We start from the raw sequence: 57,671 nt of genomic DNA, 5'->3' as shown, positions 1-57,671 counted from the left end.
ATGGTTGCCGACATCCCCAGTCGACGCGCGGCTTCGGTATCACCGGCAGCAGCCCCCAAAGGCGCCCAGTCGGTACGTAGACCATCAGTACCCGTTGCGGTCCCTTGTAACGCCGTTTGGAAATGGGTTAGTGGCTCAGAGACACCATAAAACATCAAACCAATGCCCATACCGGCGGCAAAAAGCATCGCGAACCAGCCAGCATAGCCGTAATCCGGTTTGGCCTCAGTGCCCCCCAGCCGTACCTTGCCTAGTGGTGAGACAATTAGCACCAAACAAGCGATGACAAAGACATTACCGGTTAAAAGAAAGAACCAGTCGAGATTTGCGGTTAACCAAGCACGCATCTGCTCAAAAATCGGGGCCATTTGGTTTTGGAAAGCCAACGTCACAAACACAAAGGCCATAATTACCAAACCCGCGACCATAAATACGCGGTTATGAATATCAAAGCCAAACGGGCCAAACTTGAGGGCAACGTTGTCCTGACCGACCTGATAATCGGTGTCGATCGGGTTCACCTTCCCGTCTGGTGTCATCATATCTTCATGGCTTTTATCGCTCACACGTAAACTCCTTACTCCGTCTACTCGGCAACCTGTCATTATTGCTAAACGCTGCCTGGACAACACTCGATATCGAGGTAAACGTCAGCACGCAAAAAGAAGCAATGACAGAAAAGTCAGCAAGAATATCACACAAGATGAATAGGTGAATAAAGGGCTGGCGAGCTTGGTCAATATTTAACCACTTCATAACGCTCCGTCTCGAGAGACGAACATTAGCGGCAAAGGGAGGCTGAAAAAAGAGGGCAATAAAACAGCGCTAACAAAAAAGAGGCAACGCATGGTGCGCTGCCTCTTTCATCATTGACTAGATTAACGATGTTTCGCTAACTAGCCTCGCGGCTCTGACATCAAGCCTTTAAACAAGGAGACCGTCGCGACCAACAGCACAATCGTGAATGGGAAACCGGTTGATACCGCCATCGCTTGCAGGGCAACCAAGCCACCGCCAAGGATCAGCGCAACAGCAACCAAGCCCTCGAAAGACGCCCAGAAAACACGCTGTGGTACAGGCACATTCACTTTACCGCCCGCTGAAATGGTATCAATAACCAATGAGCCCGAGTCAGACGAGGTCACAAAGAATACCATAACCAGGATAATCCCGATAAACGAGGTGATTGATGCCAACGGCAAGTCATCCAACATCGCAAACAGCTTGAGTGAAAGCTCCGCATCAGCAACAGCGGTATAGCCTTCATTAACGAACTGACCAATCGCCGTGCCACCAAAGGCGGTCATCCAAAGCACACAGGCCGCTGAAGGGATGATAAGCACACAGGTGATAAATTCACGCACAGTACGACCGCGTGAAACACGCGCAATAAACATACCCACAAATGGGGACCAAGAAATCCACCATGCCCAATAGAAGGAAGTCCAGCCTTGGGTAAAGTTCGCATCTTCACGGCCAAATGGCATAGACAGCGCAGGCAGATTTTGTAGATATGCCCCTAGGTTTCCAAAGAAGCCGGTTAAGATGGCAATCGTTGGACCCACGGCAATCACAAAGATTAGCAGCAACAGTGCCAAAATCATGTTGATTTCAGACAGGCGTTTGACCCCTTTGTCTACCCCTGCAACAACCGAAAGGATCGCCGCGCCCGTAATACCCATCACCAGCATGACTTCGGTGGTATTACCCAGGGGCGTGTCAAACAGATAATGCAGACCGGCGGATGCTTGTGATGCCCCCAAGCCTAGCGAGGTGGCAAGACCAAACAAGGTCGCAATGATCGCGAGAATGTCAATCACGTGCCCTGTCCAACCCCAAACACGTTCACCGAACAGTGGGTAGAACACAGAACGCATGGTCAAAGGCAAGCCTTTGTTATACGCAAACAGTGCCAAGCCTAGAGCCAATACCGCGTAAATCGCCCATGGGTGTAAACCCCAGTGGAAAATAGTCGCAGACATACCTAGGCGACGGGCAGCTTCAGTATCCCCGGCTGCCGCCCCCAAAGGCGCCCAGTCAGTGCGAAGGCCGTCAGCACCGGTTGCCGTTCCACCTAACGCGGTTTGGAAGTGCGTCAATGGTTCAGACACGCCATAGAACATCAAGCCAATGCCCATACCGGCCGCAAAAAGCATCGCGAACCAGCCCGCATAGCCGTAATCCGGTTTGGCCTCAGTACCACCCAATCGAACTTTACCCAGTGGTGACACAACCAGCACTAGACAAGCAACAACAAAAATATTACCTGCAGAAAGGAAGAACCAGTCTAGATTTGAGGTTAGCCATCCACGCAAATCCCCAAAAACAGGACCGATTTGGTTTTGAAATGCCAAGGTGACAAAAATGAAGGCCAAAATCGACAGCCCGGAAATCATAAATACTCGGTTATGAATATCAAAACCAAACGGGCCGAGTTTCAGCGCTACGTTATCCTGACCGACCTGATAGTCAGTATCGATCGGGTTAACCTTCCCGTCTGGTGTCATCATATCTTCATGGCTTTTATCGCTCACGAGTTAACTCCTTAGTCCGTTTATTCGGAAGCCTGTGAGTGTTGGTAGCGAGCTCATTATTTATTGATGTTTAAGCCATCTTTAACATCAATAAAAGATCAGTCATCACCACACAGTCGGCTACATTAACACATCTCGAAAATTTTTTAATTAGGGGCCTAACCAAATGTTCATTTTGTGACCACCTACTAAGAAAAAATCAGCCCGAATCCCGCGTCCTTACTCGCTCAGCGAGTTATTTGAACTCTTTATTTCAGAACTATAAATAATCGTGTCGCTAAGGAAATAGCACTATCCTTGGCCTATTCGAATCATAGCCGGGTTTTATTCTAGATGCCCATGAAAAATAGACACAGTCACCATCAACACTTTTGATGCAACGCAATCTTCACTCACAATGCTGATAGGAAGAACCCGTCTCGACACCTTTTATAACCAAGATGTCACGCATCATTTACGAGCTACAACACACCTTTTATCAATATAGACACAAGTGCAATTAAATGAACACAAAGAGGACAAAAAGTGACTCTTGTCACATTATTAAAATCGCGTACAATACCGCCGCAATCGTTTTCCATCCTAAGTTTAACGTTTGCGGAGCAACATCATGCAGTTTGGCATTGGCCTTTTGGGGATTAGTGTCCTCTTCCTTATCGCGGTTGTCTTTTCGGAAAATCGCTCCGCGATTAATTGGCGCACAGTGGGAGGTGCGTTCCTAATACAAATCGTCTTTGCTGGCTTTATCATCTCTGTTCCGCTTGGTCAGCGTATTCTAGCTAACGCATCAGAAGCCGTGTCGGCGATTATTAGTTTTGGCGATATTGGCGCTGAATTTCTGTTTGGTGATCTGGCTAAGTTTAAACTTGGTTTTATTTTCGCTTTTAATGTACTTCCCACCATCGTTTTTTTCTCTGCACTGATCGCTGTGCTTTACCACATTGGGGTCATGACTTGGATCATTCGCCTCATTGGTGGCTTATTGCGCCGCGTACTTGGCACTTCTCGCACTGAGTCCATGTCTGCCACGGCCAATATCTTTGTTGGCTCCGTTGAAGCGCCGTTGGTTGTAAAACCTTTTCTTTCTACCATGACTCGCTCCGAGCTGTTTGCTGTTATGGTAGGCGGGCTCGCCTCAGTCGCCGGCGGCACCATGGTGGGTTACGCAGGCTTGGGGGTAGAGATGAAATACCTGATCGCGGCTGCGTTTATGTCGGCACCTGCTGGGTTAATGATGGCCAAAATAATGGTACCGCAGACCGAATCCCCCATGAATCATGCTCAACACCAAGCGCTCGAAGACGATCAAGATAAACCAGTGAATGTGATTGATGCTGGCACGCAAGGCGCCTTGAGTGGCTTACAAATTGCGATGGCCGTGGGGGCCAGCTTACTCGCCGTGATCAGTATGATTGCGCTGATTAATGGTGGGTTAGGGAAACTGGGGCCTATTTTAAACTTGCCGCAACTAAGCCTTGAGTGGCTATTCGGCTACCTATTTGCACCAGTGGCTTGGCTGATTGGCATTCCCTGGCAAGAGGCGATGACAGCAGGCACCTTGATTGGTAAGAAAATTGCTGTGAATGAATTTGTGGCGTTTGCGGATTTTATGAACCTAAAAGAAGCGCTCTCTCCCCATAGCCAAGCCATTGTTACGTTTGCGTTATGTGGCTTTGCCAACCTCACCTCAATAGCAATGTTAATGGGTGGCTTGGGCGGCATTGTCCCAGAGCGCCGCGGTGATATCGCCAAATTAGGCATGCGCGCCATTCTTGCCGCAACCTTAGCCAACCTCATGAGTGCCACCTTGGCAGGGCTATACCTCTCCCTTTAATAGCAACATTACTTTGTGTTTTCGTTATTTATCACCATGGACGGTGAGTCGCTTGTGGAGGCTCGCTAGCAAACCTCTGGGTCTGTTACACTCTTTCACTTTACATTAAGAGAGTTAAATCGATGCGATATCCTTGGGTGCTTTTTGATGCGGATGAAACCCTGTTTCACTTCGATGCGTTTGCGGGACTACAACGTATGTTTTCGCGCTACAATGTCAATTTTGACCATCACGCGTTTGCGGAATACTCAGAGCTAAACAAGCCTTTGTGGGTACAATATCAAGATGGTGAAATTGATGCTCATACGCTACAAACCGAGCGTTTTACGCGTTGGGGAGAGCGTCTTAACGTGGCGCCTGCAACATTGAACCAGGGTTTTTTAGATGCAATGTCTGAGATTTGCGAACCATTGCCAGGCGCGCGCGATCTTATTAGTGCGATCAAGCCACATGCACATATTGGTATCATTACTAACGGATTTACCGCTCTCCAAGATATCCGCCTGGAAAGAACCGGGTTGAAGTCTGCGATTTCAACCTTAGTGATATCCGAGCAAGTGGGCATCGCCAAGCCGGACCCTCGGATCTTTGAACATGCCTTTGAAAAAATGGGAAATCCCCCCAAGGACAAAATCTTAATGGTTGGAGATAATCCACATTCTGATGTGCTGGGTGGCATGCGTGCAGGGATTGATACATGCTGGCTTAATAGCGATAACACACCGTCACCAGCAGGCATTACGCCAACCCATCAAGTCGAGTCACTTTTTGATCTAAAAGCATGGTTGATCTGAAAACGTGGTTGCTCTAAAAACGTGGTTGTGGTTAACCGAAAGGCATAAAAAAAGAGAGCGTAATGCTCTCTTTTTTATGCTCAATGACTCGTGGACAAGATTTGTCCACGATGGCTCACGAACAATGCTTAGCTATGGTCGCCACGTACAAAGGCTGCTTTTTCAGCGTGCTGGCCTTGATCTGTGTTAGCGACATAGTTGACTGAACGGCTGTTCTGGTTTTGTGCATGAATAAATACACGACCAGACTCGTCAGTGACTTTCGCATCCAGACCGGATTCGCTGGTCACTTTCGCACCTTCAACCGCTTGGCCTTGCTCGGTAACGGTTACCCAAGCGCCGCCTTCAGCTGGGGTGACATCGAGGTTTAAACCACCAGCCATTACAGAGGTTGAAGCGAGCGTCAGGGCGAAAATTGCTGCAAGTTTTTTCATGGTTATTTCCTCTTTCGTATCGGGTTGACTGCTATTAAACGCCAATAACGCGGATGCTTTGTCACCTCACTGTCTCTATTTTGAAAAATGGCTATTTTTTTGAAAATGCTATTTTTCGCAGAAACTTGCTCACAAAGCATACTCCCTAGAATCGACAGTATGTTCGCGTTATTGCGTTGGAACGAGCACGAGATTACGCCGATAAAAGTGTGCGGACAATCACAATTATGCGAATGAGTTGTTCGAAAAATTTCACGTGAATATCAAGGTAATCAGGCGTAAAAGAAGGAATCGTGGCCAGGAATATTTTTGCCGCTGTGATCGGCTTCATCTCTCTCTTCGTTTTCTACAAGGCAGTCAATTAATCATTCCCAGGAAGTCACCAAGCGTTTGCAATGTTGCATCGCCGTCATGGTGGGGAGTAAAAAATGAGAGGGAGAACAATGATGTTAAAACACACAATGACCAAATTTGCAGTCACTGCCACGTTCCTCGCAAGCATGGGCTCCGCGGTCGCTGCTCACCACAAGGGTGATCATGATATTGTTGATACTGCGATGAAAAATGATGACTTTTCAACGTTGGTCGCAGCAGTAAAAGCCGCTGATCTGGTTGATACATTGAAAGGTGATGGCCCATTTACAGTGTTTGCGCCGACCAATGCGGCCTTTGATAAGCTCCCAGATGGCACCGTAGAAACACTGCTGAAGCCAGAGAATAAAGACAAACTAACCGATATCCTCACTTACCATGTTGTCCCCGGTAAGGTCACAGCCGAGCAAGTTATGGGTATGTCATCAGCAACCACGGTGCAAGGTAGCGATGTGATGATCAAAGTCTCTTACGGTGATGTGAAAGTGGACAACGCGACTGTGGTGAAACCCGATGTCATGGCGTCCAACGGCGTGATTCACGTGATTGATACCGTGATCATGCCGTAGTATTTATTCGGTTATCAACAAACTTCGCAATGATCAGAAAAGGCCTGCTCTCGAGCAGGCCTTTTGTATGGCTAGACATGGGGCTGACTCGTGGTGAGTTATGCCGCTTGGTCTGTGTCTTTTTTCTGAAATTTACCCAATAAAGCATGATAGAAGTCATGATCAGACAAGGTACCGAGAAATTCACCATTTTCTACCAGCAATACAGGCGTATTGGTATTATAGCGAATTTCAATCGCGTCACGCATCTCAATATCGGGTGAGGCCACAACAATGGTGTTATCGCCAACTTGTGAGAAATCGAGCGTGTCTTTGTCCCACTCAACCACACGCAATGGTTGATCGCCTGCGGTTGCAGAGAAAGTGCCATCTTGCTCAGCCGTGACCCAGATTTCACGTCGATCACAGATTTTCCAACGATTCTCAACGCGCGTTAAGTTATCAGCCGTTTTCATCATTGAGCGTCCTTTTAAGACATTCAATGGGTTAGTATGAGCCACAAAGTCACGGACGTAGTCAGTTTCTGGACGTAATACAATGTCTTCCGGCTTGCCATGCTGAATCAATTGGCCCGATTCCATAATCGCAATGTTGTTACCAATCTTTAACGCTTCATCCAAGTCGTGACTGACGAACAGAATGGTTTTATTGAGTTTTTTCTGTATTTCTAACAGCTCATCTTGCAACTGGGCTCGGATCAGTGGGTCAAGCGCAGAGAAAGGCTCATCCATCAGCAATATATCGCTGTCCATGGCAAAGGCCCTTGCTAAACCAACACGCTGCTGCATACCACCAGACAGTTCATGAGGATATTGGTTAGCCCACTCATCTAGACCAACGAGCTCCAATTTCTCAAGCGCTTGCTTGCGGCGCTCTTTTTTGCTGATCCCCTTCATTTCCAAGCCAAACGCCACATTGTCGACAACCGTCATCCAAGGCATCAAGGCAAATTTTTGGAACACCATAGAAGCACGACTGGTGCGCAAGTGACGCAATGTCTGCGAATCAACAGTCGCCATATCGACCATTTGATCGCCGTCGCGGACTTCGAGGCTACCACGACTAATAGGGTTTAAGCCGTTAACTGCACGGAGTAAGCTCGATTTACCTGAGCCTGAAAGGCCCATGAGCACACAGATTTCGCCTTCTTTAACATTGAGCGATACATTATCGACACCGACAACTTGTCCAGTTTGTTCAATAATTTCTGACCGAGAAAGGCCTTTATCCAACAGATCAAGTGCTGGCTGTACGTTATCGCCAAACACGACATCTAAATTTTTAATTGCGATTGCGTCCATGGTTACCTCTTATTCGTTGCCTTGGTTGGGTGCTTTACACAAGCGGTCAAGAATGATGGCGACCAATACAATCGCAAGACCCGCTTCAAACCCTTGAGAAATGTTCACTGTATTCAGTGCACGGACAACCGGTTTACCCAGGCCATCAGCCCCCACCAGCGCAGCAATAACCACCATCGACAGCGACAACATAATACACTGAGTCACACCTGTCATAATGCTTGGCAATGCCGCCGGCAATTCCACTTTAAACAACAATTTCATACGAGTGGCACCAAATGCACGTCCCGCCTCGACCAATTCTTCAGGCACCCGCGTGATCCCTAGATACGTCAGGCGGATTGGCGATGCGATAGCAAAGATAATGGTCGAAATAAGGCCCGGAACAATCCCTAAACCAAACAACACCAGCGTTGGGATGAGATACACAAACGGTGGTACAGTTTGCATTAAATCGAGCAATGGCCGCATAAAGGTGTATACCAAAGGCCGGTGCGCCGCCATTATCCCCAGCGGTATGCCAATTAATACGGAAATCGTTGTCGCGGCAAAAACCAGAACAAAGGTTTCCAGCATCTCTTGCCAGTAGCCCAGGTTGAGGATCAACAAGAGCGCACTCACAACAAAGATCACGATAGAAATTCGACGTTGCAGGTACCAAGCAAGAGCCGCGGTCATAAGAATCGGACCAGCTGCTGGCATCCATTTAAAAATATCGACCAATAGTGTGATGCTAGTATCTAACCCAATTGAAATCGCATCAAAAAAACCGGCGGCATTCATGGTCAACCAATCAACACCGCTTTCCATCCATTGACCGAGTGGGATCTTGTTATCTGTAATAATATTCACAATAAAACCTTAGGGGCGGCGTTAACACCGCCCTCTCCTTCTACACTTTTATAGTTACGCTTCAGTCTTTTTTAGGTATTCAGTGACCGCTTCAACAGCGTCTTTACCATCAACTGTGGTGACACCGTCTAGCCACTTGTTCAACACACTTGGGTTGTTGCGTAGCCATTCACGTGCAGCCATTTGTGGCTTCTCACCGTCGTTGAGGATTTTGCCCATCATTTCGTTTTCCATCTTGAGACTAAACTCAAGATTCTCGAGCATTTGACCCACGTTTGCGCACTGCTCGACATAGCCGCTACGTACGTTGGTATGAACCGTGGCACCACCATAGTTCGGGCCGAAGTACTCATCGGCACCAGATAGATATTTCATATCAAAATTGCTGTTCATTGGGTGCGGGGCCCAGCCGAGGAAGGCAACCCATTTGTCACGACGAACGGCACGTGAGACTTGCGAAATCATGCCCGCTTCACTGGACTCGATTAGGCGGAAATCACCCAGATCAAAGTCGTTGGTGTCGATCATTTTTTGAATTTGCGTGTTGCCATCGTTACCGGGTTCAATGCCATAAATGCGTGAATCAAATTTGTCAGCATATTCCGCGATATCTGCAACACTAGTCACACCGGCATCGTACACATATTTAGGCACAGCTAAGGTGTATTTTGCCCCCGTTAGGTTAGCGCGAACGCTATCGACAGTGCCGTTATCAATGTACTTCTTAATATCGCCTGTCTGTGTTGGCATCCAGTTACCGAGGAATACGTCGATGTCGCCCGACGCCAGTGATGAGAAGGTCACAGGCAGTGACAGTAAATCTGTCTCTGTGGTGTAACCCATGCCTTTAAGCACTTCCGTGGTGATAGCCGTCGTTGAAGTGACGTCTGTCCAACCGATATCCGAGAAACGCACGGTTTCACACTGATTCGCTGCAGCGCCGAACGCCATCATTGAGCTCAAGCCAACGGCAGTCATCAGCGTTTTGGTGGTTTTACGTTTATTCATTGACATATTAGTTTCCTTGTAATGCTTACTAATTAGTTTCTAGTGTGTGCTCACCCTTGGGTGGCATCGTCACTCTGCGCGTTTTGATTGCGTTGCTTGTCTTGCCACTCACCCGCAATCCATACTGGCACCTGCTCGGCAGGTAAGAGTGGCTTCTCAAGGATCATGTCAGCGGCGCGCTCCGCTACCATGATGGTTGGGGCATTCAGGTTGCCATTAGGAATCGTCGGGAAGACAGAGGAGTCCACCACGCGCAACCCTTGAATTCCACGCACACGGCATTGCTCATCGAGTACCGCCATTGCGTCGTCTTCGGCGCCCATTTTGCAAGTACACGATGGGTGATAAGCACTTTCCACATTCTCTTTCACCCAACGATCGATCGCTTCATCCGACTCAACATCCTTACCCGGCTGGATCTCATCACCACGGAATGCGTTCATCGCGTTTTGATCCATAATTTCGCGGGTTAAACGAATAGTGTCGCGCCAATCTTGGCGGTCTTGCTCAGTCGTAATGTAATTAAATAAAATTGCCGGCTTAGCATGCGGATCGGCAGACTGAATCCGAACATGGCCGCGACTTTCTGGTTTATTAGGGCCGACATGCACCTGGAAGCCATGGCCATCAAATGCCGCTTTACCGTCATAGCGCATAGCAGCAGGCAAAAAGTGATACTGCACGTTTGGCCACTTCAGTCCTTCGCGTGAGCGAATAAAGGCGCAAGATTCAAAATGGTTGGTCGCGCCCAAGCCTTTACGGGTCAGGATCCACTCGGTACCAATCATGCCTTTGCTAATAAGGCCCAGTTTGCTGTTCAGCGTGATGGGTTGCTTACAATGGAACTGAAAATACACCTCGAGGTGGTCTTGCAAATTTTCACCGACGCCCGGCAGCTCGTGCTGAACATCAACACCTGCACTTTCAAGCACGTCACGCGCACCAATACCGGATAGCTGTAAAAGCTGAGGCGACCCAACAGAGCCGGCACTGGAGATCACTTCTTTATCCGCCATCACATGCTCGATGTTGCCGCCTTTTTCAAATTCCACACCGACAGCACGCTTGCCTTCTAGCAAGATACGGCGCGTCACCACGCCTTTTTTCAAGGTGAGGTTGCTACGCTTCAAGGCACGGCGCAGATAGGCGTTTGATGTTGAGGCACGCACACCTTTATCGACGGTCATGTGCATTGGGCCAAAGCCTTCTTGCTGATAACCGTTGTAATCTTTGGTTTCTGGATACCCAGCTTCCACCCCTGCATCAATAAAAGCTTGATACAATGGGTTTAATTTCATGTCGTTACCGTTGCAAGTGCCGACAGGACCGTTACCACCACGATAGGTATCTGCCCCGCCTGACCAACTTTCAGCACGCTTAAAGTACGGCAAGCAGCTAGCGTAATCCCAGCCATTGGCACCGTGCTCAACCCACTCTTCATAGTCGCAAGCGTGACCACGGACATACACCATGCCATTAATCGATGAGCTGCCACCGAGCACTTTACCGCGGGGGCAATGAAGTTCACGTCCATCAAGGCCTGGCTCTGGCAATGTCTCGAACTGCCAGGCATAGCGCTTGGTGTTCATAGGAATCGACAAAGCCGTCGGCATTTGAATAAAAATACTCTTATCGGTACCGCCCGCTTCAAGCAGTAGCACTTGATGTTGGCCAGATTCGGTCAGCCGATCGGCCAATGCGCAGCCGGCCGAACCCGCGCCGACGATAATATAATCGTAGCGTTGTGACATATTGGTCGCTCCGTTAGAAATTAGGCGTAAGGGCTGGCGAAGTCGCCAAGCTCAATCAGGACACTCTTGGTTTGGGTATAATGTGTGAGGGTTTCGACACCATTCTCACGACCGACACCTGAGTGTTTGTAGCCACCAACTGGCATTTCTGCGGGTGAGTCACCCCAGGTGTTGACCCAGCAAATACCGGCTTCAAGCTGATGAATAATGCGGTGAGCACGCGATAGATTCTGCGTAAAGATACCTGCCGCTAAGCCATAATGGGTATTGTTGGCACGGGCAACGACTTCTTCCTCATCAGAAAAACGCAATACCGACATCACGGGGCCAAAGATCTCTTCACGCACGTGCGCCATGTTGTCATCACAGTCTGTAAAGATGGTTGGCGCGACAAAGTTACCCTTATCAAGCCCGTTCTCAGTGACGCGGTAGCCACCGGTCAGCAAGGTTGCACCGCTTGCTTTTGCCGTTTCAATCGCCGTCATCACTTTATTAAGGTGTTCAGTCGAGATCAGCGCACCGACCTGGGTGTTCATATCGGTTGGGTCACCGATAACGAGCTTTTCTGTACGCGCTTTCAGTTGCTCAACGAAGGCGTCGTAAATGCTGTCGTGAACAAATACACGGGTGCCGTGTGTACACACTTCGCCTTGGGTATAGAAGTTCGCGACCATAGCTGCCGATACCGCATTATCAAGGTCTGCATCATCAAACACGATACAAGGTGATTTACCGCCTAGCTCCATAGTGACCGACTTGAGTGTTTTAGCCGCGTCACCCATGACCGTTTTACCGGTTCCGACTTCACCCGTGAACGAGACTTTGGCAATCTCAGGGTGTGCAGTCAGCATTTGGCCCACACGGTAGTCACCTTGAACCACATTAAACACACCGGCTGGCATCCCTGCTTCGGCAAAAATTTCTGCCAGTTTTAAGGCGGTTAGCGGTGTTTCTTCGGACGGTTTAAACACCATAGCGTTTCCCGCTGCCAATGCTGGTGCTGACTTCCACATCGCAATCTGGATCGGATAGTTCCATGCACCAATGCCTGCACACACGCCAAGTGGCTCACGACGGGTATAGAAGAATTGGTTTTCAGAAAGCGGTTGTTGCTCGCCCTGCATGGACGGGACAAGATTGGCGAAATACTCAATCGCATCCGCACCGGTGACCACGTCAACCTCGACCGCTTCTTGCATCGGCTTACCGGTGTCGAGTACTTCGAGCTTCGCTAATTCATCATTACGCTCACGTAACAGGGCAACGGCTTTTAGTAGAATACGGCTACGCTCCATCGCTGTCATACGCGACCAAACTGCAAAGCCTTGTTTGGCAGCATCGACAGCCGCTTGTACATCGTCTGCCGAAGCTTGATCAATTTGTGCAAGCGTTTCACCCGTGGCCGGGTTGACGGTTGCAAAGTGCTCACCACTGGTTGCAGCGGTCAGTTGCCCATTAATAAATAGCGTTTTCGCGTCCATAATTAATCCTGAATTCTTTTGTGTTCGAGTGTATATGTCAGGCGTTTGCGGCCTTAGCTCTGAGGACGACCATAAAAGGTCAATTGCTTATCCAAATAATCATTGATGATGGTCCGAGCGTTGTTGGCATCAATACCTTTAGGGTTCAATGCACCGCGCAACCAAATACCATCGATCAACGCCGCAATCCCCTGAGCGACCATCACCGCCTGATCAAGCGGCAATAATGCACGTAGCTCAATGCGCAAATGCGACAGTAGGCGCTTTTCGTTCACGCGTTGTAAACGGTATAATTCATCGTCATGCATGGCATACGACCAGAACGCTAACCACGTTTTAACCACATCAGATTTGGCCTGAAACCCTTCAAAGTTGGCGTTAATGATCGCGTTGATGCGCGCCTGATGGTGGTGGCGTGGGGTTTCGCGCAATGCGCTAATCACCGTTGCCGATAGCTCACGTAGAACCACGCGCATGGTTTCTTCTAGCAAGCCATGCTTACCACCAAAATAGTGGTTAATAATGCCTGTTGATACGCCGGCTTCCTTACTGATCAAAGAAATCGTGGCTGCATGCAGCCCTACTCGACCGATGACCGTCATCGTGGCCTTAACCAGCTGCGGTTTCCGTACTTCCGGCATCCCTACCTTAGGCATTACGTCTCCATTCGTTTTTTTAATTGAACGATTAGTTAAAGATAATCTTACACGCTAATCATTAGATCTCAAACATTATTTTTAACCAATTCGCTACACCCCACCCCACGAAAAAACAGCTAGATAAAGCAAAAACAATGATTTAAGTCAATTTTAACTTCACTCTTTTGTCACCTAATTGTTTGTGCTGATAGCAGTATTTATCACCAAATCGCTCAATAAATGACCGAAAATACAACTATCACAAGCGATTATTAAGGGTCATAAACAAGAGAAGCGCTATGATTTAGCCTGACTCATTACCAGCGACATCATCATCAAAAACGCTAAAAAGCGTAAAAAAATAACGAAAATCCGCTCATATCGCCGATCATCAGATAAAATAAGACAAAAATGGAATCGAGCACCAAGCTCTAWCGTAATGGTCTCAGAAAAAATCAAGTCTTTGCTTGATAGAAAGGAGGGCTAATCCAGCGAGATGTAATATTTAACGCAGCCAATGTTTAGGGTGACTATCTTTTTCCGCGTTAATGACAAATATGTAGGGATAAAAAAGCGCCCAGGCCATCACAAGATGGACTGGGCGCTCATAAAACAGTTAAACGGCTAACGGTGAGAGAGATTACTCGTAGTTAAGATCCGTTGCTTTACCGGAGAACACACGATAGACAAACACGGTGTACAAGAAGATCATCGGCAACACAAACATGGCACCATAACCCACAATCAATAAGGTACCTGGTGCACTCGCTGCCTCTTGTGCTGTCATTACTCCTGGGACGATGTCCGGAAAGAAACTATAGGCCAAGCCAAAAAAGCTTAATGCGAACAAGAATATCGCGCCAATGAATGGGAATTGGTATCCCACGTCATTTTCAACCGGTACATGGCGTAAATATCGGTCGACCAGCACCATAATCGCCAGACACACTAATGGAACGGGGGCGAGCAGCAAGATCTCAGGGAAGCCAAACCAACGCGCGGCAACCGTTTCACTTACCAGTGGGTTCACAATGCTAATGGCTAAGACGCCTAGCGCGGCTAACCAACCACCACGACGCGACCATTTAGCCGCTCGCTTTTGTAAATCGCCTTCAGTCTTCATCACCAGCCAGGTTCCGCCGATATAGATGTAAGCTGCGGTCACACAAAGGCCACTTAATAAGGCAAACAAGTACGCCCCGATGCTTTCATCAAATGCCAACACATAACGGCCTATCATGTAGCCTTGGGTCATCGCTGCAATAAAAGAGCCGGCTTTAAAGCAACGATCCCAGAGATCTTTGCGTTCAGGCCGCACCTTGGCACGGAAATCGAAGGAGACCCCGCGCAAGATTAATCCCGCTAACATCACTGAGGTCGGCAAGTATAGCTCAGTCAAAATCAAGCTATGTGCGGTTGGGAATGCAATCAACAAAATACCAACCGCCAACACTAACCACGTTTCGTTGGCATCCCAAAAAGGGCCAATCGATGCAATCATGCGATCGCGCTGTGCTTGGTTACAGCTCGGGAGCAACATGCCAACCCCGAGATCGTAGCCATCTAATACGGCATACATAAATACCGTAAACCCAAAGAGCAATAGATAGATTTCAGGTAAATGTGGTGTGATGGTCATACGTTCACCTCTTTAGTTGACTGCGCGGTGTTTGCGTCGTCAGATTGATACTCTGGCAAACGTTTTTTCGCCAAGAAGAACAGGGTTCGAATGTAGGCCACCATCAACACGGCATAGAGGGTGAGATAGATGGTTAATGAAATCCCTACATTAGAACTGGCGACTGTCGTCACCGCATCCGCCGTCTTCAATACACCTTGAACAAGCCAAGGCTGACGACCAATCTCAGTGACATACCATCCCGATAAGGTAGCGACCCAGCCTGAGAAGGTCATCGCCACAAGCCCCATCAGATGCCACTTAGGCATTGGCTGGTTTCGCCATACACGGTACGCGGTGTACCAGCTCACCAGCAACATGAGCACACCTACGCCTACCATGATTCGAAAACCAAAGAAGAGTGGTTTCACCGGTGGATGATACTCAAAGCTTTCCAAGCCTTTGATTTCACCATCGAGTTTGTGAGTCAGAATCAAACTGGCCAGATTCGGAATACCGATTTCATAGTCGTTTGAACGTGTTTGTTCGTTAGGTACCGCAAAAAGCAGTAATGGCGCGCCTTGCTCGGTCTCCCAGACCCCTTCCATCGCCGCAATTTTCTGCGGTTGATGTTCTAGGGTGTTTAACCCGTGCATGTCGCCGATAAAGATTTGCAGTGGGATCAAAATAGCGGCCGCCGTAATCCCCACTTTCAGTGGCTTGTCTGACACACCGGACGTGGGTGATTTCAATTTCTGATAGGCGGAAATACCGGCAATTAAGAAAGACGCGGTCAGCCCTGACGCTAATAGCATATGGCTTAAGCGATACGGCATTGATGGGTTAAAAATAACCTCGAACCAGCTGGTTGGGTGGACCACCCCTTCAATGATCTCAAAGCCGGTTGGTGTGTGCATCCAGCTATTGAGTACCAGGATCCAAAAAGCAGAAATCGTGGTACCAATCGCCACCAGCAAAGTTGCCAGCGTATGCACCCAGTTAGGCACCCGGTTTTTACCGAATAACATCACACCGAGGAAGGTCGCTTCCATGAAAAACGCCGTCATCACCTCATAGCCCAATAAAGGACCCGCAATGTTGCCCACTTTTTCCATGAAGCCCGGCCAATTGGTGCCAAACTGAAAACTCATGGTGATACCAGAGACCACCCCAAGCGCAAAGGTCAGCGCAAACACTTTGACCCAGAAATAATAGGTGTCGAGCCAAATTTGCTCACCCGTGCGATTGTGTCTGAATTTGAAAAACACCAGCATCCATCCGAGTGCAATCGTGATGGTGGGAAAAAGAATATGGAAGCTGATGTTGGCCGCAAACTGCATTCGCGACAACATTAATGTATCTAACATGACATTACCCTCAGGACGTTACTTACCCGATTCTTCGTTGGACTTGCTGTGAAACAACTTGCCCGACAGCTCAAGAAGCCGACCGACACTGCTACCCAGCTTCATCAAATTTTTCAGATGTTCAGGTTTCATTTGCTGCACATCATCAAACCAATGGTTGAACAGCTCCAAAAGATCGTGGATCTCATGTAACTGCGTCACCGCGTGACTGTCTGCGTCGTCTTCGCTTCGCATAAAATGTGAACGCAACATCGATAAGGTGGGGTCGACTTCTCGCTTTTTCCTTTCAGCAAGCACCTGCTGCGCCAACTCCCAGATAGTGCCATTGGGCACGAAGTAATCCTTTCTATCTCCGGGGGTACGCTGTGAACGGATTAAATTCCAGCCTTGCAACTCTTTGGTTGCCATACTGACGTTGCCGCGAGAAATGTTGAGTGCAGACACAATGTCGTCAGCGCTTAAAGGATGTTCGCTTAGCACAATCAGCGCTAGCATTTCACCGACTGAGCGATTAAAGCCCCAACGGCTTCCCATCTCACCAAAGTGCATCACGACGTTGCGTAATTCTTGTGACAACTCCATTTTGATCTCCCTCACAATGCGTCTGAGGGATAATACGGAGTTTCTTTGCGTGGGATCAATGAAAATTTGGAATTTTCAGAAATTATTGAAAATAGAAAAGGACTTTAGTTACAAACTGTAAGGATGCTTTATGAAAATGTTACACAGGCTGATATGTGAACATGATCTTAATCACAAAGAATACGTAAGAACGCAGGGAAAAGGAAGCACGGCGACGCATAGATACACATAATTATTGTGTTTCTAAACATGACTCAAAACAGCAAAAATCACAGGCTACGCTAGATTCCATGATGACATGAGAGAAAAGATCAAACGCAACAAACGTTGCACTCTATAATAAGCACATGTGCGTAAACTTTTTGCACAACAAGTTGAATACGCTCATACCTAACCAATGAACAGAAGGAAGTTTGCTGTCATGTTCAAAAAGACACAGCGAGAATTGGATACCTGCCAAACGGAAAAAGCCGCACTCCAAGCTGAGCTCGATGCCATCAATACACATATTGCGACTATTACCTTCTCGCCTGACGGCACCATTACTAGTGTAAACGATAAACTCCTAAGTATTATTGGTTACGGTCGTGATGAGGTTATCGGCCAGCATCACCGCGCGGTTTGTTTCGAAGAAACCGTTAATGACCCAAGTTACCAACAATTTTGGCAATCACTCGCGCAAGGTAAACCACAGAAAGGCATATTTCGTCGCCGCCATCAGCATGGACAAGAAATTTGGATGGAAGCGACTTATGTACCGATCAAAGATACCAGCGGCAAAGTAGTCAGCGTTCGAAAATTGGCAGCGGATGTCACTAAACAGCACAAAGAGAGCTTACGACAACAATCTATTCTGGCTGCTATCGATCGTTCATTGGCGGTGATTGAATTTGAACCTGACGGCACAATTGTTCGTGCAAATGATAATTTCCTGGCCGCGGTGGGCTACCAAGCACGAGAAATTGCAGGCCAGCATCATGAGATATTTTGTGATCACGCGTTTTATGAAGATAACCCAAACTTCTGGGCATCACTAGCCAGCGGCCAATTCACGTCTGGCCAATACTTGCGTCGTGATAAACATGGTAATGAAGTTTGGCTCGAAGCAACGTATAACCCCGTTTTTGATGTCAATGGTAAAGTCTATCGCGTGATCAAGTTCGCGACTGCAATCACTGATACAGTGAAGAAAAATCAAGCCGTTAATCAGGCGGCAGAGCTTGCTCAAGCATCATCAGAACAAACACTCAAGCATAGTGAAAACGGTAGCGCCTTACTACAAGAAGCCGTTCAGCTATCGCAAAACGTCACCGACCAAGCTGTCGAAGCCGCTAATCAGGTAAATCAGCTCAGTGAGCATGCACAGAGCATTGAAAACATCGTCACCACGATCAAACAAATCGCCGAACAAACTAACTTGCTCGCACTCAATGCAGCGATAGAAGCAGCGCGCGCGGGTGATCAAGGCCGTGGATTCGCGGTTGTTGCCGACGAAGTTCGAGGTTTATCACAACGCACCAGCAAGTCCACCACAGAAATTGCCGATGTCGTCGATGAAAACCTACAACTGATCAAAGGGGTGAGTGAGGCAATGGAAAGAGTCACTGAACAATCAACCATGGGGCAAGAAAAAGTCACCGCAGCCGATAACGTGATGAGTGATATTCACGCAGGTGCAGAAGAAGTGTCGGCAACCGTTCGCGGTCTCACACATTAAAAGTAGACCTTCACCACCAACGCGTAATGGACCAATAAAGTGGATGAGAAAATAAGATGCAACCCCATATAAATGACGTGACTTCGTTAAAGTTGTCAGAGCTAATCCTAGCCTTGAGTACGGCGCTCGATATGACTGAAGGACAGCCACCCGAACATTGTATGCGCTGCACGTGGTTAGGAATGAAACTCGCTGACGCCTTAGCGCTCGATGATCAACAACGTCATGATCTTTTCTATACGTTGCTGCTAAAAGATGCGGGCTGCAGCAGCAATGCGGCACGGATCTGCGAACTGTACCTCACCAATGATTTAGCATTTAAACAAAGCTACAAGGTAGTGGACGGTAGCTTATCCAGCGTACTGAATTTCGTACTAAAAAATACCGGCGTAAAGCGTGGGTTTATGCAGAAGCTCTCGACCACACTCGATATCATTCGTCATGGCGACATGTATGCGCAAGAGCTGATCGAAACGCGATGTACCCGTGGTGCCGATGTCGCACGCGATTTACGTTTTAGTGAAAGCGTTGCTGAAGCCATCTACGCGCTGGATGAACACTATGATGGTGGTGGGCGTCCTGATCAGTTAAAGGCCGATCAGATCCCCTTGTTTTCGCGCATCGCATTGATGACGCAAGTCATTGATGTATTCCGAACCGAGTCCGGTGTCGACGCCGCACTCCGCGAGCTGAAAAACCGTCGCGGCACTTGGTTTGACCCCGACCTCGTCGATACCTTTTTACAGCTGGCTCACGAACCGCAATTTTGGCAGCAACTGGATAGCCCCACATTAAAAGAAGAAGTCCTGTCGATGACGCCTGCCAACACATGCATTTGGGTCGATGATGATTATATGGATGACATTGCAGCTGCCTTTGGGCGTATTGTTGATGCCAAAAGCCCTTTCACCTCGGGTCACAGTGAACGTGTCTCCGTATACGCTAGCTTAATTGCTGACGAGTTAAACATCAGTGAACATGATAAAAAATGGCTAAAGCGTGGCGCGTTACTGCACGATATTGGCAAACTCGGCGTAAGCAATAATGTGCTCGATAAGCCGGGAAAACTGGATGACGAGGAATGGGAGCACGTTAAACGCCATGCTGCACTGAGTAAAACCATCTTATCGAAAATCCACCAATTCGATCACCTCGCCAAGTTCGCTAGCGCCCATCATGAAAAGCTCGATGGCTCAGGGTATCCAGACGGCATGCAGGGCGATGACATTTCCCTGCTCACTCGCATTATTACCACCGCAGATATTTTTGATGCTATCACTGCTGAGCGTCCCTATCGTGGCCCTATCCCAATGAACAAAGCCTTATCCATCATGAAAGAAGAAACTGGCACGGCAATCGACGCGCGCTGCCTACAAGCGTTAATCGCAGGTCTCGAGCGTCTTCCTGAGCATTTTATTGTTCATGACGGTACATCGATCACATCATAGGCTTAACCTATCAGGTATATAGGTTAACTCTATTTTCCTTTTTTAATTCGGGACGTTATTCTATTTTCATCAATCGAAACAACACAGTTTCCAGTGTTGAATTTTCGCGATAGCGCGACGATTTAACACATTGATTTTGCCACTAAGGAGGCATTAGATGAGTAAACAATCAGCATTGATCGGATTGGACAGCACCAAAGCTGCAGATTTAGCAGCTCGCCTAGATACGCTATTAGCAAACTACCAAGTGCTGTACACCAATGTGCGTGGTTTTCACTGGAACATCAAAGGCGGCGACTTCTTTGAGCTACACGTAAAATTCGAAGAGATCTATACCGATCTGCAAACTAAGATCGATGAAGTAGCCGAGCGCATTCTTACTATTGGTGGTACCGCTGAACACCGCTTCAGTGAATATTTGAAAATCAGTGAAATCAAAGAGCATGCACCAGAGGCGAACGGTCAAGCCGGTCTACGCGCCATTGTTGACGGGTTTAGTGTATTAATTAGCCTACAACGTGACATTATGAGCCTTGCTGGTGAAGCTGACGACGAAGGCACATCAGCACTAATGAGCGATTACATCCGCGAACAAGAAAAATTACTGTGGATGTTCAACGCATACTTGAACTAATCACCTGTTCGATAACGTAAAAATAGCCCGCTTTGTCGGGCTATTTTTTTATGTCTCTCGCCTTTAAACACGTTTGATAGATCGCTCGCCTAGCGTCATTTAACTCGCCTGGCGTTAACTGATTCAGCGGTGTAAGGTGTTTCTGGTAAAGGCAAAGCTAGCCGTTCGACGTAATTCACTTTGATAGCGCCTTGGTACTCAAAATGCGTCACGATCGCGCTCAAGTGTTCCGATTTAGCGGGACGTTTAACGGGAAGCGAGACCTTCACCGGGCTCGGTGTGTTTTCCGCGCTACTTGTCACATAAATTGGCGTTTGCTCGATCCATCGGTACGCATCATCTAGCCATAGCCAATAAGCGGCTGCCGGCGCGCAACTGGTTGGCGTGTTAGGCAAATCCACCGTTAATTGTTGATCTGGATGGCCGATTAGTTTCACCCAAGGGCGCCGCGGTAATCCGTAAACGACCAAGCTGTAGTGCTGCCCACCTAAACGCAGTTCGTAAACACCTGGATCTACTTGGGTAAAAAGTTGTCCTGATTCAAGTTCTTGAAATCCAGTTTGAGCGCCTAATATTTCACTGATCACCGTCTGACCATTGGGATCAGTGAGCGTAACCAAAGTTGCACGCGATACATGCTCAGCCGATAGTTTGATTTCATAACCTAGGCTTGATGCTCCCGCGCGTCGCACAAAAGAAATGGTAAGCCCTTGTGGAATATCCTTTCCATTCGGCTCAGTTAGGCGTTGACCACAATCTGTTTGATTGATGATCGCATGTTTGAGCGCGGCCCAATGCTGGGTAGCAATCTGTTCTTGCGATAGTGCAAAAATAAGCTCCTGCCAAGCAACAGTAGGTCGGTCGGCGGCTAATGCCTGGTAGATCTGTTGCATGGGCGTATCACCAAACCAGGCTTGCTCAGCGTTTACTTTTACGCTTAGCATCGCGAATCCGAGAACCAGCAAGCGTCCCCATCGTGTCATAGCATCACCAATCTATAGCCCACGCCACGATGCGTCTCTATTGCTAAATCGGGCAATTTTTGTCGTAACCGCAACACATGATTATCCACAGTACGAGTGGTGGGAAACGCTTGATAACCCCAAATCTTGTTGAGTAATTCTTCACGATGAAAAACTCGCCCTGGGTTTTGTATTAACAATAATAACAGGTCAAATTCTTTCGGTTTCAACATCACGGATTCATTCTGCCAATAAACATTCCGCGATCCCGGCTCAACCTTGATCGGTCCATACAAAAGCTGGCTCTCGCCCAAAGGTCGAAGCTGGGCATAAATTCGCGCGAGCAACTCTTGATGTGAAAAAGGTTTAACCACATAGTCTTTTGCTCCTGCCATGAGCCCTTCAACTCGTTGTTCTACTTCAATTTTCGCGGTCAGTACAATAACAGGGAGCGCTTTTAAGGAAAGCCAGTGAGGAAGCTGAATCAAGCTATCACCGTCGGTCAGTTGCCGGTCTAAGATAACGAGATCGGCGTGATACCAGTGCTTCTCTACCTTGTGGCTATCAACTAACCAAGTACATTGGAAACCGTGGCTCTCAAAAAATTGACGTAGGCCCTCACCCAACAAGGTGTCATCTTCAATCAATAGCAAATGGCTCATTGGGGTAACTCCAACATGCAGCAAGTAGGATGACGTCTAATCAAAAGTTTACCCCCCATTTGCCGCATTAACCGCGCGACTAAAAATAATCCAATCCCCATATTGTGCTCAGACTTTGGTGCTTTACAGCGGCGCCAAACGCGTTGCCCCCATGAAGGAAAAGCACCATCATCATAGACACACACTCGAATTCGCTTGCCGACATGTACTCGGATCCAAACTTTATTGCCACCGTGTTGATGCGCATTTTGTATCAGATTTTTCAAACAAATAGAGAGCCAGTAGAAAGGCAATGTTAATGTCTTATCTTGGTTTAACGTGTAGTCAATGTCATAGCAGTCACACACGTTATCTAACCACTCGGATAACGAGGCTGTTTGCGTTTTAAACTGCTCGCTTTTATCGGTACTTAAATATCCCTTGCTGGTTTCCGTCAGTTGGTTGAGCCGTTGATGGTCGGCCAATAAACGCCACAACACATCTTGCGTACAGTCATCCAGCTTATCGAATTGATTGCGCAACATCTCAACCGTCAGACCCAAACTGGCAATGGGTGTTCGCAGTTCATGGGTGAGTAACTGGAGGATAAACTGGCGCTCGCGCCGCTGTTGGTACCTATCATAAACACTGCGCGCTAATCCCAGCACTAGCGCCCCAAAAATAGCCACCAAAATAGCAATCATGACGCCTCGATAAGCGGGATGTAACTGATTACAAATATTACCATATCGGTAGTCACAGCCCGTTGAGTGGGTCGATAGGCTCAAACGATAATTATCGGCGATCGACATCCATTGTGTGCGAGGTAACGCTTTCCACCCTTCTTCCCCATTTAACCACAGACGGTCTCCATCCAAATAGGCACGGTAACCGTTAAGCAAGGCATCACGCCCTGACTGACTAAGCGCGGCCAGTGCGTCATGCAAAGGGTGATTTTTATTGGCGAGAGTCACACGCTCTACCAGTTCAGGCGGTGGTGTCTTTATTGCGTAATGGCTTAAATAACGCTCGGCGTAACTCCCCCCAGCAGGATGAAGCAGCGGATTTTTTTCAAACCATTCAACCGGTAAAGGCTGTTCTCGACAAAGCGCAAGCTCGAAGCGCTGAGCAACTAACAGCCTTGGTACCACAATGCGCGGATTAGGTTGGCAGGTTTGAACGACCTGGTAGAGAGCGCTCAGATCTTGCCAATCAAAATGTTCAAAATCTGGATATTGTGCCTGGCTCACTAAAAGCGCTTGAGGATAAGCGTTTAAAGCCGGCTGAGCGACCATCAGGGTCCCTGCTTGCCACGCTTCATCGTAAAACCCCTTAAGCTGCGTTTGTAGATCGCTCGCCATCACTTGGCTACTCACCAAGATAGCTATCCATGCCACCCACATTCGCCTTATCACCACGTCACGCCTCCATTGGGCCCACTGCTGCCTGTATATTTAATGATCATAGTCGAGTCATGCCAGGCTGTGTCACCCAGGTGTCAACAGACGATAATAGAAGACAGACTCTCATATCATCCCAAAAAATCAGTTGGTTGTGCACATATCAGTTTGTTGTGTAAATAGGCGGTGGAATTCACAGGAAAATGATGGTGTATTGTTCGAGAAGCATGTGATTTTAGGGGGGAGCAGAAAGGGCGGAGACCTCCCCAGCTACATCCCGGCACACACGTCCCAAGCGCGGGCTGCTTCCTTCCGGACCTGACCCAGTACACAAGATAGTGTTGCGGGAGAACCAAGGAGGCCTCCATCGATATGTCGTTAAGCTTGCTTAACTGCGGGGCATTATGTGGCAAGGCTGGATGCAATGCAAGGAGGATTCGTTTTCTTACCGATTAACTGTTGATCTTATAAGCAATTATCACTTAATCATCGTCTGAGTCTTCCAAGAGTAAATACTCACCTACCCAGATAGCCGCCAGCATAGTGGCCCACGCCACCAGTAACGACATCGTTAATTGATAGGGAACACGCCAAGCAATAACTAAAAACGGCACGCACGGCAAAATGTGCATCGCAGGGTGACGTGAAGCGGCTAAACGCGGTGTAAGCGCCACCCACTGTAACAGCCCAATCATCGCAACCACTGCCACGCTCCACAGCGCGGATGGCCACCCAACCGCCGCGGCCAGAATGGGAAGCACTAGCCAAGCGCCACGGCGAGGTGGTTGGTAGCCCGGCCAATATTGCATCGATAGCCATAACCCGCATAACGCCGCAAGTTGAAGAGCCAAAAACCAGGGAGCCCCGCCTAATTTTGCTTCCGACTGCAAAGCCATTATCCCTGCGAAAATAGCGAGCATCACAGACCCAAGTAACCACTTAACATGGGGATGTCGGTCAGGATTAAACCATAAAGATAACGCTGGCAAGATCAGCAAAGTACTTGCCGCAAGCAAAGCAGGTAACTGCGGTAAAGAAAGGGCCAAGGCCGCCATTCCCAACAGCAATAACCAACTCGCCAATTTGTCTGGGTAGAAGAAAAACAACGCAGGCGCCATGATCGCTAGCCCATGTAAGGCATCGCCGGCACTGATACTCGCAGCAATAGCAATCGCTAGCACGATTGCGGGCCAAACTAATGAGGAAATCCGCATGCACACTCCTTGTGCTGTGGTCATGATTCCCAGTGTAGCGACTAGTTGTCGGATCGTACCAGCGTAATGGTTGGATCATAGGTGTGATTCGTATCCGTGATCACTTTATTAACCGTATTGGTGATAAATAACGGGCGTTCACTGACATCAATTTGCGCGGTGATCACATAATCATGAGAAGCAGAAATTTGGCTTGGATCGTAATTTAGCGCGAAATGGAGGGGCACTTGCTGACCTTCAGTCACAAAAGACTGTCGGCTAATCACTTTACCCGGCGAGTCCATTTTTTTTATTTCTACCAAACGCACAGTGACACTGGCAGTCTCGGGTAAAGCAAGGCGCTCACGATAGACCAAAGTACCAGAAATATTCGCTAAATCATTGGGTTGGCTATTACCAGAGCAAGCGGTAAACACTAGAGCAGTAAATAAGGCGAACAACAGAAACGTTAGTTTCTTCATTAAAGAATCCTCACCGAAACGCGTTTGAATGCGGCAAAAACGCTAAGGTTATGATAGCTTGAACAATAACAATGGAAGCATAGCATGAATCAAGGACTTATGAGCCAACCACTGACAGAACTCTTACAACTGCTGCAGCTTGAGCGATTAGACACCGGCCTATATCGCGGCCAAAGTGAGAATCTTGGACTGCCACAAGTGTATGGCGGGCAAGTGATTGGTCAAGCGCTCTCTGCCGCGAAAACATCCATCGAAGCCGATCGCTTTTTGCACTCATTTCACAGCTACTTCCTGCGTCCAGGCGACCCGGAACAACCGATCATCTATGATGTTGAGATACTCAGAGATGGAAAAAGTTTCAGTACTCGGCGAATAAAAGCCGTACAGTACGGCAAACCGATTTTCTATCTTACCGCATCGTATCAAGAGGAAGAGGAAAGTTTCGAGCATCAAAACTCAATGCCGACAGACGTGCCCGCTCCGGAAACTTTGCGCTCGGAGCAATCACTGGTCGCAGATATTGCCCATAAACTACCCGCCAATGTTGTCAAAGCGTTTGGCAGTGATAAACCAATAGAAGTTCGCCCTGCGACTGTGATCAATCCACTGAAGCCAGAACCGGCCCCAGCGAAGCAATATCTCTGGATCCGTGCTAACGGTGAAGTCGGCGATGACTACCATGTCCACCAATACTTGCTGGGCTACGCGGCGGATTGGGGGTTTTTGGTCACTGCGCTACAACCTCACGGGGTAACATTACTGACCCCAGGCATGAAAGTGGCTACTATTGATCACTCTATGTGGTTCCACCGCCCGTTTAGAATGGATGAGTGGCTGTTGTTTGCGATTGAAAGCCCCTCCGCCAGTGGTGCACGTGGATTTGTTCGCGGAGAGCTTTTTAACCAACAAGGTGACCTAGTGGCTTCTGCTACTCAAGAAGGGTTAATGCGTAAGCTCTCCTAGCGCTCAGCGACGCTATTCGCTGCAAACAAGGGGCCTGAGCCCCTTTTTAATTTTCTTACCTATGACACGACTAAGCCTGCGCTTCTTCCTCAAGCGCCGCCAAGTGAGCGCTGGCTTGCTGAAGCTGGTACATCTGCCAGTAACGCCCTTGCTGGCGTAGCAGGCTTTGATGACGCCCTTGCTCAATCACGCGGCCGCGATGCAAAACCAAGATGTTATCGGCCTCGGCAATAGTCGATAAACGGTGCGCAATCACTACCACTGTCATCTGCTGACGTAACCTACTTAATGCTTGCTGAACAAGCTCTTCGGTACCGGAATCGATATTGGCGGTGGCTTCATCAAGGATCAATATTTTAGGCTGACGGACTAACACCCGCGCTAGAGCCAATAGCTGACGTTGCCCAGCTGAGAACGTCATCCCCCCCTCGCCCAATGGAGTCTCTAAACCAGCAGGTAAGCCTTTCACGTACTCTGCCAATGCTACTTGCTCTAATGCATGCCAAATCACAGCATCGTCCAGTGTCTGTCCCAGCGCGATATTTTCTTTTAAGCTGCCGGTTAACATGTGCGGATCTTGTTGCACCATCGCCACGCCCTCGCGCAAACTTTGATGGCTTAAGGTTTCAATCGGCAAACCACCCAGCGTTAACGTGCCTTCTCCTGGGCGATAAAACCCCATGAGTAATGACGCTAAGGTTGATTTACCGCTCCCCGTATGACCGACCAACGCCAGAAAGCCGCCAGCAGGTACATTGACATTCACCTCTGACAATACCGGCGTTTCGCCATCATAAGAGAAGGATATATCACGCAGTGCAATGGCACCGTCAGGAATCGGTGTACTGTCATGACCATATTGCTCAGGCGGCGTATCCATCATTTCAAACAATCGCTCCCCCGCTGAAATCGCCTGCTGAAGCAGTGATAATTGTTGCATCATCTCAATCAGCGGCTCAGTGATTCGACCCAGGTAACTCAAAAAAGCATAGAGCACCCCGACGCCAATCACTTCCATTCCACTGACGCCGAAAATTGCCACTAAGGACAGCAAGGCGGCACCGGAGAGCAAATCAATCAAGGGACGGAGATAGATCCCGTTAAGGCGCTGAATGGTGACCATGGCATCCAAGTGATCCGCGGTCATCGTTTGAAAGCGGGAAGAAAACGCCTGCTCTTGCTGCATCAATTGGATAAGATTCATGCCCTGTACCGACTCGTTCATCACCCCGTTGATATCAGCAAGTCGGTCTCGCGCTCGGCGATAGGCGGGCGCTGAGCGTTTTTGATACCGTACCATTACCAAGATGACACAGGGCAATAACACCAGCACGACTAGCGTCAGTTCAATACTGAGCATCAGCATCGCCACCAGCATCACGCTAATCAAGGCGATGTTGCGTAAAAAAGTCGAAAGCACCGACACATACAGCTCTTTCAAGGATTCGGTATCATTGGTTAAGCGCGAGACAATCCGCCCCATCGGCACATAGTCAAACGCGGATAACGGCTGTTTGATAACGTTGGCAAACACGGTTTTTCGAATCCGCTGAATAATCGCCACCGCCATGGTGTTAAAGCGTAACTCGTACTGATACTGGAAGCCGGCCGAAACAATGGTGGATACAATGTACCCCACCGCAAGCGCCCACATGATCATCGCCGGATAATGGTCTTTGGCAACATAGCTATCAAGAAAGATTTGCACCAAATAAGGGCCGGTTACTTCCGCCACCGCGGCTACCAATAAGAAAATGGCGGCAATCACAAACTGGCGACGATCGCGACGCATATAGCTTAATAGCCGATATAAAATCTCTCGCTTAGTCATTGCGCGGCTCCTCATCGGCATCCAGTGCCGCTTCCAGCTGCTGGTATTGATGCATTTCTTGATACCATCCTGGCTGTTGAATCAATTGACGATGCTGACCGCGCTCGCGTATTTGGCCATGACTAAGCACCACGATTTCGTCGGCGCTTTCCAAGGCCGATAAGCGGTGAGCAATCACGATCGTGGTACGCGTTTGTTGATGCTGTTGTAGATTCTGCAAAATCCGATGTTCGGTGTCACCATCAACCGCCGACAAGGCATCATCCAAAATCAAGCACTCGGCACCCACCAATAATGCGCGAGCAATCGAAATGCGCTGCTTTTGACCACCGGACAGAGTAATCCCCTTTTCTCCAACAGCCGTTTGATAGCCCTGCGGCAACTGACGAATATCCTCGTCAATACAAGCCAAATGGGCCGCGTGTTCAATCTCCGTTTGAGTTGCGTCGGGGCGACCGAGGGCGATGTTTTCCGCAATCGAGCGCGAGAACAAAAACGGTGTTTGCGTCACCACCGCAAAACGTTGTCGCCACGACGACAAATCAGCGTTCGCAATCGATACATCACCATAACGAATATCGCCTTTTTCCAACGTAGTCAGATGCAATAGAAGTTGTAACAAGGTGGATTTGCCACTGCCAACCGGGCCCGCAATCCCCAGCATTGCCCCAGGCGGGAGGATCACATGGATATCTTTGAGGGCAAAACTGTCATCCGGTTGCCACTTAAACTGCTCAATGGCCAGCGTCAACGGCTGCATGGTGTCAGGCAGCGGAGTGTCACCACCAACAATGTCTGGCTGCTCTTGCATCAGCGCATCAATACGGGTCCACGCCGCTCGGCCCCGTTCGATAATATTGAACAGCCAGGCGATCGCGAGCATCGGCCAAATCATCAAACCTTGGTACAAGGTAAACGCCGTCAGATCGCCTAACGAAATCTCACCGTTAGCAACCAAATAGCCACCACCGGAAACGGTAAAGAAAAACGACGCGCCAATGGTGCCTTGAATCACCGGCGAAAACAGCGCATCGACCCGCGCTACGGCGAGGTTTTTCTCCCCGGTACGATCCGCAACCTGGTCGAACTGATTCATTTGGTGCTGCTCTAGACCAAAGGCACGTACCATTCTAACCGCAGACAGTGAGGACTGACTCACCTCTGACAGCTCAGAAAACGCCGCTTGTGACTCGGTGAAGGTATGATGTAAACGGCGCCCAAACCGATTGACTAAAAAGGCCATCACCGGCATCGGCAACAGCGCTAAAATCGTTAGTTGCCAACTGATTTGGCTGACCATCACAATCAATACCGCCGCACCTGTGATAATGGAATCACCCGCGGTCAGGACTCCCTCTCCGGCGGTCATCACCACCGCTTTCACATCATTAGTGGATCGCGCCATGATATCGCCACTCGGATAGCGACGGAAAAAATGCGGAGATTGGCGAGTAAAGTGATCATAAAGCCGATTACGCAGCACAGAGCCAAGCTCCGCCGCCGCACCGAAAAGCCACACTCGCCAAACAATGCGCAGCAGATACACCACCCCCCAGATAGCCAGCATGCCCGCTAATAGCCATAACAGTGTTTGCGTAGAAATATCCCCCGCAACCACGCCGTCGACCACATGGCCCACGGCCATCGGTGGGATCAGCTCGAAGACAGAGACAAATACCAAAATAATCATGGCGCCGACATAGCGACGCCATTCACGTTTAAAAAACCAGCCTAACTGCCAAAACACCTTCATGAGGGCTCCTTATTCTCCCCGCCTTTTATTATTTATCTGACCTATCCGATCGGTAGGGCGGTGGTGTATTTAAGTGCTTCCATTGCGAACGTTGATGTCACATTATTCAGACTTGGCACAGAATTGACCAGCTTTTTATAAAAATGATCAAATCGAGTCATATCAGCCACCTGCACCTTCATCATGTAATCGTACTCACCTGCCATGCGATAGAATTCCATCACCTCAGGAAACTCAGTCACCACCTCGGTAAAGGTTTTGTACCACTGCTCACTGTGGTCATTGGTTTTGATGTGGACGAAGGCGGTAAAGGCTAGGCCAACGGTTTCCGGGTCAAGCAATGCTACCCGCCCGCGGATCACCCCTTGTGATTCCAGCCGTTTCAGCCGCTTCCAACAGGGAGTCGTGGTTAAATTCACCCGTTCGGCCAGCGCGGCCACAGACCAGTTGGCATCTTCCTGTAGCGCTGCGAGTAAAGTGCGATCTATCTCATCTAAAGTGATAGTCATAAAAAATCATTTCCATCAAGTGTTATGTAGGAGTTTATTTTTCTCTTTTGGCGTCATTATAGAGCAAAAATAGCAAGGTTTTTATCCTGCGCTTTGCGTAAACTGGTACTAATCACGTATTCGGAGACGCATGATGACAACCCCACATCCTTGCCATACTTGGGTCGGTAACGCGATTCGCCTCATTGAAGCGGACTTTAAACGCTCTGCAGATACCCATTTAATCAAGCTCGACCTCCCTAGCTTCGCGGATATCGATATCTATCTGAAAGACGAAAGTACCCATCCAACCGGTAGCCTAAAGCATCGCTTGGCGCGCTCTTTGTTTTTGTACGGCTTATGTAATGGTTGGATTGATGAACACACCACCATCATTGAAAGCTCATCAGGCAGTACTGCCATTTCCGAAGCGTATTTTGCTCGCCTACTTGGCTTACGGTTTATTGCTGTGGTGCCCAAAAACACTGCGTGTAAGAAGATTGAGCAAATTCGTTTTTATGGCGGTGAAGCGCACTTTGTCGAGCGGTCAGACCAAATCTATGCCGAGTCTCGCCGCCTTGCTAAAGAGCTCAATGGCCATTACATGGATCAGTTTACCTATGCCGAGCGAGCAACGGACTGGCGTAGCAATAACAACATTGCCAACCGTATTTTTGAGCAAATGCAGTACGAGCGCTTTCCGATCCCTCGCTGGATTGTGATGAGCCCAGGCACCGGCGGTACCTCGGCGACCATTGGCCGCTACATTCGCTATCGCTGCCAACCCACTCAACTGATGGTGGCCGATGCTGAGCACTCGGTATTTCACGATTACTTCCTCACCGGCGATAAAAACTTAACGACGGATGAGAGCAGTCGGATTGAAGGGATTGGACGGCCACGTGTCGAGCCCAGCTTTATTCCCGGCGTGATTGATAGAATGACCACAGTGCCGGACACTCACAGTATCGCCACCATTCACTGGCTAGAAAGCCAGCTTGGCCGCAAAGCCGGTGCGTCCACGGGTACTAACCTGTACGGCGTCTTGATGCTGGCGAATGAAATGCGCGCCAACGGCGAGAAAGGCTCTATCGTCACCTTACTATGTGACAGCGGCGAGCGCTACCTAGACACCTATTACAACCCTGATTGGGTACGCGAGCACATTGGGGCGCTCGACCAAGCGACCCATGATTTGCAGACTTTGTTGGGGTAACGCGCCATCGTCTATACAGACGTTGGATAAACAGGCGCGTTAATATATAGATCAGGCGTAGGTCGGCATAAGCGCTGGGACGATATTAAACTTGTCACTCGGTGCAGCCGGCGCGCCCGTTGGCAATTTGCACATATCCATCCTCGAGCCGGGGCTTGTGTAATCGTCGCCAATGGCACCACCGATATATAAACCAGGCGTAGGTCGGCATAAGCGCCAGCACAATGCCAATCATTATCACGATGTGGGCCGCGCGCCATCCGACATCAAAGCCAAAGATTAACCTCGATGTCAAATTTGGCACCGATCGTGACAGGCGCCCGTTGACAATGTGCACTTATCCAACAATGTCCCGGGGCTTGTGTCACCTACGCCAATGGCACCATCAATGTATAAATTTTGTCATTGTATGCATTCCCACGCAGGAGCGTGGGAACGAGCAATCGTCGCCGATGGCACCACCGATATAGAAACCAGGCGTAGGTCGGTATAAGCGCCAGCACAATGCCAATCATTATCACGATATGGGCCGCGCGCCATCCAACATCAAAGCCAAAGATTAACCTCGATGTCAAATTTGGCACCGATTGTGACAGGCGCCCGTTGACAATGTGCACATACCCATCATCGTGCTGGGGCTTGTGTCACCTACGCCAATGGAATCATCGACGTTAAATATTAACGCCTTGTGGCATCGTCGCCAATGGCACCACCGAAACATAAATTTCGTGTAGATCGGGCAAGCGCCGGGGCGATATTAATCTTGTCACTCGGTGTAGCCGGCGCGCCCGTTGCATGGCGCCTTCGACATTTGAGCCAAACGATTAATAAAACTCACAACAAAGTGTCAACACGCTAGTCCGTATCTCTATCTATTCGCGCCTGCAGGGCATCAAACTTGTCGTGCAGGCGCATTAGCTCGAGCTCGAGTTTTAGGTTGATTTCGTAGGTGGCTTTTTGCTCCATCCTATCTTTTGCCGCTTGGCGGTTTTGCGACATCATGATGATAGGCGCTTGGAAAGCCGCCAGACTGGACAATCCTAGGTTAAGCAAAATAAATGGATAAGGATCAAAAGAAGTGTCCCCCACCAACCAAACCGTATTCACGACAATCCAGCCAATAATGAAAGCGAAGAAAAGTCCGATAAACGACCAAGAACCACCAAATGAGGCAATTTTATCCGCCACCATTTGCCCGGGTGTCAGACTTTCGTGAAAGGACTTGTTAACGTTTTCAGAGACAGACGTATTATTGGCAATGCTTTCAATGACTTTTTTCTCACCTGAACTCAGGCTACCAAACGGCTGGCCGAGCAAGGCTTTTGCTAAATTCTCAAAATACTTTTTCATTTTCCACTCCGTGTAAATACGCGCGACACGAAAAACGGTGTCGTGCGTACCTCTTCAATTAAGCGATTGAAATAGAGTAGGTTAATTTAGCAGCTTAGCAAGCTAATCTATAGCTTACGGTAAAGATCAAACCCGGCGGGCGCGAATGGTGCGGCCTTTCACTTTTCCATCATTCAGCTTACGCAACGCGGCTTTAACGCAGGATTGCGACACTGCAATAAACGCCACATTATCGAGCACATTGATTTTACCCACCTGTTTACCGTCAATACCATCTTGACCGGTTAGTGCGCCTAAAATATCGCCCGCGCGTACTTTTTGTTTTTTACCTGAGTCAATCATCAAGGTTGCCATCTCAGGCTGATAAGGCGTAGTGTCGAGCAAATGCTGCGGCGGCAGGGCTTCGGGGAGAAAATCGCGGTCATATTGATCGCCAATCATCGCCAACTTATAGTGCTCAGCATCGTTATACAACGAACACGCTACCCCTTTTTTGCCTGCGCGCCCGGTACGGCCGACGCGGTGCACGTGAGTTTGCGGATCGTGGGCGAGTTGATAGTTGATCACCATATCCATGTCATCAATGTCTAAGCCTCGCGCGGCGACATCAGTGGCCACCAGCACCGAGGCACTTTTGTTGGCAAATTTTACCAAGGTGCGCTCACGGCCACGCTGTTCAATATCGCCATGCAAGGCAACGGCGCTAAAACCATCGTTTTCTAAGTTATCGCACACTTGTTGTGTTTGGACTTTGGTCGTACAGAACACCACACAACTTTGCGGCTGAAAGTGCAATAACAGTAGCTTTAACGCTTGGTAACGCTGCGTGTTGTCATCAACTTTATAGACGTGTTGCGAGATTGTACTTTGCGTTTGCACCTCATCCACTTTAACGGAGACAGGGTGGCTCAGCACTCGCTGGGCAATAGCATTGATCGAGCGCGGGAAGGTGGCGCTGAATAATAAGGTTTGGCGATGAGCGGGAACACGCGCAATGATAGCATCCAAGGTATCTTGGAAGCCCATATCCAGCATCTGATCGGCTTCATCTAACACCAAGGTCTCAACATCATCAAGGCGCAAGGTGCCCTTGCGTAAATGATCGTCGACACGCCCTGGAGTGCCGACAATAATGTGTGCACCATGCTCCAGTGAGCCAATTTGCGGGCCAATCGATACCCCGCCACACAGCGTCAGTACTTTGACATTATGGCGGCCACGCGCCAACTTGCGCATCTCCTCAGCGACTTGCTCGGCCAACTCACGGGTTGGACACAGCACCAAGGATTGTACGCGAAAGCGCTTCACGTTCAGTTTGGCTAACACGCCAAGGCTAAACGCCGCTGTTTTCCCTGAACCTGTCTTTGCTTGAGCAATAATGTCTTTACCATCGAGCACAGACGGCAAGCTCTGCGCCTGAATCGGTGTCATTTCGGTGTAACCCAGCGTCGCTAAGTTATCGAGTAAATCAGCAGGTAACGCGAGCGAGGAAAAAGCGGTATCAGTCAAAGTCGTATCCACAGCAAAAGTAAACAAAGCCGCGCCCAAGCACGGCCAAAAAGGGGGCGTATCATACCAGAATCTGGCTGCTGCCACATTAGTCGATTATAGCCACACGCTTTGCTCCCTGCTTTGCCACTTTATTCATTTTGTTACGCAATTGTTAGACCAAGCTCCGTATTTACACTTGCCCAGCTTGTCTTGTCATTGTGCTTGGTGTGCAATCAAGGCACACAATAAAGGAGGATTGTCTTGTGGCAAATATCCCAGTAGAAAACTACCCACTCTCTCATACGCAGGCGATTGTTTGGAACGACATGGACGCCCTGCAACACATCAATAACACCGTGTACTTTCGCTATTTTGAAGATGTGCGCGTGGTGATGCTTGAAAAACTGGAAGTGTTCGAGCTAGCTAAACGACTGCATGTTGGCCCGGTGGTTGGCTCGACGCGCTGCGATTATCGCGCCCCTTTGGTGTATCCAGATACCATCACCACCGTGGCTTGGGTGGAGGATATTCAAGAAAAGCGCTATGCGATGAAGTATGAAATCTACAGTCACAATCAAGAACGCTGTGTGGCCGAAGGCGAGGCTTTGATTGTCTATTGCGATTTTAAAACCGGTAAAAGCTGTCCTATCCCAGCTGAAACGCTCGAAGGGTTAAAAGCCTTTGTGGTGAAATAGTAAGCATAGAGACGAGCACTGCGCGTTGCCTGACGCGCAGTCAGCCGCTGAGCCATTTGGACATTTGTTCTTTGGCATCATGGTGACTCAAGAGCTTCTCTTCGGTAATGGCGCGCTCGCCACGCGCGATCCCTTCTAAGATAGCAAGACGGCTCTGCGTTAACTCATAATCATCCACATTTAATGAGGTAGTTACTCGTTCTACTTTCATCGCTCGATCAATCGTGACATCTAAATACCGTTACTGTAGCACTTGATGCTCACAGGAACAGGGATTTTGTTTGTGATAACGCAACACTCAGATCATCGCATCTGGCTTGCTGTCGATACCACACAGGGGTACCATCCGTGCTCTGTGTAACACTGGGTGAGCAGCACCGCCAGAGGACAAACCGATGAAAAAAGCCGTTGTGGTATTTAGCGGAGGACAGGACTCAACCACCTGTTTGATTCAAGCGCAGGCAGAGTACGACGAAGTGCATTGCCTCACTTTCGACTATAACCAGCGTCACAAGCAAGAAATTGACGTTGCCCGTGAGATTGCTGCAAACCGCAAAGTCAGTGCGCACAAGGTATTAGATGTTGGCTTGCTCAACGAATTAGCGATTAGCTCGCTCACACGCGACAACATTCCCGTTTCTAACGCGCTGAACGAAAACGGCCTGCCCAATTCTTTTGTGCCGGGACGGAATATCTTGTTTTTGACTTTGGCCGGCATCTACGCCTATCAAATTGGCGCTGAGGCAGTGATCACCGGTGTCTGCGAAACCGACTTTTCTGGCTACCCAGATTGTCGCAACGATTTTATTCAATCGATGCAGCAAGCCCTTGAGCAAGGCATGGATAGACAACTCGCATTAGTGACGCCGCTGATGTGGCTGAATAAAGCCGAGACCTGGGCACTGGCCGACCAGTATCACGCCCTCGATTTTGTGCGCGACCACACCCTAACCTGTTATAACGGGATTAAAGGCACTGGCTGTGGTGAATGTCCAGCCTGCCACTTGCGTCAGCGTGGCTTAGATGACTACCTCGCCAATCAAACGGACGTACAAGCCGCACTGCAACGCAAACAAGCCGAAAACGCGTAACAGCGCGCATCCTTGGTAGCAACAAGAAATAAAAAACCGCCTCATCGCGAGGCGGTTTTTGTATCGAGCATACAACAGCGGCTATTTACGCGGCTCATCATGCGGATTAGTATCAAACTCACCATGACTGGTCCGATGCACGGTTTCCACTGCCAACGCTTTATCTAATTGCTGCGCCACATACTCAGGCGAATGGGTATGTACCGAGAGCAAGCGATACATCGCTGGGATCACCAGCAAGGTGACAAAGGTCGCAAAGGCCATGCCGGTGAAGATCACCGTCCCAACCGCGATACGACTCTCTGCCCCCGCCCCGGTTGACAGGATCAGCGGGATCATCCCTGCCAAGGTGGTAAACGCCGTCATCAAAATCGGTCGCAAGCGACGGACTGACGCATCGATAATCGCTTTTTCAAATGCAATACCACGATCACGCAATTGGTTGGCAAACTCCACGATTAAGATACCGTTTTTCGTCACCATCCCAATCAGCATGATCAAACCAATTTGGCTATAGATATTGATCCCTTGGTTGGTCAGCCACAAACCTAAAAAGCCACCTAGCATCCCCATGGGCACCGTCAACATCACTACCAAGGGGTTGATAAAGCTTTCAAATTGCGCCGCTAACACCAAGTACGATACCAAGAGGGCTAAACCAAACACCACCAGCACACTGGTTTGGTTGTCCCGAAAATCTTTCGACTCGCCCGAGTAGCCCACCGAGATATCAGCTGGCAGCGTCTCGGCCGCCGCGGAGTCGAGATAATCGAGTGCTTGGCCGAGCGTCACATCCTCACCTAAGTGCGCCGATAAGGTGATCGATTTTTGCTTGTTGGTATGGCTTAGACGCTGCGCAGAGGCGGTTTCTTCCACCGTGGTTACCGCATCCAGCGAGACCAATTGACCACTACGACTGCGCATATAGATACGACTCAGATCGCTCTTGCTGCTAAACGCATTTTCATCGCCACGGACATACACATCATATTCTTCACCGCGATCCACATAGCTGGTCTGCGCGCGACCACCTAACATGACTTCCAAGGTGTCGGAGACGTCCCGTACCGAAATGCCAAGTTCAGACGCACGACGGCGGTCTACTTTGACGACTAGCTCAGGCGTATTTTGGCTGTAGTCATAGTCTGGGCTATCAATCATGCCCGCTTCACGACTCATTTCACCTAAGGTCTCAGCCCAGCGATGCAACTCAGGGTAGTCTGGGCCGCTGAGTACAAATTGCACCGGCTCAGAGCTTCGACCGCCAAAGCCGGGCGCAAACGGGAACACTTGCACATCTGGCACACCATTCAGTACCTGACGTACTTCTCCGAGAATGGCTTGTGCTGAACGGTCGCGCTCATCCCAATCCGGTAAAAGCATGATCACAAAGCCGGTTTGATCGCCGGCACGACCACCAAACGCGGGCGTCTGCAAGCTCACCGAACTCAAGGTGCCCGCTTCCACCAGTGGCATTAAGCGCTGTTCAATTTGCTCAATGTTGCCCACCATGCGGTTATAAGCCGTCCCTTCAGCGCCTTTCACAAAGGCTAACAGTACACCACGGTCTTCTTGCGGCACCAACTGAGACGGTAAAGATTGCATTAACGCCCCACTGCCACCAAGGCAAAGTAGGATTACTACTGGGGCCATCCAACGCCAGCGCAGCACCTGCACTAAAGCGCGCCGATAATAGCTTTCAAGCCGCTCAAACCCACGTGTCACAATGCGGTTGACCGGACTGGATGAAACATTTAAGCGCAGTAACTTACTGCCCAGCACGGGCGTCAGCGTCAGAGCAATCAAGGATGAACACAACACGGTCACGGCCAGCATCACCGCAAATTCTGTGAATAGCTTGCCTATCATGCCGTCCATATAGGTAATGGGTAAGAACACCATCACCAGCACCGCCGTGGTCGCAATCACCGCAAAACCAACTTCTCGCGCCCCGCGGTACGCGGCCACCAAGGGTTTATCGCCTTGCTGTAAATGATGGAAGATATTTTCGACCACCACGATGGCATCATCCACCACTAACCCAATCGCTAAGATCAGCGCCATTAAGGTAAGAAGATTAATCGAGAACCCCAATGCTGAGGCAACGATAAAGGCCGAAATCAATGACACAGGCACGGTCACCGCGGGAATCAGTGTTGCACGCGCTTGGCCGATAAAGATATACAATACCAGCACCACCAACGCACCAGTAATAAAGAGCGTGCTGTACACTTCCTCTATCGATCGCTCGATAAATATGGTGGTGTCATAATCGACCCACAGACGCGTGCCTTCAGGGAGAAACGCCTGCATATCATCCACGAGCTTATGGGCACGATCAGAGATATCAAGCGGATTGGCATCGGATTGTGGGATCAAGGCCAAACTCAAGTTGTTGATACCATTGTTTTTATAGGTCGCATCTTCATTGCGTGAACCAATCGCCACGTCCGCCACGTCCGACAAATAAATCGCGGTGCCATCGGCTGTGGTTCGTATCACCAGCTGTTTAAAATCTTCCGCATCACGATACAAACGATCGCTACGCACCGGCATGGTCATCACGTCATTGCGGATTTCCCCGCCCGGGCTTTCTAGGTTTTCCTCCCGCAATGCATCGAGAATATCTTGGGTCGTGACGCCATGTCCTGCCATCTGCGTCGGATCCAGTTTCACATACATCACTTTATACAGCGCACCGTATAAATCGACCGAGCTTACGCCGGAGATCAAACTGAATCTATCTTCCAGGGTGCGCTGGGCGTATTCGGTGAGCTGGTTGCGATCCATTTCCGATGAGGCAAGATTAATGTATATCGCGGCCTCACCGGTGCCGTTATCTTTATACACAATCGGATCATTGGCATCATCGGGCAGTCCACCTTGCGCACGCGCCACCGCATCGCGCACATCACTCACGCCTTCAGTCAGTGGATGATCGAGGTTAAATTCCACCGTGATACGCGATGAACCATTACGACTGACTGACGTAATTTCATCAATACCGCTGATCCCGGACAGCTCATCTTCAATCAACTGTGTGACTTGGCTTTCCATAATGCTTGCCGACGCGCCCGAATATCCGGTGTAAATGCTCACCACAGGGCTATCAATATCCGGCATCTCACGCACAGAGAGCGTCGAAAAAGACACAGCACCAAACACACATAGCAGTAAACTCAAAACCACCGCCATCACCGGCCGCTTCACCGACACATCAGATAACCACATTAGCTGGCCTCCGTCTCAGATGCGGTCTCATCGACACGGCTTTGATCATCAGCTTGATGTTTAGGCGCTTCTGCATTTAACACTGATACTTGTGCGCCATCGCGCATGTTCACCAAGCCTTGTATGACGATGTTTTGCCCCGGTTCAAGTCCTTTACTCACTACCACTTGGTTATCAATGCGTGCACCGAGGGTAATTTCGGTACGATGGGCGATACCTTCATCATCAACACGAAACACATAGCGACGGGTGCCGGAATACTGCAGCGCTTGCACCGGGACAATCACCGCTTGCTGTTGTGGTAAGGCCAATTTTGCTTCCATCAGCATACCAGGTTGCAGTTGGCTTTCAGGGTTATCCAACGCGACCCGGACACCAACAGATAACGCGTCTTGATTGATACGAGAGTCCACGACCCGAATCTCACCATTGAACGTTTTGTCCGGCCAAGCTTGGGAGGTCACTACCACTGGCATATCAGGATATAAGCGGCTGAAATACTGCTCTGGGACTTGAATATCCAGATTCATACGCGACAGATTATCGAGACTGAACAAGGTTTCACCGATGTCCACACGCTGACCGACGCTAAGATCAAACAAACCGATACGCCCGGAAAATGGCGCGGTTAGGCGATGATCATCTAAATCAGATTGCGCCGACTGCAAACGGGCTTTGGCAATGTTGACGCTGGCTTGTTGTGCTTCCAACTCGGTTTGCGTCAATGCTCCGCGCTGCGCCAACTTATTGTATTCTTTAAATTTACGCATTTCATCATTCAGATAGGCCGACGCTTCCAGCACAGCCGCTTGGGCTTTGGCGCGGTTAAATGTCACCAAAGGTGCGTCCTTTTCAACCGTTTCCCCCGGCTGCACATGGACGGTTTCAATCCGTGCCGACACTTCCGATTCAATACTGATCTGTTGATGAGCTTTGACGTTTCCCACTAACGACAGAGACGGTGAAACAGACTGGGTTTCTACCGGCGCGGTCATCACATCCACAGAGCGAGCGCCTGGTGGTGGCGCAGATGTCTCGTCGGTCGATGGCGCCGAGTCACCAAACTGCCAGTACGCGATTCCCGCCAACACAGCGACGCCCAATAGCATCCATTTTTTCATTGCATGACACCTTATTATTTGAATAGCACCAGTGTACTGATCTACTTTTTTTTGTCCTTAAAGAATTGTAAAGACGTTGTTTTTTATCGTTATTACATCCAAATTCGAGATTTAGCTACATAGCATTCAGACTGTGAAAACTCAGGCAGGTTTCAAAAAGCGATAAAAACAACGCTTATCGCTGATTTTGGACGCAAGACGTTGAAAAAAACACCAACCGCATTCTGAGATTAAGAAAACCCTTTACAGCTCCAATCGGTTTGGTAAGATTCGCCTCAATCGCGTGGTGGAGTTCCCGAGCGGTCAAAGGGATCAGACTGTAAATCTGACGGCTCAGCCTTCGAAGGTTCGAATCCTTCCTCCACCACCATTTTATAAAGCAAGACTCCGTGGTGGAGTTCCCGAGCGGTCAAAGGGATCAGACTGTAAATCTGACGGCTCAGCCTTCGAAGGTTCGAATCCTTCCTCCACCACCATTTTTAAAGGGCCAGCATTTGCTGGCCCTTGTTCGTTGTGCGAAACAACACATTCTATTCGTTATCCAGTCAAGGCCGCCCGCCCATGCGGCGACCACAAATCTTGCTCTGGCCCTTTAGGCACAATGCGCGTCGGATTAATGTTGCCGTGGCTGTAGTAGTAATGGGTTTTGATATGGTGCATATCGACCGTTCCTGCCACGCCTGGCACTTGAAATAACTCTTTCATATAGCAGAACAAATTGCAGTAGTCGGCGATACGTTGTTTGTTACATTTAAAGTGACCCACGTACACAGGATCAAAGCGGATTAAAGTGGTAAATAATCGCCAGTCTGCTTCTGTGATCTGATTCCCAGCCAGATAGCGGTTGCGACTCAGATGATCGTCCAATACCGTCAATGCACTGAATAGCTGATCAAAGGCGTCTTCATAAGCCGCTTGTTCGGTGGCAAAGCCACATTTATACACGCCGTTGTTCACGTTCGGATAAACAAATTCATTCCACTGATCTACCGCTGCACGCAGGTTTTCTGGGTAATAATCGTCATCATTCCCCGTAATGGCATTAAAGGCCGAATTAAACATCCGAATGATATCGGCCGATTCATTACTGACAATGGTCTGGGTTTTCTTATCCCACAAAATCGGCACAGTGACCCGGCCGGTATAGTCAGGTTTGGCTTGCGTGTAAAGCTGGTGAGCGTACTCAAACCCGTATAAAGGCTCGGGCTCGGAAAACGTCCAGCCATACTCCAACATTTCGGGCGCAACGACAGTGACATCAATGTGAGGCTCAAGCCCTTTCAAATGACGCATAATCAAGGTGCGATGTGCCCACGGGCAAGCGAGAGATACATAGAGATGATAACGATCGGACGCTGCTTTAAAGCCAGCATCCCCGCTTGGGCCGGCTTCACCGCTCGCGGTTATCCAATGTCGGAATCCAGCATCTTCACGAACAAAGCGCCCGCCTGATGCTTTGGTGTCATACCACACATCGTGCCAAATACCGTCAATCAGTTTTCCCATAGGTCCTCCTTTCTTTCTATGTGCAGTATATGAAGCAACAATAGAAATGTCGGCAGACCCGATTGTTGGAGTTATTCGAAAAAGCTGAGCAATGGCTCCGACATTGAGAATGTCATGATTTTGTTAGAACTTTCTTAATCGCCTTTTTCGCGTTTGACCTTCACTCACCATGTCCTCTACTGTGAATAGCGATGAATAAAAGGAGAAAATTGATGAAACGTTTATTAGCGACCCTATCTTTTGCGTTTGTTGTTGCAGCCAGTCTGCCAAGTTTCGCTGCCAATGAGACAACCGAAATGTCGGCAGATCAGCTGACTGACCAAGTGGTGAGCAGCTACGCTGAAGCGGCTGAACAGGTTGTTTCAATATCTAAAGACTATCAAAGTAAGCTCGAGAGCATCAGTGATGAAGAGCAAGCTAAAGCACTAATGGCGGAGACGCAGAAAGAAATGGCGCAAGCCATTGAGGCAACAGGCCTATCCATTGAAGAATATAACAATGTCTTTCGTCAAGCGCGTGAAGATAAAGAACTGCAAAAGAAGATCAGCAACATGATCAATGAGTAAATATAGCTTGGAACAAGGGCAAGTGTATTCTCTTGCCCTTATTATTTGTTTAGGTTTGAGCCACCGAGACGTGCGATCTAGGTAGCCACAGCGAAATCACCGTCGTAATGAACAAGAAGACGAACGAGACCCACAAACAGGCCGCTAATCCCCATACTTGGAAAACCCAGCCCGACAACACCGTGCCAATTAATCGCCCCATCGCGTTGGCCATATAGTAAAAGCCCACGTCCAACGACACGCCATCGCCTTTGGCATAGCTCACAATCAAGTAAGAATGCAGCGACGAGTTAACCGCAAAAATAACGCCAAACAGCATTAATCCGACAATGATGACCGCTTGTGGGTACCATTGCTCGCCAATTGCGTAAGCAATAACACCCGTCACCACGGCCAATAAACCTGCCCAACCTAACGCTGCTTTACCACCCGGTGAGTGCCCTGCTTGACGCCCAGTGATTTTTGGGGCAATCCCTTGCACCACACCATAGGCAATCACCCACAGCGCAAGAAAGCCACCGACCATACTATGGCTCCAACCGAATGTGTTGCCCAAATAAATCGGTAAGGCGACGACAAACCACACGTCTCGCGCACCAAAGAGAAACATGCGTGCCGCTGAGAGGATATTGACGCTGCGCGACTTGGAAAATATTTCTGAAAACTTAGGCTTACTTTTGGCTTTACCTAAATCCGCTTTTAGTGACACCACACTGCCAATAAAGACCACAGTCAGCACACCGGCCATGGCTGCCACCGCGTATTGAAAGCCAATGAAAGACAGCAGTGCGCCACCGACAAAAAAGCCTGCCCCTTTGAGCGCGTTCTTAGAGCCGGTGAGGATCGCAATCCACTTAAACAGCGCACCCTGTGCATTATCGGGCACCAGGGTTTTGATCGCACTTTTCGCACTCATTTTATTGAGATCTTTCGCAATCCCAGATAGCGCTTGTGCCGCTATCACCCAGGGGATGGTTAGCCACGCCGCGGGTACCGCCAGCATAGTAAGCGCCACAATTTGCATGCCTAGGCCAATATTCATGGTGCGGTTAAGCCCTAATCGAGCCCCTAACCAGCCGCCGACAAGATTGGTCACTACCCCAAAGAATTCGTAAAACAAAAACAGCGAGGCAATTTCTAAGGTGCCGTAGCCTAAGTCATAAAAGTACAGCACCACCAACATGCGCAATGCGCCGTCGGTGATGGTGAAGTTCCAATAGTTAAAGGTAACCAGCATGTACTGGCGCACAGATTGGCTTAATTGAGCAAACATAGTGGCCGTCTATTTAGGTTTGATAAAAGCGGTAAATAAAGGCGATGCACTGTATGCACCGCCACCGTTAACAAGCATCACTTACTGATCGATAAGACCGACGTTGCGCACCAACTCAGCGGTGCGCGTGGCATACCCCATTTCGTTGTCATACCACGCATAGATTTTGACCATACGCTTACCCACCACCATAGTGGACAACCCATCGACAATGGTAGAGCGCTGATCGCCACGATAATCAATCGAGACTAAAGGACGCGCCTCAAAGCCAAGAATGCCTTTAAGCTCGCCGTCCGCGGCCTGTTGCAACAGTGCATTCACCTCGTCGGCGGTGGTATCGGTTTCCACATCAAAAATCACATCCGTCAGTGACGCATTGGCGAGCGGGACACGCACTGCATGGCCATTAATCTTGCCTTTTAGATCCGGGAAAATTTCCACAATGGCCGTTGCTGATCCTGTGGTGGTCGGGATCAAGCTCATGCCACACGCACGGGCGCGACGTAAGTCTTTGTGCGGCGCATCTAAAATCGTTTGGGTATTGGTTAAATCATGAATGGTGGTGAAGGTTGACTGCGCAATTCCCAGTTTTTCATGGATCACTTTCACAATCGGTGCCAGGCAGTTCGTGGTGCACGACGCCGCAGTAACAATTCGATGTTTGCTCGGATCAAAAATCGCGTCATTAACCCCCACCACGATATTCGCCACACGCTCATCTTTGACCGGTGCAGAGACCACTACGCGCTTCACGCCTTGGTCCAAGTATTGTTGTAGCAAATCCGCGTCACGGTGTTTTCCGGTTGCCTCAATCACCACATCACAACCTGACCAATCGACTGCATCAATCGCTTTCTCTTGGCTTGTCGTTAATGTTTGGCCGTTAATCTGCACGCGATTGCCTTCCGCACTCACCGCGTGATGCCAACGCCCTTGTACCGAATCAAACTCCAGCAAATGCGCCAGCGTTTCGGTATCACCGGCCACATCGTTAATGTGCACAAACTCGAGCTCTGGCCAATCAAATGCAGCCCGTAATGCCAAACGACCAATTCGACCAAATCCATTAATCCCGACTTTAATTGTCATTACTCTCTCCTTTACACGCAGCAGGTGGGGCGTGACGCCATCTTGGCAAGCCGCGTGATATCTTCTTGATAAGTGTCTTTTAGGCAGTTGGAATCAACTAAGCCCTGAATTTGTTTGCGCATCCAGCCCGGTAAATCAGCGGCTAAGCGATAAAACACCCATTGCCCTTGGCGCGTATCAACCAACACCCCACTGGCCCGCAGTTGTGCCAAGTGGCGTGAGATCTTAGGCTGTGAGGTATCCAGCGCTTCGGTGAGCTCGCACACACATAACTGCCCTTCACGAGCAATGAGCAGCAAACACCGCACGCGCGTTTCATCCGCTAACAATTTGAAAAACTGGTGAGGCAACATAGGCTCTCTCATTACGCTTTATTAAATGCACATATGGATATACGTATATTAATAAACCCAAGCATGCACGCAACCCTGACAGACAGGAATTCATAAAAGCTTCATATTAAATCGTATAACGCCGCTTCATCCTTAGCGCGATATTCACCAAAGCAATCAACACCGGTACTTCCACCAGCGGCCCAATCACTCCTGCAAAGGCTTGATCAGAGTGAATGCCGAATACCGCAATCGCCACCGCAATCGCCAGTTCAAAGTTATTACCGGATGAGGTAAACGCAATTGACGCGTTGCGGTCATAGGGGATCCCCAGTTTTTTACCCACAAAGAAGCTAATAAAGAACATCAACACAAAGTAAGTTACCAGGGGTACGGCGATACGTAACACGTCAAGCGGCAACGCAATAATCGCCTCCCCTTTTAGGCTAAACATCAACACAATGGTCGCCAACAAAGCGATTAACGTTATCGGGGAAATACGTGGCAAAAAGACGTCTTCGTACCATTGTTCACCTTTTTTAGCGACCAGCACGGTACGTGATAGATAGCCCGCCAAAAAAGGGATACCCAGATAAATCAGCACACTTTGCGCGATGTCCCCCATGGTCACATCCACCACATAGCTTTGTAACCCCAGCATAGGAGGTAAAACGGTGATAAATAGCCATGCCATCACACTGTAGGTCAGGATCTGAAATAAGCTATTCAGGGCCACTAGGGCCGCGCCATACTCTTTATTGCCACCACTGATGTCGTTCCACACCAAGACCATAGCAATACAGCGTGCAAGGCCAATTAATATCACTCCCGCCATATACCCTGGCTCATCACGCAAAAACAGCACCGCCAGTGTGAACATCAGAATAGGACCCACCACCCAGTTCATGATCAGCGACAGCGTAATGGCTTTTTTATCGCGCGTGACCGAGCCTAGTAAACGATAATTTACCTTTGCCAGTGGCGGGTACATCATTAAAATCAAGCCAATCGCCAGGGGTACATTGGTGCTCCCGACCGATAAGCGTTCACTGAGGGTCGCAACGTCGGGAAAAAGCCATCCCACACTGACCCCAATGGCCATGGCGAGAAAAATCCACACGGTTAAATACCGATCGAGCCATCCCATTTTTTGCGCGGCCGACGGTGCACAGGTTTCAGATTGAGACATAAGACAAATCCTTGGTTATTGCTGACGTTGAATCACTCGTGTTGCTGATGGGACACGCTACCTATTGATGATGTCCACAAGCCGTATTGCCCTGCATTACAGGCGTGACAGAGCTCAGAAGCGAGGGGTTATTGATGGCTGTGGTGCGCAAAACATCGCGCATCCACTCAGGTAAGGTTGGGTGTAATTGGTAATAGACCCACTTACCACGACGCTCTCCGACGACTAACTGATGCTTGCGTAGCTCGGCCAAATGTCGAGAAATCTTGGGTTGATTCAGGGCTAACGCCTCCATCAGATCACATACACATAACTCACCATGCTGTGAGAGCAGCAATAGAGAGATCAGCCGAGTGGGCTCAGATAAGGCTTTGTAAAATGTTAGGGTGTCACACATCGCTATAGTCTACTTTGCATACATATGGAATATCATATATATGGAGTTCCATATGTCAATCTGGGCACTGGTAAATAATGATTAATTAAAAAGAGCGTGGTTTCGTCGACAAATTCTACCTCTTTGCCATCACTCGAATAGACTTTACGCTTTTTTTACGCGGCGAATGGCGACGTTTTTGATACATTACGGGCCTTCATGAATGGTGTGAGCTTCGAGAATGTTACAGTCTCTTCGTCGATACCCTGTGTGGGCATCTTTTAGTATGCTCGGCGTCACTCTCCTACTTTGCTGGGGATTGAATGCCTTCTTCCCAGTGACGATTGCCGTATTACTGCTTCTTCAACTCGCCGTGGCCATTGTTGCCCTGCAATCTGGCCCCTCTCTGGCTGTGCCGATATCTTTAGTGGCAGCACTGAGCTTTAATTTTCTTTTCACCGCCCCGCGCTTTTCTTTACAAATGAGCGACGTCACTGACGTCATTAATTTGGTGGTATTTATGTTGGTCGCTGGCGTGACAAGTTACATAGCACACTTTTACCGCCAACAACGTGATGAATTAGAGCAAACCCGATTAAGAAATAGCATCTTACTCTCCGTTTCACACGACTTACGTACCCCGTTAGCGACAATTATTGGTACCTTGACAACGTTGCAAGCGTATATGAATAAACTGTCGCATACAGAAAGAAATGAGCTACTCGATAGCGCGACGCAAGAAAGCCACCGCCTACATCACTACATAGAGAACTTGCTGCAAGCAACTAAATTGCAACACGGTAGCTTAGTGATCAATAAAAACGCTGAAAACATCATCGATGTTATCAATGTTTCTGTCTCTCGGTGTCATGAGCCTGAACGAGTAAAAATTACCAGCACTGAATCTCCTACTGTGCCGGTCAGCCGTGCACTAATAGAACAGGCCCTGTTTAATATTATTGATAACGCCTTAAGATATTCTCCGGCAAACACCATTGTGACTATCCATGTATATAGTCAATCAAACAATATATACATCGATATAAAAGATCAGGGTGAAGGGATCCCCCTAAAACATGCACATAAGATATTTGATCTTTTTTATACAACGCACGAGGATAAAAAAAGCGACAGTGGATCAGGGCTGGGGCTGGCGGTTGCTAATGGAGTTATACGGGCACATCAGGGCAGGATTGAGTTAGCACACTCAGAAATAGGCTGTTTAATGAGAATTCGTTTGCCTGTGGATGGTGGAGAGTAATGATGGCATACCGCGTATTATTGGTTGATGATGAAAAACAAATCCACACATTTGTCCGAATATCACTGAATGCAGAAGGGTTTGATTATCTCGGTGCATATTCATTAGAGAGTGCATTAAGTGTTATTCAGCATCAGTCCCCCGATGTGATTATTTTGGATTTAGGCTTACCCGACGGCGAAGGTATTTCTTTACTCAATCACATTCGAGAAAAAGGACATACAATACCGGTTATTATTCTCACCGCACGCGATCAGGAAGAAGAGAAAATTACGTTACTCGAAGCCGGTGCAAATGATTATATAAGCAAGCCATTTGGCGTGAAAGAGCTCATTGTAAGAATAAAAGTGCTCGTTAGAGATTTAATCGCGCCTTCAAAGAAAACCGAGGACCTCATTCAGTGTGGTGAGTTAAGTCTATCTTTGTYAAGCCATCAATTTTGGTATCACTCTCGTTTAGTCTCGTTAACGAAGAAAGAGTTTCATTTCATGAAAATACTGATGGAAGGAAACGGCTGTTTAGTAAAACAAGATGACCTTCTCATCTCAATTTGGGGTGAGACACACAGGCAAGACAACCATTATCTGCGTGTTTTAGTCAGTCAGATAAGAAAAAAGATATGTGAGGACGCAAGTCAACACAACATAATAAAAACGGAACCTGGCATTGGTTATCGCCTTTGTGTTAACGAGGATGACCATGATTAACCCTAAAAGCACCGTTCGTTTATTATCGATGCCCATTCTATGGATGGGCATTGTCCAGTTTGTCTTTGGCCTGTTGTCGCTTTTTTTATTTAACGATCATATATCTAAACTTTTTTTTGGCCCAGCCACCGCAATATTGTTTGTGTCGTTTTTGATCTCATTCTTCTTCAGAAGAGAAACACTAGATAATGTAGCATTTAGAGAAGCACTTATTTTCGCAACCTTGACCTGGGTTGTAACTGGTATTCTCGGTGCATTACCCATTTATTCAGTAACCGGCGTTAACTTTACTGATGCGGTGTTTGAATCTATCAGTGCATTAACCACAACAGGTGCTACGATTTTATCAGGCCTAGACGCAATGCCGCCTTCTTTTTTAATGTATCGTCAATTTCTACAATGGATGGGTGGGCTCGGTGTTGTCATTTTTGTTGTGGCGGTCTTGCCGATGCTCAATGTTGGCGGAATGCGTCTCCTTAAAGCAGAAACACCTGGCCCAATAAAAGACGACAAGCTTTCTCCTCGGATAACAAAAACCGCCCATTATCTATGGGGAGTCTATTTATCTATTACGGCATTATGCGCTCTTTCTTATTACGTCTCAGGCATGTCTCTCTTTGACGCCATAGGCCACAGCTTTACAACCGTCTCTACCGGTGGCTTTTCAACGCATGATGCTAGCATGTGGTACTTTGAAAGCCATAGCATTTTAATGATTGCGAATGTTTTTATGCTGTTAGGGGCTATCAACTTTGGTTTGCATTTTCGTGTTTTTCAGCGCGGTGCAAAAGGCGTGAAGTTATACATTCAAGACGAAGAAGCCAGAATATTCGTACTCATTGTTCTTTTTTTGGGGAGTGTGTTAGGCCTCTATCTCTATAAAACCGAAACTTACCCATCATTGGCATCCTCGGTAAGCTTTGCACTTTTCCATGTCGTGTCTTTTATTACCAGTACTGGTTACGGTGCTGCTGATTTAGGTGCGTGGCCGGCCGCAACTACATTGTTTTTAGTTTTCTGTGCTTATCTTGGCGGCTGCTCTGGCTCAACAGCAGGTGGTAATAAAATCATTCGAGATATCATCACATTTAAAGTGATACGTCGTGAAATCCAACAGCTTTCACATCCGCGTGCAGTGATCCCAATTCGATACCAAAATAAGGCCGTGTCGTCTGATGTTACCAATGCCATTATGGCGTTTATGTCATTGGTAGTATTAACCACGGTTGTGTTTACGATTTTAATGATGATGACTGGGCTTGATTTTTGGACATCGTTCACTGCTGTTGTCGCTTGTATTAATGTATTAGGCCCTGGTTTTGGTGATGTAGGTAGCAATTTCCAGCCTGTAAGTGATATTGGGATATGGTTGCTTAATTTGGCAATGATTCTTGGTCGGCTAGAGTACTTTACGGTTCTAGCTATGTTATTACCCCATTTTTGGAAAATATAATAAGGTTATCATGCTATGGCACATTTTACTGTCATTGGGTTAGGTCGTTTTGGTATCGCAGCGAGCCTCGAGCTTATTCACCTTGGTCATACCGTTACCGGTGTCGATAAAGATTCTAAAATGGTTGAGCAATATGTGGAAGATTTGACCCAAGCGGTTATTTGTGACTCCACAGACGAAAATGCACTACGCGAACTTGATTTAGCAAATAGTGATGCTGTGCTTGTCGCGATTGGAGAAGATATGCAATCCAGTCTCTTGTGTACGCTTGCGTTAAAGAACCTAGGTGTCAAAGAGATTTGGGTTAAAGCCAGTACCAAAGCGCACCATACGATTGTCTCTAAATTGGGCGTGTCTCGTATTATTCATCCTGAAGAAGAAATGGGCATACGTGTTGCCCAGTCTTTAAACTATCCAATGGTTAATAATTATCTTGCCATTGGTCATGGCTTGTACGTTGTAGAAATTGAAATAAAACCCAAACTTCATGATAGGACAATTGCACATGCACTTGGCGATGCGCGGACCAGCATCACGCCATTGCTGGTTAAGCGCGGTCAAGAGGTAATCACGGGGTTAGATACAGGCTTTGAATTGCGTAAAGGCGATCAATTACTTTTGTGTGGAACCCGAGCCGAACTGAAATATATTGCCCCGAGGTTAGTGTGACATGGTGTTATGGCATCCCTCTGTTAGCCCCGTAGAGCGTAAACCGAAAGCGGGTAAGAAACTGTTAGGTGCACCACCGCTGATTCTAAGTGGTAGCTTTGCATTGTTGATTCTATTAGGAACATGTCTTTTAAAATTGCCTTTCGCAACGACTGCGCCTATCTCTTGGATTCAAAGCCTATTTACAGCAACCTCAGCAGTGACAGTCACTGGGCTTGTTGTTGTTGATACAGGTACCCAGTTCACTATGTTTGGGCAAACGGTGATTGCACTGCTTATCCAGTGTGGTGGGCTGGGTTTAATGACCTTTGCCATTGTGACGTTAATTGCGTTGGGCGGACGGATAGGTTTTTTACAACGAACCGTCGCGCGTGAAGCGTTCAATCAGACAGATGCCTCAACGTTAACGTCAACAGCTAAGTCGGTACTTGTTTTCGCGCTACTGGTTGAAGTGATTGGGATGGCAATACTCACACTGCGCTGGCAGGGCGAGCTAGGTTGGAGTGACAGCTTATTCCACGGCTTTTTTTACACCATTAGTGCATTTAATAATGCAGGGTTTGCCCTCAGCGCCGATAGCCTAATGCCATATGTCGATGATATTACAGTCAATCTGACCATTACTGCGCTCTTTATTATCGGGGGCTTAGGCTTTACCGTATGGATCGACTTGCGGCGTCATCGGCGTTGGTCAAAGCTCACGGTGTACAGCAAAATGATGATCATAGGGACATGTTTAATTAATGGTGTAGCGTTAATTGCCATTTACCTCATTGAATACGACAACCCCAATACACTGGCTCCCTTGAGTGAATCTGGAAAATGGCTTGCTTCGTGGTTTCAAGCAGTAACACCGCGTACTGCTGGCTTTAATACATTGGCTATTGATCAGCTCGAGGATGCAACCACCGCCATTATCTTGGTGCTAATGTTTATTGGAGGAGGATCGCTAAGTACCGCTAGTGGCATAAAAGTCGTCACCTTTATGGTACTTGTTTTGGCAACATATGCATTTTTACGTCGTGATGAAGCGATTTACGTCTATAAACGTGAAATAGCCAGAGACACCGTCAGTAAAGCGTTAGCTCTGTCTCTTATCTCGATAGGGATGACTTGGTTCGCTATTTTTTGCTTGTTGTTGAGTGAAAGCGCAGAAATGACGGATGTGGTGTTTGAAGCCGTGTCCGCATTAGGAACGGTAGGCCTTTCACGAGGACTCACTGGGTCATTATCTGATGTGGGTGAGTTTATTATCATTTTTATGATGTTTGCTGGCCGACTGGGTCCGCTAACTTTGGCTTACTTTTTAGCCAGCCCAAGAAAGAAAAAGCTACGCTATGCCGAGACAAAGCTGGCGATAGGATAAGCGAGCGCTAGAATCATTAACGCGGTGCTGATGTGCCGCGTTGATAGTCGTCAATACCAAGAAATTATTGGTTAAAACCCTTTACATCGTAAAAAAATGCTGTAGTGTGGCCAAAGCTCTAGATACGAAGCATCAAAAGACATCAAGTCAAAGTCGAGACAGACCACGCTATTTCCCGCATAGACTCTCTGCAGTATTCCACTTTCGCTTTTTTCCTACATTGATAACCCGTTAACTTGAACACTTTATTTGCTACCACGCTGTTTATTTGTGAACGCTGTTTATTTGCAAAAACCGATGCGCTGGTATCACTTTACTTGTGGTAATAGCTTGACTGACAACGTGCTGACTTATTAAGCAGCACAAACTGTAAAGCACCACGATCTGTTAAATATATGGAGATCCAATATGGCTGCAACAAACGGCAGACTGCGTCACTGGTATCATTTGCGCCGTGCGCAAACACAACCACAAACACCATCAACCACATTTAAATCAGTAAGGAACGCCATTGATAGTTAATTTTGCTCTTCCTAATCTTGCCAACTGGCAGGTCGTGATCCATCAGTTTAACGGGGATATTATCCTCAAGCATTTGCTTCATCGTCTTCCTGTTTTGTCTCAACCTACCCTGCGTTTTGACCCCTGCACCCAAGAAGGCGCGATTTTTAGTCAAGGTGAGTGCTTAGGCGCCTTTTCGATCGCAAGCTAATTTCCCCCCATTACGTACCACGCATCCTCGTCACCATACGCCGAGCATTGCATTGAGGCCGCCTTTCCGTTCATTGAACGAAGCTGGTAAAGTGTCTTACTATCAATAAGACAACAAAGGCAGCCTCACACGTGAAAATCATCTCTTTTAATATCAACGGTATTCGAGCGCGTTTACATCAACTGCAAGCCTTAATTGAAAAACACCAGCCTGACGTGATCGGGTTGCAAGAAACCAAGGTGCACGATGATGCCTTTCCACTCGCCGATGTCGAAGCCATGGGCTATGAAGTACACTTTCATGGCCAAAAAGCGCACTATGGTGTGGCGATGCTATGCAAAAAGTCGCCAATCAGCGTACAAAAAGGGTTTCCAACCGATGATGAAGACGCCCAACGCCGTATGATTATGGCCACGTTTGAAGGCGAAAATGGCCAACCTGTCACCGTTCTCAATGGTTACTTTCCCCAAGGGGAAAACCGTAGCCACGAAACCAAGTTTCCTGCCAAGCGTAAATTCTACCAAGATTTGATGACCTATTTAGAGGGTCGTGATCCCAGCGAACACCTGGTGGTCATGGGCGATATCAACATCAGCCCTAAAGACGACGATATTGGTATTGGCGATCACAATGCCAAGCGCTGGCTACGCACCGGTAAGTGCTCTTTCTTACCTGAAGAGCGTGAGTGGTTAGAGACGTTGATGAATTGGGGCTTCGTGGATACCTTCCGCACCCTACATCCAGCGGTGAATGATCAGTTCTCGTGGTTTGACTACCGTTCGCGCGGTTTTGATGATAACCGTGGCTTACGCATTGATGTGGTGTTAGCCACCCAAGATCTTGCCAGCCGCTGTATTGATGCGGGGATTGATTACGAGCTGCGCGGCATTGAAAAACCCTCCGATCACGCGCCAATTTGGGCCACCTTTAAATAAGCCCTCGAATTGGCCGCGCAAGCGCGCTTAACAATATCGCTTAAGACGCCGCTTAATATTATTACGCCGCAGCATGGCTATGCTGCGGCGTTTGTCATTTTGCGATATGCCTATAACAGCTAGCTCAAAGGCCGCATATGACGTAAAAAGCGACGCTCTGCTAAGCGGAACATCCATAGGATGCTAAATGTCAGCGCCATATAGAACACACCCGCGGTCAAAAAAGATTCAAAGGGCGCATAATAACGCGAATTTACAATCCGAGCCGCCCCAGTGAGATCAACAATGGTGATAATCCCTGCCACCGCTGAGCCGTGAAGCATAAATACCACTTCGTTACTGTATGCCGGTAAAGCACGGCGCATCGCACTGGGTAGAATGATCCGCGAAAAGGCTTTATACGGGCTCATGCCATAGGCAATCGCCGCTTCCACTTCTCCTTTGGGTAAGCCATTGATGGCGCCACGAATAATTTCAGCGGTATACGCTGCAGTGTTGAGGACGAATGCGACGAGCGCACAAAACCATGCATGTTGCCACAACGAATCTTCAACGTTTACCACTTGGCTTAGGCCGTAGTAAATCAAATACAGTTGGATCAGTAGCGGCGTCCCCCGAAAAAAGTAAATAAACGCCCACGCAGGATAACGCCAAAGGGGAAACTGTGCATTGCGCGCCACGGCGACAGGCACGGCCACCAGCAAACCAATCACTAACGCGGAGGCCACCAGCCATACGGTCGTCCAAAGGCCATCGAGATAAATCGGCCATGTTTCGAGTACAAGTGAAAAATCCATAGTCACCTACCGCGTATGAATACTAAAGCGACGCTCCATCCAACGCAGCCCGGTGGTCGAGATGCTGGTAAAGAGCAAGAAAATAAGCGCGACGGTAAAGTAAAACGTAAATGGCATTTGGGTCGAGCCGGCTGCCAACGCGCCTTTACGTACCATGTCATCCAAGCCAATAATGGACACCAGCGCGGTGGTTTTTAACAGTACCAACCAGTTGTTACCAAATCCTGGCAGCGCATGGCGGATCATTTGTGGCAACAAGATGCGGCGAAACGCCAAACTACTGCTCATACCATAGGCGCGCGCGGCTTCCATCTCGCCGGCGTCGACCGCCATGATGGCCCCCCGAAAGGTTTCAGCCATGTAAGCACCAAAAATAAAACCAATAGTTAGGATCCCGGCGATAAACGGGCTAACGTCGATATAGTCGGGTAAATAGGCAGTCCAGTCATGATCGGGATTTTGTCCTGCCATGTACTCATTGAGCCATTCATTCATGCCATATAAGCTGTTATTGAGCAGCATTTGACCGCCGTAAAAAATCAGCATCATCAGTACCAAATCAGGGATCCCACGAATCACCGTGGTATAAACGGTCGCAATGCCACGCAACCAACCCAATTTAGATAATTTGGCAAGCGCCCCGAGCATCCCGAGTAACATGGCCAAGCCCAGTGATAATAGCGCAACCTGAAGGGTCACCCATGCGCCTTCAAGCAGGGACCACTCGTAACCTTTCAAATCAATCATATGATTCGGGCAGCACTTTCATGCTGCCCGCCTGCCTTTTACTCGCCGTAAACGTCGTAGTCGAAGTATTTGGCAGCAATCTCGTCATACACGCCTTTTTCACGTAATGAATCAATTGCTTGATTAAGTTTCTCAGTCAGCGCTTTGTCTTGTTTGCGTGTCGCAATCCCAAAGCCCTCGCCAAACCACTCAGGGTCAGTCAAAGAAGGACCGATAAATTCAAATTCATCGCCACCCTCTTTATCGAGAAGCCCTTGCTGCAAAGCGGAAGCATCACCCAAAATAGATTCAATACGACCCGCTTTTAGATCAAGATAGGCCTCATCAAACGTACCGTAACGGACGATATCAACCGCGTCGCCATAGTTGTCGGTAAGATATTTGTCGTGTGTGGTTGCACGCTGTACACCAATTTTCACCCCGTCGAGTCCTTCTTTGGTGAAGGTGAGATCCGTGCCCTTTTCGGCCACAAACTTGTTCGGGATTAACGCGTATTTATTGGTAAAATCTACCTTTCTTTTACGCTCTTCTGTGATCGACATCGCCGCGATAATGGCATCGTATTTACGCGCCAGCAGTGACGGAATGATCCCATCCCAATCTTGCGCGACGATCTTACACTTGGCCTGCATTTCCTCACACAGCGCATTGGCCATATCGACATCAAAACCTTTGAGATCACCTTCGTTTGTGGTCCAGCTAAAAGGAGGGTAGGCGCCTTCAATACCAAAACGTACGACCTTCCAATCCTTGGCTGCAACGGAGGTTGACCCAACTGCGGCCATCACGGCGGCGGCAACTAGCCATTTTTTCATCTTCCTTTCTCCTGTCGTTTAACGATGTTGTGTGGGCAAAGGCCCTATTGCATGGTTATGCTATTGATAATTCTATTTAATTAATCAGTATATTGACGATATAAATTGCTGCAGACGCTCAGAGTCAGGTGCATCAAACAGTTCTTTCGGGTTGCCCTGCTCTTCCACTAATCCTTGATGCAAGAACATCACATGATTAGAGACATCACGCGCAAAACTCATTTCATGGGTTACCACCAACATGGTGCGCCCTTCCTCGGCCAGTGAACGCATCACGCCCAACACTTCCCCCACTAACTCGGGGTCAAGCGCGGAGGTTGGCTCATCAAACAGGAGTACTTCTGGCTCGACGGCAAGCGCTCGTGCAATGGCAGCACGCTGCTGCTGGCCGCCTGACAAGTGGCCGGGATAGTAGTCACGGCGCTCGTATAAGCCAACCCGATGGAGAAAGGCTTCAGCATCTTCAATCGCTTTTGCTTTGGGCACGCCGAGCACATGCACTGGCGCTTCAATCACATTTTGCAGCACGGTCATGTGCGACCATAGATTGAACCCCTGAAACACCATCGCCAGACGAGAGCGAATGCGCTGTACTTGTTTATCGCTGACGGGCACCGGATCGCCTGCACGGTTATTTTTCATTTTGATCAATTCACCATTGACCCAAATTTCACCGCCAGTAGGGGTTTCGAGTAAGTTAATACAGCGCAAAAAGGTACTTTTACCAGACCCGGAAGACCCGATAATCGAGATGACGTCGCCGCGGTGGGCATCGAGTGAAATGCCTTTGAGCACTTGATGCTGCCCAAAGCTTTTTTTAAGTGACTTAACCTGTAGCGCTACTGCATCCGTCATGCGCTAACTCCTATCATCCGTGATAATTATTGTATTGAGTTTATCAATTGAAAATATCACCCCTTCTCTTGAGGAGCAACATTTTGTTAACCTTTAAATCTGTTTTATTATAGTCACTATTACTGCATAAAAAGTCAAATGCAATATTTAATGCTGAAAAAATGAACACTCAGTATCTGGG

52 protein-coding genes, 2 tRNA genes, 1 other RNA gene and 2 pseudogenes (1 of these 57 running past the window's edge) are annotated in these 57,671 nt (G+C 48.5%); 21 read left to right on the top strand and 36 right to left on the bottom strand.

Translation table 11 applies throughout. From position 1 onward, the window contains the following. Both BZG80_RS06145 and BZG80_RS06140 read right to left on the bottom strand, forming a co-directional pair. Nucleotides 1-542, bottom strand: the beginning of a protein-coding gene (locus BZG80_RS06145) for a BCCT family transporter (RefSeq protein WP_236719489.1). It extends 1,075 nt beyond the left edge of the window; 542 of the gene's 1,617 nt are visible here — the first part of the coding sequence; it begins with the start codon at nucleotides 540-542; the stop codon falls past the left edge of the window. Between the two features lie 354 nt (nucleotides 543-896). Beyond that, nucleotides 897-2,510, bottom strand: a complete 1,614-nt coding sequence (locus BZG80_RS06140; RefSeq protein ID WP_198532296.1) for a BCCT family transporter — start codon at nucleotides 2,508-2,510, stop codon at nucleotides 897-899. A 634-nt stretch (nucleotides 2,511-3,144) separates the two neighbouring features. Here BZG80_RS06140 and BZG80_RS06135 point away from each other — a divergent pair. Together BZG80_RS06135 and yjjG are read left to right on the top strand one after the other, a co-directional pair. Then, entirely contained in the window at nucleotides 3,145-4,368 is a 1,224-nt protein-coding gene (locus BZG80_RS06135; protein ID WP_077460139.1) for a NupC/NupG family nucleoside CNT transporter, read from the top strand. Between the two features lie 122 nt (nucleotides 4,369-4,490). Next, nucleotides 4,491-5,162, top strand: a complete 672-nt coding sequence (gene yjjG, locus BZG80_RS06130; protein ID WP_077678961.1) for a pyrimidine 5'-nucleotidase — start codon at nucleotides 4,491-4,493, stop codon at nucleotides 5,160-5,162. 128 nt (nucleotides 5,163-5,290) lie between these two features. Here the strand turns inward: yjjG and BZG80_RS06125 are convergent, their stop codons facing one another. Next, entirely contained in the window at nucleotides 5,291-5,596 is a 306-nt protein-coding gene (locus tag BZG80_RS06125; RefSeq protein ID WP_021022504.1) for a hypothetical protein, read from the bottom strand. A 443-nt stretch (nucleotides 5,597-6,039) separates the two neighbouring features. Between BZG80_RS06125 and BZG80_RS06120 the strand changes: the two genes are divergently transcribed. Next, nucleotides 6,040-6,537, top strand: a complete 498-nt coding sequence (locus BZG80_RS06120) for a fasciclin domain-containing protein (protein ID WP_077646773.1) — start codon at nucleotides 6,040-6,042, stop codon at nucleotides 6,535-6,537. Nucleotides 6,538-6,635: 98 nt separating this feature from the next. Here the strand turns inward: BZG80_RS06120 and choV are convergent, their stop codons facing one another. From choV to BZG80_RS06075, 9 genes are all read right to left on the bottom strand, one after another. Continuing rightward, entirely contained in the window at nucleotides 6,636-7,838 is a 1,203-nt protein-coding gene (choV, locus tag BZG80_RS06115; protein ID WP_077460136.1) for a choline ABC transporter ATP-binding protein, read from the bottom strand. Nucleotides 7,839-7,847: 9 nt separating this feature from the next. Continuing rightward, nucleotides 7,848-8,690 carry a choline ABC transporter permease subunit gene (gene choW, locus BZG80_RS06110; RefSeq protein WP_021022506.1) on the bottom strand — a complete coding sequence of 281 codons (843 nt, stop codon included), beginning with the start codon at nucleotides 8,688-8,690 and terminating at the stop codon, nucleotides 7,848-7,850. Nucleotides 8,691-8,744: 54 nt separating this feature from the next. Further along, nucleotides 8,745-9,704: a choline ABC transporter substrate-binding protein gene (locus BZG80_RS06105; protein WP_077575887.1), complete on the bottom strand. Its 960-nt coding sequence runs from the start codon at nucleotides 9,702-9,704 to the stop codon at nucleotides 8,745-8,747. A gap of 44 nt (nucleotides 9,705-9,748) precedes the next feature. Beyond that, complete coding sequence (betA, locus tag BZG80_RS06100; RefSeq protein WP_077678960.1) at nucleotides 9,749-11,449, bottom strand: choline dehydrogenase; 1,701 nt, start codon at nucleotides 11,447-11,449, stop codon at nucleotides 9,749-9,751. Nucleotides 11,450-11,469: 20 nt separating this feature from the next. Then, nucleotides 11,470-12,930 carry a betaine-aldehyde dehydrogenase gene (gene betB, locus BZG80_RS06095; RefSeq protein ID WP_021022509.1) on the bottom strand — a complete coding sequence of 487 codons (1,461 nt, stop codon included), beginning with the start codon at nucleotides 12,928-12,930 and terminating at the stop codon, nucleotides 11,470-11,472. Nucleotides 12,931-12,983: 53 nt separating this feature from the next. Further along, nucleotides 12,984-13,586 carry a transcriptional regulator BetI gene (gene betI, locus BZG80_RS06090; protein ID WP_021022510.1) on the bottom strand — a complete coding sequence of 201 codons (603 nt, stop codon included), beginning with the start codon at nucleotides 13,584-13,586 and terminating at the stop codon, nucleotides 12,984-12,986. A 622-nt stretch (nucleotides 13,587-14,208) separates the two neighbouring features. Beyond that, on the bottom strand, nucleotides 14,209-15,207 hold the full coding sequence (cydB, locus tag BZG80_RS06085; RefSeq protein ID WP_021022511.1) for a cytochrome d ubiquinol oxidase subunit II: 999 nt from the start codon (nucleotides 15,205-15,207) through the stop codon (nucleotides 14,209-14,211). Next, complete coding sequence (locus BZG80_RS06080) at nucleotides 15,204-16,553, bottom strand: cytochrome ubiquinol oxidase subunit I (RefSeq protein WP_021022512.1); 1,350 nt, start codon at nucleotides 16,551-16,553, stop codon at nucleotides 15,204-15,206. Before BZG80_RS06080 ends, cydB begins: the two co-directional genes overlap by 4 nt. 18 nt (nucleotides 16,554-16,571) lie before the next feature. After that, nucleotides 16,572-17,135, bottom strand: coding sequence for a GbsR/MarR family transcriptional regulator (locus BZG80_RS06075; RefSeq protein WP_021022513.1), 564 nt, complete (start codon nucleotides 17,133-17,135; stop codon nucleotides 16,572-16,574). Between the two features lie 397 nt (nucleotides 17,136-17,532). Between BZG80_RS06075 and BZG80_RS16270 the strand changes: the two are divergent. From BZG80_RS16270 to BZG80_RS06060, 4 genes and pseudogenes are all read left to right on the top strand, one after another. Continuing rightward, a pseudogene (locus tag BZG80_RS16270) lies at nucleotides 17,533-18,324 on the top strand (PAS domain-containing protein); the annotation flags it as partial. Next, nucleotides 18,319-18,852 (top strand): methyl-accepting chemotaxis protein, encoded by a 534-nt coding sequence (locus tag BZG80_RS16265; protein ID WP_269087428.1) that lies wholly within the window; start codon nucleotides 18,319-18,321, stop codon nucleotides 18,850-18,852. The pseudogene BZG80_RS16270 and the gene BZG80_RS16265, both read left to right, overlap by 6 nt. A gap of 56 nt (nucleotides 18,853-18,908) precedes the next feature. Next, nucleotides 18,909-20,300 carry an HD-GYP domain-containing protein gene (locus BZG80_RS06065; protein WP_077678959.1) on the top strand — a complete coding sequence of 464 codons (1,392 nt, stop codon included), beginning with the start codon at nucleotides 18,909-18,911 and terminating at the stop codon, nucleotides 20,298-20,300. 157 nt (nucleotides 20,301-20,457) lie between these two features. Further along, nucleotides 20,458-20,934 carry a Dps family protein gene (locus BZG80_RS06060; protein WP_021023831.1) on the top strand — a complete coding sequence of 159 codons (477 nt, stop codon included), beginning with the start codon at nucleotides 20,458-20,460 and terminating at the stop codon, nucleotides 20,932-20,934. A gap of 95 nt (nucleotides 20,935-21,029) precedes the next feature. On the opposite strand, the gene BZG80_RS06055 is transcribed toward BZG80_RS06060, so the two are convergent. The 6 genes from BZG80_RS06055 to BZG80_RS06030 form a co-directional block, all read right to left on the bottom strand. After that, complete coding sequence (locus tag BZG80_RS06055; protein ID WP_077678958.1) at nucleotides 21,030-21,917, bottom strand: DUF2861 family protein; 888 nt, start codon at nucleotides 21,915-21,917, stop codon at nucleotides 21,030-21,032. After that, nucleotides 21,914-22,558: a response regulator transcription factor gene (locus BZG80_RS06050; RefSeq protein WP_077678957.1), complete on the bottom strand. Its 645-nt coding sequence runs from the start codon at nucleotides 22,556-22,558 to the stop codon at nucleotides 21,914-21,916. Before BZG80_RS06050 ends, BZG80_RS06055 begins: the two co-directional genes overlap by 4 nt. Then, entirely contained in the window at nucleotides 22,555-23,934 is a 1,380-nt protein-coding gene (locus tag BZG80_RS06045) for an ATP-binding protein (RefSeq protein ID WP_241833868.1), read from the bottom strand. The genes BZG80_RS06050 and BZG80_RS06045 overlap by 4 nt, the downstream gene beginning before the upstream one ends. Nucleotides 23,935-24,198: 264 nt before the next feature. After that, an RNA gene (ffs, locus tag BZG80_RS06040) (signal recognition particle sRNA small type) lies at nucleotides 24,199-24,295 on the bottom strand. Between the two features lie 124 nt (nucleotides 24,296-24,419). Continuing rightward, on the bottom strand, nucleotides 24,420-25,151 hold the full coding sequence (locus BZG80_RS06035) for a hypothetical protein (protein WP_077678955.1): 732 nt from the start codon (nucleotides 25,149-25,151) through the stop codon (nucleotides 24,420-24,422). Between the two features lie 41 nt (nucleotides 25,152-25,192). Next, nucleotides 25,193-25,612, bottom strand: a complete 420-nt coding sequence (locus BZG80_RS06030) for a YbaY family lipoprotein (protein WP_021023827.1) — start codon at nucleotides 25,610-25,612, stop codon at nucleotides 25,193-25,195. Nucleotides 25,613-25,711: 99 nt separating this feature from the next. Here BZG80_RS06030 and tesB point away from each other — a divergent pair, with 99 nt between their 5' ends. Continuing rightward, entirely contained in the window at nucleotides 25,712-26,575 is an 864-nt protein-coding gene (gene tesB, locus BZG80_RS06025) for an acyl-CoA thioesterase II (protein ID WP_077676862.1), read from the top strand. 70 nt (nucleotides 26,576-26,645) lie between these two features. On the opposite strand, the gene BZG80_RS06020 is transcribed toward tesB, so the two are convergent. Genes BZG80_RS06020 through BZG80_RS06010 form a run of 3 tightly spaced genes read right to left on the bottom strand, consistent with a single transcriptional unit; the run spans nucleotide 26,646 to nucleotide 30,668 of the window. Then, complete coding sequence (locus BZG80_RS06020; RefSeq protein WP_077678954.1) at nucleotides 26,646-28,406, bottom strand: ABC transporter transmembrane domain-containing protein; 1,761 nt, start codon at nucleotides 28,404-28,406, stop codon at nucleotides 26,646-26,648. After that, the gene (locus tag BZG80_RS06015) at nucleotides 28,399-30,159 is read right to left on the bottom strand and encodes an ABC transporter transmembrane domain-containing protein (protein ID WP_077678953.1); all 1,761 of its coding nucleotides are present in this window, start codon (nucleotides 30,157-30,159) and stop codon (nucleotides 28,399-28,401) included. The genes BZG80_RS06020 and BZG80_RS06015 overlap by 8 nt, the downstream gene beginning before the upstream one ends. Before the next feature lie 41 nt (nucleotides 30,160-30,200). Then, complete coding sequence (locus BZG80_RS06010; protein ID WP_077678952.1) at nucleotides 30,201-30,668, bottom strand: Lrp/AsnC family transcriptional regulator; 468 nt, start codon at nucleotides 30,666-30,668, stop codon at nucleotides 30,201-30,203. Between the two features lie 130 nt (nucleotides 30,669-30,798). Between BZG80_RS06010 and BZG80_RS06005 the strand changes: the two genes are divergently transcribed. Beyond that, complete coding sequence (locus tag BZG80_RS06005; protein WP_108743233.1) at nucleotides 30,799-31,863, top strand: PLP-dependent cysteine synthase family protein; 1,065 nt, start codon at nucleotides 30,799-30,801, stop codon at nucleotides 31,861-31,863. Nucleotides 31,864-32,718: 855 nt separating this feature from the next. Here the strand turns inward: BZG80_RS06005 and BZG80_RS06000 are convergent. Beyond that, complete coding sequence (locus BZG80_RS06000; RefSeq protein WP_021024566.1) at nucleotides 32,719-33,213, bottom strand: DUF1003 domain-containing protein; 495 nt, start codon at nucleotides 33,211-33,213, stop codon at nucleotides 32,719-32,721. A gap of 126 nt (nucleotides 33,214-33,339) precedes the next feature. Then, nucleotides 33,340-34,722, bottom strand: a complete 1,383-nt coding sequence (gene dbpA / locus BZG80_RS05995; protein WP_077678968.1) for an ATP-dependent RNA helicase DbpA — start codon at nucleotides 34,720-34,722, stop codon at nucleotides 33,340-33,342. Between the two features lie 245 nt (nucleotides 34,723-34,967). On the opposite strand from dbpA, the gene BZG80_RS05990 reads away from it, so the two are divergent. Next, nucleotides 34,968-35,399, top strand: a complete 432-nt coding sequence (locus BZG80_RS05990; RefSeq protein ID WP_241833867.1) for an acyl-CoA thioesterase — start codon at nucleotides 34,968-34,970, stop codon at nucleotides 35,397-35,399. Nucleotides 35,400-35,439: 40 nt separating this feature from the next. On the opposite strand, the pseudogene BZG80_RS15870 reads toward BZG80_RS05990, so the two are convergent. Then, nucleotides 35,440-35,583: pseudogene (locus BZG80_RS15870) on the bottom strand (type II toxin-antitoxin system Phd/YefM family antitoxin); the annotation flags it as partial. 211 nt (nucleotides 35,584-35,794) lie between these two features. Between BZG80_RS15870 and queC the strand changes: the two are divergent. Beyond that, on the top strand, nucleotides 35,795-36,490 hold the full coding sequence (gene queC / locus BZG80_RS05985; RefSeq protein WP_021024560.1) for a 7-cyano-7-deazaguanine synthase QueC: 696 nt from the start codon (nucleotides 35,795-35,797) through the stop codon (nucleotides 36,488-36,490). Nucleotides 36,491-36,571: 81 nt separating this feature from the next. Here the strand turns inward: queC and BZG80_RS05980 are convergent, their stop codons facing one another. Both BZG80_RS05980 and BZG80_RS05975 read right to left on the bottom strand, forming a co-directional pair. Continuing rightward, entirely contained in the window at nucleotides 36,572-39,721 is a 3,150-nt protein-coding gene (locus BZG80_RS05980; protein ID WP_077460120.1) for a multidrug efflux RND transporter permease subunit, read from the bottom strand. Then, nucleotides 39,721-40,842, bottom strand: coding sequence for an efflux RND transporter periplasmic adaptor subunit (locus tag BZG80_RS05975; protein ID WP_077678950.1), 1,122 nt, complete (start codon nucleotides 40,840-40,842; stop codon nucleotides 39,721-39,723). Before BZG80_RS05975 ends, BZG80_RS05980 begins: the two co-directional genes overlap by 1 nt. 285 nt (nucleotides 40,843-41,127) lie before the next feature. Between BZG80_RS05975 and BZG80_RS05970 the strand changes: the two genes are divergently transcribed. Next, a tRNA-Tyr gene (locus BZG80_RS05970) sits at nucleotides 41,128-41,212 on the top strand. A gap of 21 nt (nucleotides 41,213-41,233) precedes the next feature. Beyond that, a tRNA-Tyr gene (locus BZG80_RS05965) sits at nucleotides 41,234-41,318 on the top strand. 61 nt (nucleotides 41,319-41,379) lie between these two features. Here BZG80_RS05965 and BZG80_RS05960 read toward each other — a convergent pair. Beyond that, the gene (locus tag BZG80_RS05960; RefSeq protein ID WP_077660921.1) at nucleotides 41,380-42,348 is read right to left on the bottom strand and encodes a glutathione S-transferase family protein; all 969 of its coding nucleotides are present in this window, start codon (nucleotides 42,346-42,348) and stop codon (nucleotides 41,380-41,382) included. A 212-nt stretch (nucleotides 42,349-42,560) separates the two neighbouring features. Between BZG80_RS05960 and BZG80_RS05955 the strand changes: the two genes are divergently transcribed. Next, a complete protein-coding gene (locus tag BZG80_RS05955; RefSeq protein ID WP_158011530.1) occupies nucleotides 42,561-42,914 on the top strand; it encodes a DUF4168 domain-containing protein in 354 nt (117 codons plus the stop codon). Between the two features lie 49 nt (nucleotides 42,915-42,963). Here BZG80_RS05955 and arsJ read toward each other — a convergent pair whose 3' ends face one another. From arsJ to BZG80_RS05930, 5 genes are all read right to left on the bottom strand, one after another. Continuing rightward, on the bottom strand, nucleotides 42,964-44,187 hold the full coding sequence (arsJ, locus tag BZG80_RS05950) for an organoarsenical effux MFS transporter ArsJ (protein ID WP_077678949.1): 1,224 nt from the start codon (nucleotides 44,185-44,187) through the stop codon (nucleotides 42,964-42,966). A gap of 81 nt (nucleotides 44,188-44,268) precedes the next feature. Further along, on the bottom strand, nucleotides 44,269-45,276 hold the full coding sequence (locus BZG80_RS05945) for an ArsJ-associated glyceraldehyde-3-phosphate dehydrogenase (protein WP_077660918.1): 1,008 nt from the start codon (nucleotides 45,274-45,276) through the stop codon (nucleotides 44,269-44,271). An 11-nt stretch (nucleotides 45,277-45,287) separates the two neighbouring features. Next, nucleotides 45,288-45,629: a metalloregulator ArsR/SmtB family transcription factor gene (locus BZG80_RS05940; protein ID WP_021024015.1), complete on the bottom strand. Its 342-nt coding sequence runs from the start codon at nucleotides 45,627-45,629 to the stop codon at nucleotides 45,288-45,290. A gap of 106 nt (nucleotides 45,630-45,735) precedes the next feature. After that, nucleotides 45,736-46,797: an ACR3 family arsenite efflux transporter gene (gene arsB, locus BZG80_RS05935; protein WP_077678948.1), complete on the bottom strand. Its 1,062-nt coding sequence runs from the start codon at nucleotides 46,795-46,797 to the stop codon at nucleotides 45,736-45,738. A gap of 61 nt (nucleotides 46,798-46,858) precedes the next feature. Next, complete coding sequence (locus BZG80_RS05930) at nucleotides 46,859-47,194, bottom strand: metalloregulator ArsR/SmtB family transcription factor (RefSeq protein WP_077678947.1); 336 nt, start codon at nucleotides 47,192-47,194, stop codon at nucleotides 46,859-46,861. Nucleotides 47,195-47,459: 265 nt separating this feature from the next. Here BZG80_RS05930 and BZG80_RS05925 point away from each other — a divergent pair, with 265 nt between their 5' ends. The 7 genes from BZG80_RS05925 to xthA all read left to right on the top strand — a co-directional run bounded on the left by BZG80_RS05925 (nucleotide 47,460) and on the right by xthA (nucleotide 54,276). Further along, nucleotides 47,460-48,434 carry a sensor histidine kinase gene (locus BZG80_RS05925; protein ID WP_241833866.1) on the top strand — a complete coding sequence of 325 codons (975 nt, stop codon included), beginning with the start codon at nucleotides 47,460-47,462 and terminating at the stop codon, nucleotides 48,432-48,434. A gap of 2 nt (nucleotides 48,435-48,436) precedes the next feature. Next, complete coding sequence (locus BZG80_RS05920) at nucleotides 48,437-49,141, top strand: response regulator transcription factor (protein ID WP_077678966.1); 705 nt, start codon at nucleotides 48,437-48,439, stop codon at nucleotides 49,139-49,141. Then, on the top strand, nucleotides 49,134-50,594 hold the full coding sequence (locus tag BZG80_RS05915; protein WP_077678946.1) for a TrkH family potassium uptake protein: 1,461 nt from the start codon (nucleotides 49,134-49,136) through the stop codon (nucleotides 50,592-50,594). The genes BZG80_RS05920 and BZG80_RS05915 overlap by 8 nt, the downstream gene beginning before the upstream one ends. 15 nt (nucleotides 50,595-50,609) lie before the next feature. Further along, nucleotides 50,610-51,263: a potassium channel family protein gene (locus tag BZG80_RS05910; protein ID WP_021024009.1), complete on the top strand. Its 654-nt coding sequence runs from the start codon at nucleotides 50,610-50,612 to the stop codon at nucleotides 51,261-51,263. A gap of 1 nt (nucleotide 51,264) precedes the next feature. After that, nucleotides 51,265-52,629, top strand: a complete 1,365-nt coding sequence (locus BZG80_RS05905) for a TrkH family potassium uptake protein (RefSeq protein WP_077660911.1) — start codon at nucleotides 51,265-51,267, stop codon at nucleotides 52,627-52,629. Nucleotides 52,630-53,140: 511 nt separating this feature from the next. Next, the gene (locus tag BZG80_RS15735; RefSeq protein ID WP_077460110.1) at nucleotides 53,141-53,341 is read left to right on the top strand and encodes a hypothetical protein; all 201 of its coding nucleotides are present in this window, start codon (nucleotides 53,141-53,143) and stop codon (nucleotides 53,339-53,341) included. A 131-nt stretch (nucleotides 53,342-53,472) separates the two neighbouring features. Then, nucleotides 53,473-54,276 carry an exodeoxyribonuclease III gene (gene xthA, locus BZG80_RS05895; protein WP_077460109.1) on the top strand — a complete coding sequence of 268 codons (804 nt, stop codon included), beginning with the start codon at nucleotides 53,473-53,475 and terminating at the stop codon, nucleotides 54,274-54,276. Between the two features lie 119 nt (nucleotides 54,277-54,395). Here xthA and BZG80_RS05890 read toward each other — a convergent pair whose 3' ends face one another. The 4 genes from BZG80_RS05890 to BZG80_RS05875 form a co-directional block, all read right to left on the bottom strand. Continuing rightward, nucleotides 54,396-55,073: an ABC transporter permease gene (locus BZG80_RS05890; protein ID WP_021024004.1), complete on the bottom strand. Its 678-nt coding sequence runs from the start codon at nucleotides 55,071-55,073 to the stop codon at nucleotides 54,396-54,398. Nucleotides 55,074-55,079: 6 nt separating this feature from the next. Next, nucleotides 55,080-55,820, bottom strand: a complete 741-nt coding sequence (locus tag BZG80_RS05885; RefSeq protein ID WP_077460108.1) for an ABC transporter permease — start codon at nucleotides 55,818-55,820, stop codon at nucleotides 55,080-55,082. Nucleotides 55,821-55,858: 38 nt separating this feature from the next. Next, nucleotides 55,859-56,635, bottom strand: a complete 777-nt coding sequence (locus BZG80_RS05880) for an ABC transporter substrate-binding protein (protein WP_021024003.1) — start codon at nucleotides 56,633-56,635, stop codon at nucleotides 55,859-55,861. An 84-nt stretch (nucleotides 56,636-56,719) separates the two neighbouring features. Next, nucleotides 56,720-57,490, bottom strand: coding sequence for an ABC transporter ATP-binding protein (locus BZG80_RS05875; protein ID WP_077460107.1), 771 nt, complete (start codon nucleotides 57,488-57,490; stop codon nucleotides 56,720-56,722). Between the last annotated feature and the right edge of the window lie 181 nt (nucleotides 57,491-57,671).

This window comes from Salinivibrio sp. MA440 (assembly GCF_001996265.1).
Taxonomy (GTDB): domain Bacteria; phylum Pseudomonadota; class Gammaproteobacteria; order Enterobacterales; family Vibrionaceae; genus Salinivibrio; species Salinivibrio costicola.
This window is presented reverse-complemented; position numbering and strand designations above follow the sequence as displayed.

Excerpts from the sequence above, each read along its gene's own strand:
- BZG80_RS06105 (WP_077575887.1), bottom strand. The coding sequence starts at position 9,704 with ATGTCAATGAATAAACGTAAAACCACCAAAACGCTGATGACTGCCGTT.
- choV (WP_077460136.1), bottom strand. The coding sequence starts at position 7,838 with ATGGACGCAATCGCAATTAAAAATTTAGATGTCGTGTTTGGCGATAAC.
- BZG80_RS06075 (WP_021022513.1), bottom strand. The coding sequence starts at position 17,135 with ATGGAGTTGTCACAAGAATTACGCAACGTCGTGATGCACTTTGGTGAG.
- BZG80_RS05945 (WP_077660918.1), bottom strand. The coding sequence starts at position 45,276 with ATGACAATTAAAGTCGGGATTAATGGATTTGGTCGAATTGGTCGTTTG.
- BZG80_RS05885 (WP_077460108.1), bottom strand. The coding sequence starts at position 55,820 with ATGATTGATTTGAAAGGTTACGAGTGGTCCCTGCTTGAAGGCGCATGG.
- BZG80_RS06065 (WP_077678959.1), top strand. The coding sequence starts at position 18,909 with ATGCAACCCCATATAAATGACGTGACTTCGTTAAAGTTGTCAGAGCTA.
- BZG80_RS05905 (WP_077660911.1), top strand. The coding sequence starts at position 51,265 with ATGGTGTTATGGCATCCCTCTGTTAGCCCCGTAGAGCGTAAACCGAAA.
- BZG80_RS06005 (WP_108743233.1), top strand. The coding sequence starts at position 30,799 with ATGATGACAACCCCACATCCTTGCCATACTTGGGTCGGTAACGCGATT.
- BZG80_RS05910 (WP_021024009.1), top strand. The coding sequence starts at position 50,610 with ATGGCACATTTTACTGTCATTGGGTTAGGTCGTTTTGGTATCGCAGCG.
- betI (WP_021022510.1), bottom strand. The coding sequence starts at position 13,586 with ATGCCTAAGGTAGGGATGCCGGAAGTACGGAAACCGCAGCTGGTTAAG.
- BZG80_RS06030 (WP_021023827.1), bottom strand. The coding sequence starts at position 25,612 with ATGAAGAAACTAACGTTTCTGTTGTTCGCCTTATTTACTGCTCTAGTG.
- BZG80_RS06135 (WP_077460139.1), top strand. The coding sequence starts at position 3,145 with ATGCAGTTTGGCATTGGCCTTTTGGGGATTAGTGTCCTCTTCCTTATC.
- BZG80_RS06015 (WP_077678953.1), bottom strand. The coding sequence starts at position 30,159 with ATGAAGGTGTTTTGGCAGTTAGGCTGGTTTTTTAAACGTGAATGGCGT.
- betB (WP_021022509.1), bottom strand. The coding sequence starts at position 12,930 with ATGGACGCGAAAACGCTATTTATTAATGGGCAACTGACCGCTGCAACC.
- BZG80_RS06035 (WP_077678955.1), bottom strand. The coding sequence starts at position 25,151 with ATGCGGATTTCCTCATTAGTTTGGCCCGCAATCGTGCTAGCGATTGCT.
- BZG80_RS05890 (WP_021024004.1), bottom strand. The coding sequence starts at position 55,073 with ATGGATTTTTCACTTGTACTCGAAACATGGCCGATTTATCTCGATGGC.
- BZG80_RS05875 (WP_077460107.1), bottom strand. The coding sequence starts at position 57,490 with ATGACGGATGCAGTAGCGCTACAGGTTAAGTCACTTAAAAAAAGCTTT.
- betA (WP_077678960.1), bottom strand. The coding sequence starts at position 11,449 with ATGTCACAACGCTACGATTATATTATCGTCGGCGCGGGTTCGGCCGGC.
- BZG80_RS05930 (WP_077678947.1), bottom strand. The coding sequence starts at position 47,194 with ATGTGTGACACCCTAACATTTTACAAAGCCTTATCTGAGCCCACTCGG.
- BZG80_RS05980 (WP_077460120.1), bottom strand. The coding sequence starts at position 39,721 with ATGTGGTTATCTGATGTGTCGGTGAAGCGGCCGGTGATGGCGGTGGTT.
- BZG80_RS05880 (WP_021024003.1), bottom strand. The coding sequence starts at position 56,635 with ATGAAAAAATGGCTAGTTGCCGCCGCCGTGATGGCCGCAGTTGGGTCA.
- cydB (WP_021022511.1), bottom strand. The coding sequence starts at position 15,207 with ATGACCATCACACCACATTTACCTGAAATCTATCTATTGCTCTTTGGG.
- BZG80_RS06060 (WP_021023831.1), top strand. The coding sequence starts at position 20,458 with ATGAGTAAACAATCAGCATTGATCGGATTGGACAGCACCAAAGCTGCA.
- BZG80_RS05960 (WP_077660921.1), bottom strand. The coding sequence starts at position 42,348 with ATGGGAAAACTGATTGACGGTATTTGGCACGATGTGTGGTATGACACC.
- yjjG (WP_077678961.1), top strand. The coding sequence starts at position 4,491 with ATGCGATATCCTTGGGTGCTTTTTGATGCGGATGAAACCCTGTTTCAC.
- BZG80_RS05940 (WP_021024015.1), bottom strand. The coding sequence starts at position 45,629 with ATGTTGCCTCACCAGTTTTTCAAATTGTTAGCGGATGAAACGCGCGTG.
- BZG80_RS06125 (WP_021022504.1), bottom strand. The coding sequence starts at position 5,596 with ATGAAAAAACTTGCAGCAATTTTCGCCCTGACGCTCGCTTCAACCTCT.
- BZG80_RS06000 (WP_021024566.1), bottom strand. The coding sequence starts at position 33,213 with ATGAAAAAGTATTTTGAGAATTTAGCAAAAGCCTTGCTCGGCCAGCCG.
- BZG80_RS05975 (WP_077678950.1), bottom strand. The coding sequence starts at position 40,842 with ATGAAAAAATGGATGCTATTGGGCGTCGCTGTGTTGGCGGGAATCGCG.
- BZG80_RS06055 (WP_077678958.1), bottom strand. The coding sequence starts at position 21,917 with ATGACACGATGGGGACGCTTGCTGGTTCTCGGATTCGCGATGCTAAGC.
- queC (WP_021024560.1), top strand. The coding sequence starts at position 35,795 with ATGAAAAAAGCCGTTGTGGTATTTAGCGGAGGACAGGACTCAACCACC.
- tesB (WP_077676862.1), top strand. The coding sequence starts at position 25,712 with ATGAGCCAACCACTGACAGAACTCTTACAACTGCTGCAGCTTGAGCGA.
- BZG80_RS06050 (WP_077678957.1), bottom strand. The coding sequence starts at position 22,558 with ATGAGCCATTTGCTATTGATTGAAGATGACACCTTGTTGGGTGAGGGC.
- BZG80_RS06120 (WP_077646773.1), top strand. The coding sequence starts at position 6,040 with ATGATGTTAAAACACACAATGACCAAATTTGCAGTCACTGCCACGTTC.
- arsJ (WP_077678949.1), bottom strand. The coding sequence starts at position 44,187 with ATGTTTGCTCAATTAAGCCAATCTGTGCGCCAGTACATGCTGGTTACC.
- BZG80_RS05925 (WP_241833866.1), top strand. The coding sequence starts at position 47,460 with ATGCTCGGCGTCACTCTCCTACTTTGCTGGGGATTGAATGCCTTCTTC.
- BZG80_RS06080 (WP_021022512.1), bottom strand. The coding sequence starts at position 16,553 with ATGTTAGATACATTAATGTTGTCGCGAATGCAGTTTGCGGCCAACATC.
- BZG80_RS05915 (WP_077678946.1), top strand. The coding sequence starts at position 49,134 with ATGATTAACCCTAAAAGCACCGTTCGTTTATTATCGATGCCCATTCTA.
- BZG80_RS05955 (WP_158011530.1), top strand. The coding sequence starts at position 42,561 with ATGAAACGTTTATTAGCGACCCTATCTTTTGCGTTTGTTGTTGCAGCC.
- BZG80_RS06020 (WP_077678954.1), bottom strand. The coding sequence starts at position 28,406 with ATGACTAAGCGAGAGATTTTATATCGGCTATTAAGCTATATGCGTCGC.
- arsB (WP_077678948.1), bottom strand. The coding sequence starts at position 46,797 with ATGTCTCAATCTGAAACCTGTGCACCGTCGGCCGCGCAAAAAATGGGA.
- BZG80_RS06010 (WP_077678952.1), bottom strand. The coding sequence starts at position 30,668 with ATGACTATCACTTTAGATGAGATAGATCGCACTTTACTCGCAGCGCTA.
- BZG80_RS06140 (WP_198532296.1), bottom strand. The coding sequence starts at position 2,510 with ATGATGACACCAGACGGGAAGGTTAACCCGATCGATACTGACTATCAG.